This window comes from Pseudomonas sp. 67(2021), from assembly GCF_017491835.1.
Classification (GTDB): Bacteria; Pseudomonadota; Gammaproteobacteria; order Pseudomonadales; family Pseudomonadaceae; genus Aquipseudomonas; species Aquipseudomonas atacamensis.
In genome coordinates this window covers 1-55,818 of record NZ_JAFGYL010000027.1, presented here as the reverse complement: position 1 = coordinate 55,818, position 55,818 = coordinate 1, and the positions used below count along the sequence as shown (strand labels likewise).

50 protein-coding genes, 4 tRNA genes and 1 pseudogene are annotated in these 55,818 nt (G+C 60.2%); 24 read left to right on the top strand and 31 right to left on the bottom strand.

The features are described from left to right. Nucleotides 1-14 precede the first annotated feature (14 nt). The gene (locus tag J5M66_RS24240; protein WP_122691939.1) at nucleotides 15-914 is read left to right on the top strand and encodes a hydroxymethylglutaryl-CoA lyase; all 900 of its coding nucleotides are present in this window, start codon (nucleotides 15-17) and stop codon (nucleotides 912-914) included. A gap of 657 nt (nucleotides 915-1,571) precedes the next feature. On the opposite strand, the gene J5M66_RS24235 is transcribed toward J5M66_RS24240, so the two are convergent. Next, a complete protein-coding gene (locus tag J5M66_RS24235) occupies nucleotides 1,572-3,269 on the bottom strand; it encodes an AMP-binding protein (protein ID WP_207808115.1) in 1,698 nt (565 codons plus the stop codon). A gap of 300 nt (nucleotides 3,270-3,569) precedes the next feature. On the opposite strand from J5M66_RS24235, the gene J5M66_RS24230 reads away from it, so the two are divergent. The 4 genes from J5M66_RS24230 (at nucleotide 3,570) to J5M66_RS24215 (ending at nucleotide 9,220) form a co-directional block, all read left to right on the top strand. Beyond that, a complete protein-coding gene (locus tag J5M66_RS24230) occupies nucleotides 3,570-4,733 on the top strand; it encodes an isovaleryl-CoA dehydrogenase (RefSeq protein ID WP_207808114.1) in 1,164 nt (387 codons plus the stop codon). A gap of 107 nt (nucleotides 4,734-4,840) precedes the next feature. Further along, the gene (locus J5M66_RS24225) at nucleotides 4,841-6,445 is read left to right on the top strand and encodes a carboxyl transferase domain-containing protein (RefSeq protein WP_056788823.1); all 1,605 of its coding nucleotides are present in this window, start codon (nucleotides 4,841-4,843) and stop codon (nucleotides 6,443-6,445) included. A 13-nt stretch (nucleotides 6,446-6,458) separates the two neighbouring features. Then, nucleotides 6,459-7,271, top strand: coding sequence for a gamma-carboxygeranoyl-CoA hydratase (locus tag J5M66_RS24220; protein WP_123442106.1), 813 nt, complete (start codon nucleotides 6,459-6,461; stop codon nucleotides 7,269-7,271). Next, nucleotides 7,271-9,220 (top strand): acetyl/propionyl/methylcrotonyl-CoA carboxylase subunit alpha, encoded by a 1,950-nt coding sequence (locus J5M66_RS24215; protein WP_207808113.1) that lies wholly within the window; start codon nucleotides 7,271-7,273, stop codon nucleotides 9,218-9,220. The genes J5M66_RS24220 and J5M66_RS24215 overlap by 1 nt, the downstream gene beginning before the upstream one ends. A gap of 42 nt (nucleotides 9,221-9,262) precedes the next feature. On the opposite strand, the gene J5M66_RS24210 is transcribed toward J5M66_RS24215, so the two are convergent. Next, nucleotides 9,263-9,922: a S24 family peptidase gene (locus J5M66_RS24210; protein ID WP_038861876.1), complete on the bottom strand. Its 660-nt coding sequence runs from the start codon at nucleotides 9,920-9,922 to the stop codon at nucleotides 9,263-9,265. Between the two features lie 130 nt (nucleotides 9,923-10,052). Between J5M66_RS24210 and J5M66_RS24205 the strand changes: the two genes are divergently transcribed. Beyond that, nucleotides 10,053-10,451: a DUF3077 domain-containing protein gene (locus tag J5M66_RS24205; RefSeq protein WP_125927407.1), complete on the top strand. Its 399-nt coding sequence runs from the start codon at nucleotides 10,053-10,055 to the stop codon at nucleotides 10,449-10,451. Between the two features lie 104 nt (nucleotides 10,452-10,555). On the opposite strand, the gene J5M66_RS24200 is transcribed toward J5M66_RS24205, so the two are convergent. Next, on the bottom strand, nucleotides 10,556-10,774 hold the full coding sequence (locus tag J5M66_RS24200) for a hypothetical protein (protein WP_125927390.1): 219 nt from the start codon (nucleotides 10,772-10,774) through the stop codon (nucleotides 10,556-10,558). Nucleotides 10,775-10,869: 95 nt separating this feature from the next. Between J5M66_RS24200 and J5M66_RS24195 the strand changes: the two genes are divergently transcribed. Then, nucleotides 10,870-12,021: a M14-type cytosolic carboxypeptidase gene (locus J5M66_RS24195; RefSeq protein ID WP_207808112.1), complete on the top strand. Its 1,152-nt coding sequence runs from the start codon at nucleotides 10,870-10,872 to the stop codon at nucleotides 12,019-12,021. A 59-nt stretch (nucleotides 12,022-12,080) separates the two neighbouring features. Here J5M66_RS24195 and J5M66_RS24190 read toward each other — a convergent pair whose 3' ends face one another. Together J5M66_RS24190 and J5M66_RS24185 are read right to left on the bottom strand one after the other, a co-directional pair. Continuing rightward, nucleotides 12,081-12,626: a cytochrome b gene (locus tag J5M66_RS24190; RefSeq protein ID WP_207808111.1), complete on the bottom strand. Its 546-nt coding sequence runs from the start codon at nucleotides 12,624-12,626 to the stop codon at nucleotides 12,081-12,083. Next, entirely contained in the window at nucleotides 12,623-13,729 is a 1,107-nt protein-coding gene (locus J5M66_RS24185) for a catalase family peroxidase (protein ID WP_073471326.1), read from the bottom strand. Before J5M66_RS24185 ends, J5M66_RS24190 begins: the two co-directional genes overlap by 4 nt. Nucleotides 13,730-13,885: 156 nt before the next feature. Here J5M66_RS24185 and J5M66_RS24180 point away from each other — a divergent pair, with 156 nt between their 5' ends. The 4 genes from J5M66_RS24180 (at nucleotide 13,886) to J5M66_RS24165 (ending at nucleotide 17,955) form a co-directional block, all read left to right on the top strand. After that, nucleotides 13,886-14,392, top strand: a complete 507-nt coding sequence (locus J5M66_RS24180; protein WP_016775320.1) for a sigma-70 family RNA polymerase sigma factor — start codon at nucleotides 13,886-13,888, stop codon at nucleotides 14,390-14,392. Continuing rightward, nucleotides 14,389-15,144, top strand: coding sequence for an anti-sigma factor (locus tag J5M66_RS24175; protein WP_024013445.1), 756 nt, complete (start codon nucleotides 14,389-14,391; stop codon nucleotides 15,142-15,144). Before J5M66_RS24180 ends, J5M66_RS24175 begins: the two co-directional genes overlap by 4 nt. Before the next feature lie 208 nt (nucleotides 15,145-15,352). After that, on the top strand, nucleotides 15,353-16,483 hold the full coding sequence (gene zapE, locus J5M66_RS24170) for a cell division protein ZapE (RefSeq protein WP_207808110.1): 1,131 nt from the start codon (nucleotides 15,353-15,355) through the stop codon (nucleotides 16,481-16,483). Nucleotides 16,484-16,641: 158 nt separating this feature from the next. Further along, nucleotides 16,642-17,955: a protein kinase gene (locus J5M66_RS24165; protein ID WP_207808109.1), complete on the top strand. Its 1,314-nt coding sequence runs from the start codon at nucleotides 16,642-16,644 to the stop codon at nucleotides 17,953-17,955. Between the two features lie 102 nt (nucleotides 17,956-18,057). Here the strand turns inward: J5M66_RS24165 and J5M66_RS24160 are convergent, their stop codons facing one another. Beyond that, nucleotides 18,058-18,762, bottom strand: a complete 705-nt coding sequence (locus tag J5M66_RS24160) for a YebC/PmpR family DNA-binding transcriptional regulator (protein WP_016775324.1) — start codon at nucleotides 18,760-18,762, stop codon at nucleotides 18,058-18,060. 221 nt (nucleotides 18,763-18,983) lie between these two features. Here J5M66_RS24160 and tssI point away from each other — a divergent pair, with 221 nt between their 5' ends. Further along, nucleotides 18,984-20,372 carry a type VI secretion system tip protein TssI/VgrG gene (tssI, locus tag J5M66_RS24155; protein WP_207808108.1) on the top strand — a complete coding sequence of 463 codons (1,389 nt, stop codon included), beginning with the start codon at nucleotides 18,984-18,986 and terminating at the stop codon, nucleotides 20,370-20,372. 8 nt (nucleotides 20,373-20,380) lie between these two features. On the opposite strand, the gene J5M66_RS24150 is transcribed toward tssI, so the two are convergent. After that, complete coding sequence (locus J5M66_RS24150) at nucleotides 20,381-21,772, bottom strand: FAD-dependent oxidoreductase (protein WP_207808107.1); 1,392 nt, start codon at nucleotides 21,770-21,772, stop codon at nucleotides 20,381-20,383. 72 nt (nucleotides 21,773-21,844) lie between these two features. Continuing rightward, nucleotides 21,845-23,170, bottom strand: a complete 1,326-nt coding sequence (locus J5M66_RS24145; RefSeq protein ID WP_125918095.1) for an MFS transporter — start codon at nucleotides 23,168-23,170, stop codon at nucleotides 21,845-21,847. Nucleotides 23,171-23,441: 271 nt separating this feature from the next. On the opposite strand from J5M66_RS24145, the gene J5M66_RS24140 reads away from it, so the two are divergent. Then, nucleotides 23,442-24,314: a LysR family transcriptional regulator gene (locus tag J5M66_RS24140; protein WP_024013451.1), complete on the top strand. Its 873-nt coding sequence runs from the start codon at nucleotides 23,442-23,444 to the stop codon at nucleotides 24,312-24,314. Between the two features lie 125 nt (nucleotides 24,315-24,439). Here J5M66_RS24140 and J5M66_RS24135 read toward each other — a convergent pair whose 3' ends face one another. Continuing rightward, the gene (locus tag J5M66_RS24135) at nucleotides 24,440-25,306 is read right to left on the bottom strand and encodes a LysR substrate-binding domain-containing protein (RefSeq protein ID WP_071172937.1); all 867 of its coding nucleotides are present in this window, start codon (nucleotides 25,304-25,306) and stop codon (nucleotides 24,440-24,442) included. Between the two features lie 113 nt (nucleotides 25,307-25,419). On the opposite strand from J5M66_RS24135, the gene J5M66_RS24130 reads away from it, so the two are divergent. Then, on the top strand, nucleotides 25,420-26,529 hold the full coding sequence (locus J5M66_RS24130) for a 2-aminoethylphosphonate--pyruvate transaminase (protein ID WP_123442096.1): 1,110 nt from the start codon (nucleotides 25,420-25,422) through the stop codon (nucleotides 26,527-26,529). Between the two features lie 141 nt (nucleotides 26,530-26,670). After that, nucleotides 26,671-27,498, top strand: a complete 828-nt coding sequence (phnX, locus tag J5M66_RS24125) for a phosphonoacetaldehyde hydrolase (RefSeq protein WP_016770551.1) — start codon at nucleotides 26,671-26,673, stop codon at nucleotides 27,496-27,498. Nucleotides 27,499-27,582: 84 nt separating this feature from the next. On the opposite strand, the gene J5M66_RS24120 is transcribed toward phnX, so the two are convergent. Further along, complete coding sequence (locus tag J5M66_RS24120; protein WP_016770552.1) at nucleotides 27,583-27,924, bottom strand: hypothetical protein; 342 nt, start codon at nucleotides 27,922-27,924, stop codon at nucleotides 27,583-27,585. Between the two features lie 88 nt (nucleotides 27,925-28,012). On the opposite strand from J5M66_RS24120, the gene J5M66_RS24115 reads away from it, so the two are divergent. After that, nucleotides 28,013-28,372 (top strand): collagen-like protein, encoded by a 360-nt coding sequence (locus tag J5M66_RS24115; RefSeq protein ID WP_201278856.1) that lies wholly within the window; start codon nucleotides 28,013-28,015, stop codon nucleotides 28,370-28,372. Nucleotides 28,373-28,513: 141 nt separating this feature from the next. Here J5M66_RS24115 and J5M66_RS24110 read toward each other — a convergent pair whose 3' ends face one another. Both J5M66_RS24110 and J5M66_RS24105 read right to left on the bottom strand, forming a co-directional pair. After that, on the bottom strand, nucleotides 28,514-29,437 hold the full coding sequence (locus tag J5M66_RS24110) for a pyridoxal-phosphate dependent enzyme (RefSeq protein ID WP_207808106.1): 924 nt from the start codon (nucleotides 29,435-29,437) through the stop codon (nucleotides 28,514-28,516). Nucleotides 29,438-29,599: 162 nt separating this feature from the next. Next, entirely contained in the window at nucleotides 29,600-31,639 is a 2,040-nt protein-coding gene (locus tag J5M66_RS24105; protein ID WP_207808105.1) for an NADPH-dependent 2,4-dienoyl-CoA reductase, read from the bottom strand. Between the two features lie 207 nt (nucleotides 31,640-31,846). On the opposite strand from J5M66_RS24105, the gene J5M66_RS24100 reads away from it, so the two are divergent. Together J5M66_RS24100 and J5M66_RS24095 are read left to right on the top strand one after the other, a co-directional pair. After that, complete coding sequence (locus J5M66_RS24100; RefSeq protein ID WP_206421870.1) at nucleotides 31,847-32,977, top strand: nitrilase-related carbon-nitrogen hydrolase; 1,131 nt, start codon at nucleotides 31,847-31,849, stop codon at nucleotides 32,975-32,977. 3 nt (nucleotides 32,978-32,980) lie between these two features. Further along, the gene (locus J5M66_RS24095; protein WP_206421869.1) at nucleotides 32,981-34,021 is read left to right on the top strand and encodes an AraC family transcriptional regulator; all 1,041 of its coding nucleotides are present in this window, start codon (nucleotides 32,981-32,983) and stop codon (nucleotides 34,019-34,021) included. Between the two features lie 387 nt (nucleotides 34,022-34,408). On the opposite strand, the gene J5M66_RS24090 is transcribed toward J5M66_RS24095, so the two are convergent. The 12 genes and pseudogenes from J5M66_RS24090 to J5M66_RS24040 form a co-directional block, all read right to left on the bottom strand. Then, complete coding sequence (locus J5M66_RS24090; RefSeq protein ID WP_207808104.1) at nucleotides 34,409-35,269, bottom strand: DUF2242 domain-containing protein; 861 nt, start codon at nucleotides 35,267-35,269, stop codon at nucleotides 34,409-34,411. Between the two features lie 92 nt (nucleotides 35,270-35,361). After that, nucleotides 35,362-35,485, bottom strand: a pseudogene (locus J5M66_RS27065) (LysR family transcriptional regulator); the annotation flags it as partial. A 531-nt stretch (nucleotides 35,486-36,016) separates the two neighbouring features. Further along, nucleotides 36,017-37,888 carry a SurA N-terminal domain-containing protein gene (locus J5M66_RS24085; RefSeq protein WP_207808103.1) on the bottom strand — a complete coding sequence of 624 codons (1,872 nt, stop codon included), beginning with the start codon at nucleotides 37,886-37,888 and terminating at the stop codon, nucleotides 36,017-36,019. Nucleotides 37,889-38,115: 227 nt separating this feature from the next. Beyond that, the gene (locus J5M66_RS24080) at nucleotides 38,116-38,388 is read right to left on the bottom strand and encodes an HU family DNA-binding protein (protein WP_016775333.1); all 273 of its coding nucleotides are present in this window, start codon (nucleotides 38,386-38,388) and stop codon (nucleotides 38,116-38,118) included. A 149-nt stretch (nucleotides 38,389-38,537) separates the two neighbouring features. Next, nucleotides 38,538-40,934: an endopeptidase La gene (gene lon / locus J5M66_RS24075; protein WP_207808102.1), complete on the bottom strand. Its 2,397-nt coding sequence runs from the start codon at nucleotides 40,932-40,934 to the stop codon at nucleotides 38,538-38,540. 162 nt (nucleotides 40,935-41,096) lie between these two features. Beyond that, nucleotides 41,097-42,380: an ATP-dependent Clp protease ATP-binding subunit ClpX gene (gene clpX / locus J5M66_RS24070; protein ID WP_016775335.1), complete on the bottom strand. Its 1,284-nt coding sequence runs from the start codon at nucleotides 42,378-42,380 to the stop codon at nucleotides 41,097-41,099. Nucleotides 42,381-42,492: 112 nt separating this feature from the next. Then, nucleotides 42,493-43,128: an ATP-dependent Clp endopeptidase proteolytic subunit ClpP gene (gene clpP, locus J5M66_RS24065; RefSeq protein ID WP_016775336.1), complete on the bottom strand. Its 636-nt coding sequence runs from the start codon at nucleotides 43,126-43,128 to the stop codon at nucleotides 42,493-42,495. A 92-nt stretch (nucleotides 43,129-43,220) separates the two neighbouring features. Next, complete coding sequence (tig, locus tag J5M66_RS24060) at nucleotides 43,221-44,531, bottom strand: trigger factor (RefSeq protein WP_016775337.1); 1,311 nt, start codon at nucleotides 44,529-44,531, stop codon at nucleotides 43,221-43,223. Between the two features lie 401 nt (nucleotides 44,532-44,932). Continuing rightward, nucleotides 44,933-45,008, bottom strand: a tRNA-His gene (locus J5M66_RS24055). 77 nt (nucleotides 45,009-45,085) lie between these two features. Continuing rightward, nucleotides 45,086-45,170: transfer RNA gene (locus J5M66_RS24050), tRNA-Leu, on the bottom strand. Between the two features lie 57 nt (nucleotides 45,171-45,227). After that, nucleotides 45,228-45,303: transfer RNA gene (locus tag J5M66_RS24045), tRNA-His, on the bottom strand. A 32-nt stretch (nucleotides 45,304-45,335) separates the two neighbouring features. Then, nucleotides 45,336-45,412 (bottom strand) — tRNA-Arg (locus J5M66_RS24040). A gap of 275 nt (nucleotides 45,413-45,687) precedes the next feature. Here J5M66_RS24040 and folD point away from each other — a divergent pair. Together folD and pbpG are read left to right on the top strand one after the other, a co-directional pair. Then, the gene (gene folD / locus J5M66_RS24035) at nucleotides 45,688-46,542 is read left to right on the top strand and encodes a bifunctional methylenetetrahydrofolate dehydrogenase/methenyltetrahydrofolate cyclohydrolase FolD (protein ID WP_122698458.1); all 855 of its coding nucleotides are present in this window, start codon (nucleotides 45,688-45,690) and stop codon (nucleotides 46,540-46,542) included. A 230-nt stretch (nucleotides 46,543-46,772) separates the two neighbouring features. Beyond that, on the top strand, nucleotides 46,773-47,711 hold the full coding sequence (gene pbpG / locus J5M66_RS24030) for a D-alanyl-D-alanine endopeptidase (RefSeq protein ID WP_073471341.1): 939 nt from the start codon (nucleotides 46,773-46,775) through the stop codon (nucleotides 47,709-47,711). Nucleotides 47,712-47,765: 54 nt separating this feature from the next. Here the strand turns inward: pbpG and J5M66_RS24025 are convergent, their stop codons facing one another. The 3 genes from J5M66_RS24025 to J5M66_RS24015 all read right to left on the bottom strand — a co-directional run bounded on the left by J5M66_RS24025 (nucleotide 47,766) and on the right by J5M66_RS24015 (nucleotide 48,953). Further along, nucleotides 47,766-47,972 carry a hypothetical protein gene (locus J5M66_RS24025; protein ID WP_207808101.1) on the bottom strand — a complete coding sequence of 69 codons (207 nt, stop codon included), beginning with the start codon at nucleotides 47,970-47,972 and terminating at the stop codon, nucleotides 47,766-47,768. Between the two features lie 12 nt (nucleotides 47,973-47,984). Further along, a complete protein-coding gene (locus J5M66_RS24020; protein ID WP_024013462.1) occupies nucleotides 47,985-48,191 on the bottom strand; it encodes a DUF6021 family protein in 207 nt (68 codons plus the stop codon). A gap of 90 nt (nucleotides 48,192-48,281) precedes the next feature. Further along, the gene (locus J5M66_RS24015; protein ID WP_207808100.1) at nucleotides 48,282-48,953 is read right to left on the bottom strand and encodes a peptidase C39 family protein; all 672 of its coding nucleotides are present in this window, start codon (nucleotides 48,951-48,953) and stop codon (nucleotides 48,282-48,284) included. Nucleotides 48,954-49,188: 235 nt separating this feature from the next. On the opposite strand from J5M66_RS24015, the gene J5M66_RS24010 reads away from it, so the two are divergent. Next, nucleotides 49,189-49,353, top strand: coding sequence for a hypothetical protein (locus J5M66_RS24010; protein ID WP_207808099.1), 165 nt, complete (start codon nucleotides 49,189-49,191; stop codon nucleotides 49,351-49,353). Between the two features lie 126 nt (nucleotides 49,354-49,479). Here the strand turns inward: J5M66_RS24010 and J5M66_RS24005 are convergent, their stop codons facing one another. Then, on the bottom strand, nucleotides 49,480-50,229 hold the full coding sequence (locus J5M66_RS24005; protein WP_071172950.1) for a TerC family protein: 750 nt from the start codon (nucleotides 50,227-50,229) through the stop codon (nucleotides 49,480-49,482). Between the two features lie 29 nt (nucleotides 50,230-50,258). Continuing rightward, nucleotides 50,259-50,501 (bottom strand): hypothetical protein, encoded by a 243-nt coding sequence (locus tag J5M66_RS24000; protein WP_024013465.1) that lies wholly within the window; start codon nucleotides 50,499-50,501, stop codon nucleotides 50,259-50,261. Nucleotides 50,502-50,634: 133 nt separating this feature from the next. Here J5M66_RS24000 and nhaR point away from each other — a divergent pair, with 133 nt between their 5' ends. Further along, nucleotides 50,635-51,534 (top strand): transcriptional activator NhaR, encoded by a 900-nt coding sequence (nhaR, locus tag J5M66_RS23995; RefSeq protein WP_016775345.1) that lies wholly within the window; start codon nucleotides 50,635-50,637, stop codon nucleotides 51,532-51,534. Here nhaR and J5M66_RS23990 read toward each other — a convergent pair. Further along, the gene (locus tag J5M66_RS23990) at nucleotides 51,529-52,686 is read right to left on the bottom strand and encodes an MFS transporter (RefSeq protein WP_122612098.1); all 1,158 of its coding nucleotides are present in this window, start codon (nucleotides 52,684-52,686) and stop codon (nucleotides 51,529-51,531) included. The two genes, nhaR and J5M66_RS23990, sit on opposite strands and share 6 nt — an antisense overlap. Before the next feature lie 307 nt (nucleotides 52,687-52,993). Here J5M66_RS23990 and sstT point away from each other — a divergent pair, with 307 nt between their 5' ends. Further along, the gene (sstT, locus tag J5M66_RS23985) at nucleotides 52,994-54,226 is read left to right on the top strand and encodes a serine/threonine transporter SstT (RefSeq protein ID WP_110646841.1); all 1,233 of its coding nucleotides are present in this window, start codon (nucleotides 52,994-52,996) and stop codon (nucleotides 54,224-54,226) included. A gap of 158 nt (nucleotides 54,227-54,384) precedes the next feature. On the opposite strand, the gene J5M66_RS23980 is transcribed toward sstT, so the two are convergent. Beyond that, complete coding sequence (locus J5M66_RS23980) at nucleotides 54,385-54,894, bottom strand: DUF1993 domain-containing protein (protein WP_016775348.1); 510 nt, start codon at nucleotides 54,892-54,894, stop codon at nucleotides 54,385-54,387. A 125-nt stretch (nucleotides 54,895-55,019) separates the two neighbouring features. Between J5M66_RS23980 and J5M66_RS23975 the strand changes: the two genes are divergently transcribed. Then, entirely contained in the window at nucleotides 55,020-55,664 is a 645-nt protein-coding gene (locus tag J5M66_RS23975; protein WP_125927601.1) for a DUF480 domain-containing protein, read from the top strand. The last annotated feature ends 154 nt before the right edge of the window (nucleotides 55,665-55,818 follow it).

The window sequence follows — 55,818 nt, the reverse complement described above, 5'->3', positions numbered from 1 at the left end:
GGCTGGTCCCACCCATGTCCCTCCCCTCCCAAGTACGCCTGATCGAAGTCGGCCCGCGCGATGGCCTGCAGAACGAAGCCCAACCGATCAGCGTCGCCGACAAGGTGCAACTGGTCGATGCGCTGAGCGCCGCCGGGCTTGGCTACATCGAAGTCGGCAGTTTCGTTTCGCCGAAATGGGTGCCGCAGATGGCCGGATCCGCCGAAGTGTTCGCGCAGATCCAGCGCAAACCTGGCGTGACCTACGGCGCACTGGCGCCGAACCTGCGCGGCTTTGAAGACGCGCTCGCCGCCGGGGTCAAGGAAGTCGCGGTGTTCGCCGCCGCCTCCGAGGCGTTCTCGCAGCGCAACATCAATTGCTCGATCAGCGAAAGCCTGGCGCGGTTTGCGCCGATCATGGAGGCCGCCAAACAACACGGCGTTACCGTGCGCGGTTACGTTTCCTGTGTGCTGGGCTGCCCGTATGAAGGCACGGTTGCGCCGGAGCAAGTGGCGATGGTCGCCCGTGAGCTGTACGCGATGGGCTGCTATGAAGTGTCGCTGGGCGACACCATCGGCACCGGCACGGCGGGCGCGACCCGGCGCCTGTTCGAGGTGGTCTCGGCGCAGGTGCCACGGGACAGACTCGCCGGGCATTTCCACGACACCTATGGCCAGGCCATGGCCAACATCTACGCCAGCCTGCTCGAAGGCATTGCGGTGTTCGACAGCTCTATCGCCGGCCTCGGCGGCTGCCCGTACGCCAAAGGCGCGAGCGGTAACGTTGCCACCGAGGACGTAGTGTACCTGCTCGATGGCCTGGGCATCGAGACCGGTATCGACCTGGACGCCTTGATTGCCGCGGGCCAGCAGATCAGCGCAGTGCTCGGCCGTCCGAGCGGTTCGCGGGTGGCCAAGGCGCGCAGCGCGCAGTGAGGTGTTACCGCTGCGTCAGCGATGTGGGCAAAAGCGAGTAACACGGAAACAAATTGTCTGGCTTTGCCTGGAGTCGAAAAAGCCTGAAAAAGTTAAGCCGTTGATTTATAAAGGCTTTTAAAAGTTGGCACGACACCTGCTATCTCTATCGCATAACAAGAATAAAAAGCCGCAAACCAATAAAAACAAGACGAAACGACTCTGACATAACAAGAACAACACGGCAGAGACGCAGCTAACAGATTTTTTTGGAGAAGGTGTGCTTTTCAGGGTGCTCTCAGGAGTGACCCGCAACCGGGCAGAGAACAATAAAACTACCTTCAGGTAGCTCCCGAATCGGTTGGATCGTTAAACGAGAAAGCAGATCAGCGCTCAAAAAAATACGTTTGCTCTTGACCCCGGATGGGGGTCGCCAAAAAGCTGTACAGGGCCACGGTTGCCAAAAACAACAACAGACCGACCCTCAATAATAAAAAGAGCACGCAACGACAAATTAAAGGGGAGCTTCGGCTCCCCTTTGTGCTTTCTGTGATTCGTCTCTCTATCACTGCATCCCTGTGGGAGCGAGCCTGCTCGCGAAAACGGTGTATCAGACACATTTACGCTGAATGACACACCGCATTCGCGAGCAGGCTCGCTCCCACAGAAGTTTTTTGATTATCCCTCGATTGTTTTCAGCTCCTCGATACTGATCTCGCGCATCCTGAACTTCTGGATCTTGCCCGTCACCGTCATCGGAAACGCGTCGACGAATTTGAAGTAACGCGGTGTCTTGAAATGGGCGATGCGTTCCTTGCACCAGGTTTGCAGCTCCAGCTCCGAGGCGCTGTGGCCGGGGTGGAATTTGATCCAGGCGACGATTTCCTCACCGTAGCGCGAGCACGGAATACCGATCACCTGCACGTCGGCCACCGCCGGATGGGTGAAGAAAAACTCCTCCAGCTCACGGGGATAAACATTCTCGCCGCCACGAATGATCATGTCCTTGTTACGCCCGGCGATGTTGACGTAACCCTCCTCGTTCATGCTCGCCAGGTCGCCGGTGTGCATCCAGCCGGCCTCATCGATGGCTTCGGCGGTGGCCTGCGGGTTGTTCCAGTAACCGAGCATCACGCTGTAACCGCGCGTGCACAATTCGCCAATGGTGCCGCGCGGCACGAGGTTGCCGGCGGTGTCGATGATCTTGCTTTCCAGTTGCGGCTGGGTGCGCCCGACCGTGGTGACGCGCAATTCCAGCTCATCCGCCGGCCCGGTCTGCAACGATACCGGACTGGTTTCGGTCATGCCGTAGGCGATCTGCACTTCGCTCATGTGCATCTCGTTGATCACCCGGCGCATGACCTCGATCGGACAAGTGGCGCCGGCCATGATCCCGGTGCGCAGGCTCGACAGGTCGAAGGTCTGCCGCTGCGGCTGATCGAGCATGGCGATGAACATGGTCGGCACACCGTACAGCGCCGTGGCTTTTTCCTCGGCCACCGCTTGCAGGGTCAGCGCCGGATCGAAAGCGTCGTTGGGGTAAATCATCGTGCTGCCATGGGTGACGCAACCGAGGTTGCCCATGACCATGCCGAAGCAGTGATACAGCGGCACCGGAATCACCAGACGATCGGCAGCCGTCAGGCCGAGGCTTTCGCCGACCATGTAGCCGTTGTTGAGAATGTTGTAGTGACTGAGGGTCGCGCCCTTGGGGAAACCGGTGGTGCCGGAGGTGTACTGGATGTTCACCGGTTGATCGAAATGCAGACTGGCGCTGCGTTCGCGCAGCTGTTCGGACAAGACGCTGGCGGCCAGATCGCTGAGCTGCGACCACGGCAGAAAACCGGGCGGCGGATTGGCATCGAGGCTGATCACGCCGCGCAGCTCCGGCAGGCGCTCGCTGCGCAGCTGACCGATGGCGTGCTCGGCCAATTCTGGCGCCAGGCTCTGGAGCATTGCGTGGTAATTCGAGGTTTTGAATGCTCCGGCGCAGACCAGCCACTGACAGCCGGATTGCTTGAGCACGTACTCGAGTTCGGAGCTGCGATAGGCGGGATTGATATTGACCAGGATCACGCCGATCTTCGCCGTGGCGAACTGGGTAATGCACCACTGCGCGCAATTCGGCGCCCAGATGCCGAGGCGATCGCCGGTCTGCAAGCCCAGTGCGAGCAAGGCCCTGGCCTGCTCATCCACCGCGTCGGCCAGTTGCCGCCACGAATACCGCAGCCGTTGATGGCGCACCACCAACGCCTCGCCGTCCGGGTGTTGCGCGACAGTCTGATCGAAGCGCTGACCAATGGTCATCGCCAGCAGGGCTTGGTCCTGAGAGCCACGGCTGTAGCTGCGCTGCGGGTTTGCACTGGGTTGATCCATGACGACCCCTATTGTCTTTATTAGTGGGTTTTCCCGGTTTTGAATCCCTGTGGGAGCGAGCCTGCTCGCGAATACGCTGCGTCATTCAGCCTTGGGGGCGACTGATACAGCGCTTTCGCGAGCAGGCTCGCTCCCACCAGAAACAAACCGATATCTGATCCTGAACTGCCCTTACTCTCGCCCAAGTTGACGCTTACGTAAAGCCGATTGACAGTCGAACTGTGGAAGCTTTACGTTAACGTAAAGCTGAACGCCGATTCGTCGTGCGCTCCACCCGATAAAAAAGCCAAAAGGTGACCCATGAGCTATCCATCCCTGAATTTCGCCCTCGGTGAAACCATCGACATGCTGCGCGATCAGGTGCAGTCCTTCGTCGCCGATCAGATCGCCCCGCGTGCCGCGCAGATCGACCACGACAACCTGTTCCCCGCCGACATGTGGCGCAAATTCGGTGACATGGGCCTGCTCGGCATCACCGTGCCGGAGGAGTACGGCGGCGCGGGTCTGGGTTATCTGGCGCACGTAGTGGCGATGGAAGAAATCAGCCGCGGCTCGGCGTCGGTGGCGTTGTCCTATGGCGCGCACTCCAACCTTTGCGTCAACCAGATCAACCGCAACGGCAATCACGAACAGAAAAGCAAATACCTGCCGAAACTGATCAGCGGCGAGCACGTCGGCGCCCTGGCGATGAGCGAGCCCAACGCCGGTTCCGATGTGGTCTCGATGAAGCTGCGCGCCGACAAACGCGGCGACCGCTTCGTCCTCAACGGCAGCAAAACCTGGATCACCAACGGTCCGGACGCCAATACCTACGTGATCTACGCCAAGACCGACCTGGAAAAAGGCCCCCACGGCATCACCGCGTTCATCGTCGAGCGGGACTGGAAAGGCTTCAGCCGCAGCAACAAGTTCGACAAGCTCGGCATGCGTGGCTCCAACACCTGCGAGCTGTTTTTCGACGATGTCGAAGTACCCGAGGAGAACATTCTCGGCGTGCTCAACGGTGGCGTGAAAGTGTTGATGAGCGGCCTCGATTACGAACGCGTGGTGCTCTCCGGCGGCCCGACCGGAATCATGCAGTCGTGCATGGACCTGATCGTGCCGTACATCCACGACCGCAAACAGTTCGGCCAGAGCATCGGCGAATTCCAACTGATCCAGGGCAAAGTCGCCGACATGTACACCCAGCTCAACGCCAGCCGCGCTTATCTGTACGCGGTGTCCCAGGCCTGCGAGCGCGGCGAAACCACGCGCAAGGACGCGGCCGGGGTGATCCTCTACACCGCCGAACGCGCCACGCAAATGGCCCTCGACGCGATTCAGATTCTCGGCGGCAACGGCTACATCAACGAATTCCCCGCCGGTCGCCTGCTGCGCGACGCCAAGCTCTACGAAATCGGCGCCGGCACCAGCGAGATCCGCCGCATGCTGATTGGCCGTGAACTGTTCAACGAGACGAAATGAATCTCGTCGGCTGCAAGCCGCAGGCTACAAGCTGCAAGAGAACCACGCTCTCGCCCCAACTTGCAGCTTGCCGCTTGTAGCTAGAAGCTGCTTACGGAGTAAGCCCCATGATTCTGCACACTCAGCTCAACCCGCGCTCGGCGGAGTTCGCCGCCAACAGCGCGGCGATGCTCAAACAGGTCGACGCGCTGCACACCCTGCTCGCCCAAGTGGCGCAGGGTGGCGGCGTCAAAGCTCAGGAACGCCACACCTCGCGGGGTAAATTGCTGCCGCGCGAGCGCATCAATCGCTTGCTCGACCCCGGCTCGCCGTTTCTCGAAATCAGCCAACTTGCCGCCCATGCGGTTTACGGCGAAGACGTTCCGGCTGCCGGGGTGATCGCCGGCATCGGTCGCGTTGAAGGCGTTGAATGCATGATCGTCGCCAACGATGCGACGGTGAAAGGTGGCTCGTATTACCCGCTCACCGTGAAAAAACACCTGCGCGCGCAGACCATCGCCCAGCAGAATCGCCTGCCGTGCATTTATCTGGTGGATTCCGGTGGCGCCAACCTGCCGCGTCAGGACGAAGTGTTTCCGGATCGCGAGCACTTCGGGCGGATCTTTTTCAATCAGGCCAACATGAGCGCCATGGGCATCCCGCAGATCGCCGTGGTCATGGGCTCGTGCACCGCCGGCGGCGCGTATGTGCCGGCGATGGCGGACGAAGCGATCATGGTGCGCAACCAGGCGACGATTTTCCTCGCCGGCCCGCCGCTGGTGAAAGCCGCGACCGGTGAAGTGGTCAGCGCCGAAGACCTCGGCGGCGCCGATGTGCATTGCAAGACTTCTGGTGTGGCCGACCATTACGCCGAGAACGATGAACACGCCCTCGCCCTCGCCCGCCGCAGCGTTGCCAACCTCAACTGGCGCAAGCTCGGCGAGGTGCAGCAGCGCACGCCGATTGCGCCGCTGTACGCCAGCGACGAGTTGTACGGCGTGGTTCCGGCTGACGCCAAGCAGCCATTCGATGTGCGCGAAGTGATCGCGCGGCTGGTGGACGGTTCGGTGTTCGATGAATTCAAAGCGCTGTTCGGCACCACGCTGGTATGCGGTTTCGCGCACTTGCACGGCTACCCGATCGCGATTCTGGCAAACAACGGCATCCTCTTCGCCGAAGCCGCGCAGAAAGGCGCGCACTTCATCGAACTGGCCTGCCAGCGCGGCATCCCGCTGCTGTTTCTGCAGAACATCACCGGTTTCATGGTCGGCCAGAAGTACGAAGCCGGCGGCATCGCCAAACACGGCGCGAAACTGGTGACCGCAGTGGCCTGCGCCAAGGTGCCGAAATTCACCGTGATCATCGGCGGCAGCTTCGGTGCCGGCAACTACGGCATGTGCGGGCGCGCTTACGATCCGCGTTTTTTGTGGATGTGGCCGAACGCGCGGATTGGCGTGATGGGCGCCGAACAGGCCGCCGGTGTGCTGGTGCAGGTCAAGCGCGAACAGGCCGAACGCAGCGGTCAGGCGTTCAGCGCCGAGCAGGAGACCGAGATCAAGCAACCGATTCTCGATCAGTACGAAGAACAGGGTCACCCCTATTATTCCAGCGCACGGCTGTGGGACGACGGCGTCATCGACCCGGCGCAGACCCGCGATGTATTGGCCCTGGCCCTGTCCGCGTCGCTGAACGCGCCAATCGAACCGAGCCGCTTCGGCGTGTTCCGGATGTGATGGGGAGAATCTGATGAACGACTTCAATACCCTCGAACTGCAAACCGATCCACGCGGTTTCGCGACGCTGTGGCTCAATCGCGCGGAGAAAAACAACGCCTTCAACGCCGAGATGATCCGCGAACTGATCCTCGCCCTCGACAAGGTCGCCAGCGATTCGAGCCTGCGTTTCCTGCTGCTGCGCGGGCGCGGCAAGCACTTCAGTGCCGGCGCTGACCTGGCGTGGATGCAGCAATCAGCGGAACTTGATTACCACACCAACCTCGACGACGCCCGCGAGCTGGCCGAGCTGATGTACAACCTCGCCAAACTGAAAATCCCCACGCTGGCTGTGGTTCAGGGCGCGGCGTTTGGTGGCGCGCTGGGCTTGATCAGTTGCTGTGACATGGCGATCGGCGCCGATGACGCGCAGTTCTGCCTGTCGGAAGTGCGCATCGGCCTGGCACCGGCCGTGATCAGCCCGTTCGTGGTGCAGGCGATCGGTGAACGGGCGGCGCGGCGTTATGCGCTGACTGCCGAGCGCTTCAGCGGGCAGCGGGCGCGGGAGATCGGCTTGCTCGCAGAAAGCTATCCTGCGGCGGAACTGGAGCAACAGGTCGAACAGTGGATCGACAACCTGTTGCTCAACAGCCCCGCCGCCATGCGCGCCAGCAAGGACTTGCTGCGCGAAGTCGGCAACGGCGCGCTGACCCCGGCCCTGCGCCGCTACACCGAAAATGCCATCGCGCGGATTCGCGTCAGCCCTGAAGGCCAGGAAGGCTTGCGTGCCTTCCTGCAAAAACGCCCACCGAACTGGCAAGCCGCATCCACCAAGGAGTCGCGTTGATGAGCGCACCTGTGATTACCACCCTGCTGGTGGCCAACCGCGGCGAAATCGCCTGCCGCGTGATGCGCACCGCCAAGGCTCTGGGCCTGACCACCGTCGCCGTGCACAGCGCCACCGACCGCGATGCGCGGCACAGCCGTGAAGCCGATATCCGCGTGGATCTGGGCGGCAGCAAGGCTGCCGAGAGTTATCTGCAAATCGATAAATTGATCGCCGCCGCCAAGGCCAGCGGTGCCCAGGCGATTCATCCCGGCTACGGCTTTCTATCGGAAAACGCCGGATTCGCCCGCGCCATCGAAGCCGCCGGGCTGATCTTCCTCGGCCCGCCCGCCTCGGCCATCGATGCGATGGGCAGCAAATCCGCCGCTAAGGCGCTGATGGAAAAGGCCGGCGTGCCACTGGTGCCGGGCTATCACGGCGAAGCGCAGGACCTCGACACCTTCCGCGAAGCCTGCGAACGCATCGGTTATCCGGTGCTGCTCAAGGCCACTGCGGGTGGTGGCGGCAAAGGCATGAAAGTCGTCGAAGATGTCAGCCAACTCGCTGAAGCCCTCGCCTCGGCGCAGCGCGAAGCGCAATCGTCGTTTGGCGACTCGCGGATGTTGGTGGAAAAGTATTTGCTCAAGCCACGTCATGTGGAGATTCAGGTGTTCGCCGATCAGCACGGCAACTGCCTGTATCTCAACGAGCGCGATTGCTCGATCCAGCGTCGGCACCAGAAAGTCGTCGAAGAGGCCCCGGCGCCGGGTCTGACGCCCGAGTTGCGCCGGGCAATGGGCGAAGCGGCTGTGCGTTCGGCGCAGGCGATCGGTTATGTCGGCGCCGGCACCGTGGAGTTTTTGCTGGATGCGCGCGGCGAGTTTTTCTTCATGGAGATGAACACGCGGCTGCAAGTCGAGCACCCTGTGACCGAAGCAATCACCGGGCTGGATCTGGTCGCCTGGCAGATTCGCGTCGCCCGTGGGGAAGCGCTGCCGATCACCCAAGCGCAGGTGCCACTCAATGGTCACGCGATCGAAGTGCGCTTGTATGCCGAAGATCCGGCGAATGATTTCCTGCCGGCCACTGGGCGTCTGGACTTGTACCGCGAATCGGCACAGGGACCGGGGCGGCGGGTAGACAGCGGCGTTGAGGAAGGTGACGAGATCTCGCCCTTCTACGATCCGATGCTCGGCAAACTGATTGCCTGGGGTGAAGATCGCGAACAGGCGCGCTTGCGTTTGTTGAGCATGCTCGACGAGTTTGCGATTGGCGGGCTGAAGACCAACATCAATTTCCTGCGCCGGATCATCGCGCATCCGGCGTTTGCGGCGGCAGAGCTGGATACCGGGTTCATTCCGCGCTATCAGGAGCAATTGCTGCCAGCGCCGGGCGCGTTGAGCGATGAGTTCTGGCAGGCGGCGGCGCAGGCGTTTACGCAGAGTTTGCCGAAGCGTGCGCGGGCGGATGATCCCGCCTCCCCCTGGTCTTGCAGCAGTGGTTTGCGCGCAGGCTTGCCGGCGGAAATCACCTTGCATTTGAGCTGCGAGGGACAGGATCGCGCGTTGACCTTGAGAACCGCGGCCCATGCAAAACTGCAGGGCGAGGCGCTGACCATCGAGCATGAGGGCGTGCGCCGCACATTGCGGGCGATTCGTCAGGGCGGCGCGTTGTATCTGGAATGGGATGGCGAGTTGCGGCGCATCGAAGCGTTCGATCCGATCAGTGCCGTTGAAGCCAGCCACAGCCATCAGGGCGGTCTGACCGCGCCAATGAACGGCAGTATCGTGCGCGTGCTGGTCGAAAGGGGACAGTCGGTTGAGGCCGGGGCGCAACTGGTGGTGCTGGAAGCCATGAAGATGGAACACAGCATCCGCGCGCCGCACGCCGGTGTGATCAAAGCGCTGTATTGCCAGGAAGGCGATATGGTCAGCGAAGGCAGCGCTTTGGTTGAACTGGAAGAAGGATGAAATAAAAGGATCGACCCTCGCCTTGAGCGAGGATCGATTCGCTCAGTAACGCGCCGTTGCCTGAACCACCACGCCGATGATCCGGCATTCATCGGTTAGCAGGGTTTTCGGCCAGGTTGGATTGAGCGGCACCAAGTAACGCTGGCCGGCCTGTTCGTCGAGTTTGCGGAAAATCGCTTCTTCGCTGTCCGGCCACTGGGCGATCACCAGTTTGCCAGGCACTGCCTCCAACTCTGGGTCAACCAGAATCAGCATGCCCTCGGCAATGCTCTGGCCGCTCGGCGCGGTCATCGAATCCCCCGTCACCGTCAGCCAGAACGCGGCACCGCCACGAGCGTGGTAATCCGTCAGTTCGAAGCGCTGCTTCGCTGATGCTCCGGGATAGCTCGCCGCAGTGTCACGCACTTCGCACGGTGCACGCCAATCGCAGACCGGATAACGGAAGTACGGGTTGTACTTCTGCGCCAGCGGCATTTCGTCTTCCGGCGTCGGCTGCGGCTCGCGAATCACCAGAACGACTTCCAGGAAGTCCATTCCCAGCGCCTTGAGCACGCGGTTCATTTCGGTAACACCGGGTTCGCGACGCTTGTTCAGCCAATGACCGATCCCGCCCTGGGACATGCCGACGCGCTCTCCGAGCTCTGTTTGAGTGACTTTGAGTTCACTCATCTTGGCCTTGACCAACTCAATCCATTTATCCATGTGCCGCACCTTACGCGGACGTCTTCGACCGGCAAAACACATATTGTAGTATTTAAATTCTCGTCACAAATACAGGCGGTACTATCCTAAGGAAACGGACTTTCAATCGAACATGGAGTGACGTTTCATGATGAACATCAGCAGCAAAGACCTGCCCGATCTGCAAATCGACACCAGCTTCACTTCCCCTCAAGGCAATGCCGCCGCACAGCGCGCGCTGGACTACTACTTGAAACCGGCTGTTTCAGAACCCGAGACGGACGAACGTTTTTTCAATGTCAAAGGCCATCTCAGCGGCGAGGAAGCGCTGGTGCATGCCTCGGACCTGTTGCGATGTGCAGCCGCCACCGCGTTCAAGGCCGCAGAAAACCTTCAAGGCACCAATCGCGATCTGGCCTTTTCGGTGGTGCACATGGTGGATATGGCGCGGGCGATGGTCGACCATTCGATCGACAACGACGAAGTCACGGCGGACAAGGTACGGGCGGGCAGGAAAGAATTTTCCCATCGCGCAGATAAAAACATTTGACTTGCAAATGATAATGATTATTATTGCAAGCAGCTGGTCGCGAGATCAGTCGATGGACCAGAGACCTTAGGTCGGTCTTCTGGACTATCTCCTCATCAGGCTAATCACGGTTTTTGACCCGGCTTTTTGCCGGGTCTTTTTTTGCCCGTTTTTCGGGCTTGTGTCTTCAGGCTAATGAAGTCTTTAGGTGCTGCAAATTCGATGGCGCGGATAATATCAAAAGAATATTGATTGGCAAGCCGAGCCCGGCCACATTGGGCAAAACTAATGGCAATCAGCACTTGAGAATCAATCGCATAGCCTCTAAGCTGCTGGCGCGTCACGGAAGACGCCCCCCGCTACGCCCGCAATTCCCCTCGGTTTCAGCCCTGCCTGCGTGTAAAGTACCGGTCATAAAAATCCTGCTCTGGAAGCGATTATGACCGTGGCTAAATCTTCGTTCGACATCAGCGCCAATTTCGACAGCGGCAATATCCAAGTCATCGACATCAGCAACCCGCTCAATCCGGTTCTGGCCATCCGCCCGGACACCCGCAGCGCTCATTTTCAGTGGTTCCACTTCAAGGCCAGCGGCCTGCATGTGCATCAGGAACACTGGTTTCGTCTGGTCAACGCCAGCCAGTCCTCCTATAACAAGGCCTGGACCGGCTATCAGGCAGTCGCCTCCTACGACCACGTCAACTGGTTCCGCATCCCCACCAGCTTCGAAGGCGACAGCCTGCGCTTTTGCCTCGAAGCCGAACAGACCCACGCCTGGTTCGCCTACTTCGAGCCCTACAGCCGCGGCCGCCACAACTGGTTGATCGAGCAGGCGCTGAGCAAGGCTGGCACCGAATTGCTGGCGACCGGCAAAAGTGTCGAGGGCCGCGACATTCAGCTGCTGCGCAAAGGCACCGGTGCCGAAGGCCAGCGCAAGATCTGGATCATTGCCCAGCAGCATCCGGGCGAGCACATGGCGGAATGGTTCATGGAAGGCGTGATTGAGCGTCTGGAGCGCCAGGACGATCCGGTATTGAACAAACTGCTGGCCAGCGCCGATCTGTATCTGGTGCCGAACATGAACCCGGACGGCGCCTTCCATGGCCATCTGCGCACCAATGCCATGGGTCAGGACTTGAACCGGGCCTGGCAGAACGCCAGCCGGGACATCAGTCCGGAAGTGCTTTTCGTCCAGCAGCAAATGGAAAAATATGGCGTCGATGCGTTTATCGACGTGCACGGCGACGAGGAAATCCCCCACGTCTTTACCGCCGGCTGTGAAGGCAATCCTGGCTTCACACCGCGCATAGAAAAGCTTGAAGAGCATTTCCGCAGCCATCTGAAGCACACCACCAAAGACTTCCAGACCACCTACGGCTACACCCGCGACGAACCGGGACAGGCCAACATGACCCTGGCCTGCAACAGCGTCGGGCAGAAATACGATTGTCTGTCGCTGACCCTGGAGATGCCGTTCAAGGACCACGACGACCACCCGGACAAGATCACCGGCTGGTCGGGCAAACGTTCCAAGCAATTGGGCAAGGATGTGCTGACCACCCTCGCCGACATGGTCGACACCCTGCGCTGATTCCCTCCTCTGTAACGACAAAAGATCGCAGCCGACCTGCGATCTTTTGCGTTACAGGGTCAGCCGCGATCACGCCCGCGCAACATGCTGTCGAGCACTTCGTCACGGCGTACCCAGCCATGAAACAGCGCCGCCGCCAGATGCAGCAGCACCGTCAGAAACAGCAGATACGCCAAATAGCCGTGCGACTTGCGCAGCAACGCAAACAGTTGCGCGTCAGCCGGCACAATCGACGGCAGATGCAGCGACGCCGTCAGCATCACCGGCTCGCCCGAGGCACTGATCATCGCCCAGCCGAGCAACGGCAACACCAGCATCAACGCATACAACAAGACGTGGGAAGCCTTGGCTGCCAGTACCTGCCAGCCCGGCAGATCATCCGGCAGCGGCGGTTGGCGGGTGGTGAAGCGCACCAGCAAGCGCACGATCACCAGCGCCAGAATCGCGATGCCCAGCGGCTTGTGCAAATGAATCAGCCATTCATGGCGAGACGACACCGAAGTGACCATGCCCGCGCCGATAAACAGCATGGCGATGATCATCAGCGCCATCAGCCAGTGCAGCAGGCGCGCCAGCAAAACGAAATGCGTCGGTTGCTTGCTCATGGACGAGCCTCCTGTTTGGCGGCGGGCAACTGGCTGACTTCGCTGGTGCGACGCAGGTAGGAATCGGCGTAGCCAGCAGAACGTGCGGCCAGCAGTGGATCTGCCGAGCCTTGAATCCCGGCCGGCAGCACCAGCGGGTCGTAGTTGATGTCGCGGCATTCACCGCTGAGCTGCGGCTGGGTTTTCTCCAGCACCAAAGTCCCGGCGTTCAGCACTTTGCGATTTGCGGGCCAGGTCTTGCTGGCATCGTTGACCGGGTCGTCGGCGTTGGCCAGGGTGATGTTCAACTGGAAGCGCAAGGGTGCGGCGGCCAGGCGTTGCACCAGGTCCTTCTCGAGAAAGTCCGCGCCTTCAGGGGCCGTGGCACCTGCCGCGTCCTGCGCCAACGGGGTCATGCTCCAGCGCACGGCCTGCTTTTTACCGTTGCCATCGACCAGATAGAACGCATTGATGCTGTTATAGGTTTCGGTCGCGTAGCTGGCCGAAGGCTTGGCGGTCTTTACCCACGTCAAGAACGGCACGGCTTCCGGGTGTGCAGCGAAGAACGCCGGCACTTTCGTCGGGTCGGGCTTGCCAGTGGCTGGATCCGGCGACTGCGCCTGCTGCAATTGGTAGAACGCTTCAGGCGTGCCCACCGGAAACACCGGCATGCTGTTCATGCCGGTGCGCCATTGCTGACCGTTCGCCTGGGTGAAGCGCAGCGCCAGACTGCGGATCGGTACGGCGCTGTCCGGCGCATAGGGATTGCCCGCCGGCAAGGCAAAACGCCCCACCACCGGTGTCTGCGGCAGGTTGAACACTTGTGCTGTAGAGAATGCCCGCGCCTCGCCGCTGCTTTCGAAATGGCCGATCACGCAGACACCCTTGGCGTGATTGCGACGAAAGCCGGGATGCACGCCGTTGTTCTTTTCCAGCACATCGACCAACGCTTTTGGCGTCAATCGTTGTGGGTCAAGGTTGCCATGCACGTAGGCAAACGCCCCGGCCACGGCGGCGACAATCACGGCAATGCCGCCCAGACGTAAAACCAGGCTCGCGGCGCTCAGTGGCTGGCGCGGCGGCCTGCCGGGCGGTGCAGCGTTGGGGGACGAGCGATCAACCATGAATATCTCCAGGCCATCGGCCACAAGTGGAAAGAATCAGCAAGACGCACCCCGTCCGGGTTTATTCCACGGCGCGGTATTTATTTTTGCGTACGGGGAATAACCTGCGCTGACGGGCGTCTTCCTAGTCCACAGCGTAGCGACCAGCAGACATTCATGAGCGAATTCGACGAACAGTTGAGAGAAATCATTCCCAGATTGCGCCGCTTCGCCGTGTCGTTGACGCGCAACAGCAGCAGCGCTGACGATCTGGTCCAGGCCAGCCTCGAGCGGGCGCTGTCGGCCTGGGGCGAGAAACGCGCTGAGGGCGACTTGCGCGCCTGGCTGTTCGCAATTCTCTATCGGCAATTTCTCGATGCGCACCGTCGCTCGCGGCGCTATGCGCGCATGCTGGAATTTTTCACCGGTCGCGACGATGCCGAGCCGTCGGTGGAACGCACCGTGATTGCCCAGTCGACCCTGCAAGCCTTCGAACGCCTGCCCACCGAACAGCGCGCTTTGCTGCTGATGGTCTCGGTGGAAGGTCTGTCCTATAAAGAGGTCGCCGAGATCCTCGGCGCCCCGATCGGCACCGTGATGTCGCGCCTGTCCCGCGCCCGCCAGGCCTTGCGCCAACTCAGCGACGGCGAAATCAGCAGCCCTTCCTTGCGGATACTCAAATGATCAGCCTGCCTCCCAGCGAACGAGATTTGCACGCCTACGTCGACCACCAGCTCAGCGACGCCGATCGGCGCGTGCTCGAGACCTGGCTGGCCAGCCACCCCGAAGAAGCGGCGCAGGTGCGCGCCTGGCAACGCGATGCCCAACAGTTGCGCGCAGCGCTGAGTGGCGCCTTGCAGCAACCGGCCAATCCGGCGCTCGACCCGATGATGATTCGCCAGCGCCGCCGCCAGCAGTCCCGTCGGCACCTGGCCAGCGCGGCGGTGCTGCTGATTGCCGTGAGCATTGGCGGTTTCAGTGGCTGGCAGGCCCGGGAAATGACCCTGGCGCGCCCTGCGCCATTGCCGATGACTGACGCGTTGCAAGCCTATCGCCTGATCGCCCAGCAAGGCGTACTGCCCGCCGATTACAAGGTCGACAGCGACGGCGACATGCAGCGTTGGCTCGACCGCTACTTCAGCGGTGCCGGGCGCTTGCCGGACTTGAAAGCTGCCGGATTCGAGCCGGTCAGCGGGCGCTTGCTCAGCACCGATGAAGGCGCGGCGGCGATGGTGATGTATGAGGATGGCAGCGGTCACAAAGTGAGCTTTTACCTGCGTCCACCGGGGCCGAAAAACACCCTGCTGCCGCGTGGCTCGCGCAGCGATGGCGATCTGCAGGCCGATTACTGGTCAGGGCCGGGCTACAACTATGCGGTGGTCAGCCCGACCGACTCGCCGGCGGCAGAGTTGCTCAAGCAATCGCCACCGTTCTGAAATCCACCTCTGGTAGGAGCTGACGAGTGCAACGAGGCTGCGATCTGTTGGTGGCAACCAAGATCAAAAGATCGCAGCCTCGTTGCACTCGTCAGCTCCTACAGGGAACCGTGCACATATTTCATGGAGCCGACGCCCGGGCTCTGGTTACACTTGGGCCACCGCGCTCGCTGTGGAGCCGGTCTGAAAAACCAGGAGCCTGTCCCGCGTGCCCGCCCGAACGCCGAAACGATCACGACTGAGCCAACGCTGGCCGTTGCTGCGCCGCCTGTTCGGCAAAGGCCTGCCCGCCAGCGCCGGGCACGATGCTCACGCCGCGACCATCCGCGATTATTTCCGCGACGAGGCCAAAAGCCAGGGCTACACCCTCAGCCGCAGTCAGCAGCAAGTCATCGACTGCATGGCGCAGCAAGCCAGCGTGCTGCTCGGCGACAGCGGCCACACCCCGCCGAGTCTGTACCTGTACGGCGCCGTCGGGCGCGGCAAGAGCTGGTTGCTCGACGGTTTCTTCCAGGCGCTGCCGATCACGCGCAAACGCCGCCTGCATTTCCATCAGTTTTTTGCCCGGTTGCACGACGGCATGTTCCGTCATCGCCAGGAGGAAGACGCGCTGGAAATCACCCTGGATGAGTTGCTGGAAGATTGCCAGGTGCTGTGTTTCGACGAGTTTCACGTGCATGACATCGGCGATGCGATGCTGATCACGCGGCTGTTCAAGGCCCTGTTCAAACGGCAGATCATGCTGCTGGTGACCTCCAACTATGCACCCGAGGGCCTGCTGCCCAATCCGCTGTATCACGCGCGCTTCAAACCGGTGATCGAGCTGATCAACACGCGCATGCAAGTGATGGAAGTCGGCGGCGCCCACGACTACCGCGCACTCAACCGCCAACACACGCATCAAGTGTTTACCCAAGGACATTACGTATGGCCGGCGACGGCAGCTCAACGTCAGACACTGGACCTGCCACCAGCCGACGCGCCTGCCCTTGCCCTCGAAGTTGGCAAGCGCCAGCTTCAGGCCCGTTTTTGCCAAGGCCGGCGAGTCGCGTTCACCTTCAACGACCTGTGCGAACAGCCAACGGCAGTGATGGATTATCTGCAACTGTGCCAGCGTTTCGACCAGTGGATCATCGATGACCTGCCGCAGCTTGGCGAATGTCCGATCGCCGTGCAGCAGCGCTTCATCAATCTGATTGACGTGCTCTACGATCAGGACAAACACCTGACCCTGCTCGGCCAACTGCCGCTGGGCCAGAGCCTGGAAGGTCACGCCATCGACCTGGCGCGCACGCGCAGCCGGTTGGGGCAATTGCAGGAAATTCACGCTCCCAACTGACTCCCTACCCTGTGAGAGCGAGCCCTGTGGGAGCGAGCCTGCTCGCTCCCACAAGGTCCCGGGACAACTCAAAATCCGTTCAGCATCCGCTTTACCGCTATCATGTCGCCCATTCCAGCGCCCCCGCGTCGCTCCACCGATCAATAGCGAAACCAGACATGCACACCCTTGCTCAACTGCGCGCCGGCGAACTGTCAGGCATCACCCGCCTCGACCTGTCTTGCGGGCTGACCGAATTCCCCAACGAAATTTTCCAACTGGCCGAGACGCTGGAAGTGCTCAACCTCAGCGGCAACGCGCTGAGCAGCCTGCCGGACGACCTGCATCGCCTGACCCGCCTGCGCGTGCTGTTCTGCTCCGACAACCAGTTCAGCGAACTGCCGGCCTGCCTCGGCCAGTGCACCGCGCTGACCATGGTCGGCTTCAAGGCCAACCGCATCGTCAATGTGCCCGGTGCCGCCCTGCCGCCGCAGCTGCGCTGGCTGATCCTCACCGATAACCGCATCGAAAGCCTGCCCAGCGAACTCGGTGAACGCCCCGCTTTGCAGAAGCTCATGCTCGCCGGCAATCGCCTGCAATCGCTGCCAGACTCCCTGCGCCACTGCCATCGGCTGGAATTGCTGCGCATCGCTGCCAACCAACTCAGCGAACTGCCGCAGTGGTTGCTGACCTTGCCGAGCCTGACCTGGCTGGCCTACGCCGGCAATCCGCTGGAGACCGAAGCCGATGCCGCTGCCCTTGAGGCCACGCCGCTGATCGACTGGTCGGCGCTGCGCCTGGAGCAGCAACTGGGCGAAGGCGCTTCCGGGGTGATTTCCAAGGCAGTCTGGCAGCGCGACGACGGCACGGCGCAGGCGGTTGCAGTGAAGCTCTACAAAGGCGAGATGACCAGCGACGGCTCGCCGTTGCATGAGATGAACGCTTGCATCACCGCAGGCCTGCACCCGAACCTGATCCGCGTCGAAGGGCGCATCAGCGGCCATCCCGATCAACAGCAGGGGCTGGTAATGCAACTGATTGATCCGAGCTTCGGCAATCTCGCCGGTTTGCCCAGCCTGGACTCGTGCTCGCGGGATGTTTACGCCGAAGATCGCCAGTTCTCCGCCGACGTTGCCCTGCGCGTCGCCAAAGGCATCGCCTCAGCGGCCGAGCACCTGCACCGCCAAGGCATCACCCACGGCGATCTGTATGGCCACAACATTCTGTTGAACGATCGCGGCGATTGTCTGCTGGGGGATTTCGGCGCGGCGTCGTTTCATGCCACCGGCGATGATGTGCAGACGCGCGCATTGCAGCGCCTGGAAGTCCGTGCGTTCGGTGTGTTGTTGGGGGAATTGCTGGAGCGTGTCGACTCAGGATTGAGTACGGAGCGGCGCGCGCAACTGCAGGCGCTGGAGCGACGTTGCTGTCAGGCCGATGTGCTGGGCCGGCCGGGGTTCAGTGAAGTCATTGAGGTGCTGGAGAATCTGTGACCGCTGCGCGGTCAATCGCCAGCAGGCTCGCTCCCACAGTTGCAATACATTCCAGTGTGGGAGCGAGCCTGCTCGCGAAGAGGTCATTACTGGCGCGACAAATCAGCCAGCCAGACCGACGAACATGTCCTGCACGTCATCATGGTTGTCGAGGCCTTCGAGGAACGCTTCGACTTCAGCCATCTGCTCGTCGCTCAAGCCGCTGACCGGGTTCTTCGGCTGGTAGCCGAGCTTGGCCGAGAGCACGGTGAAGCCTTGTTCCGGCAGGGCTTTCTGCACGGCGTCGAGGTCGGTCGGGTCGGTGAGGAACAACGTCGCGCCCTCTTCGCCCGGCTCGAAATCCTGGGCTCCGGCTTCGATCGCAGCCATTTCTGGATCGGCATCCGGGCTGTCTGGCGCAGCTTCGATCATGCCGACGTGGTTGAACATCCACGCCACCGAACCGGAAGCGCCCAACTGGCCCTTGCGGAACGCCACGCGGATTTCCGCGACGGTGCGGTTGATGTTGTCGGTGACGCATTCGACGATCAGCGGCACCTGATGCGGGGCAAAGCCTTCGTAGGTCACGCGATGGTATTGCACGGTTTCACCCAGCAGACCGGCGCCTTTCTTGATCGCGCGATCGAGGGTTTCTTTTGGCATCGAGGCTTTCTTCGCCTGTTCGACCACCAGACGCAGGTGTGCGTTGGTGGCGGTATCGGCACCGTTGCGTGCAGCAATGGTGATTTCCTTCACCAGTTTGCCGAAGATCTTCCCTTTGGCGTTGGCTGCCGCTTCTTTGTGTTTAACCTTCCACTGTGCGCCCATTACTCACTCTCTTGATCTGTGGCGCCGAGACATCTATTGGCCGACGCGTGGCGGCAAGTTTATACGGCCTAAAGTCGGCAATCGACCAAAAAAACAGCCGACGGAATCGACATCTTCACCAAAGCATGTAGGGGGATTCTGAAAAGCGCCTTTGACATGACCATTCAGGCCGACGGTTTCGTACCCTTGAAACCCCGTATCGCCTGACAGGGCCTGCTCGAATGCTCAATGACAAGGAAAGTCCCTTCACCCTTACGCTGACCGACAGCGGATTGCGCCTGCCGGTGGTGCGTTTTCGCGGCGAGGAAGCGCTGAACCAGCCTTACCGTTTCGACATCGAACTGCTCGGCCTGGCCCCGGCCATCGTCCCGGGATCCTTTCTGCACCGGCCGGCCTTTCTGCGGCTCAGTGAGCAGCACGGGTTCCACGGCGTCATTTCCAGCGCCAGCTGCGAACATCGCGGGACCCATCGGGTCGGCTATCGACTGATTCTGGTGCCGCATCTGCAACAACTGGCGCAAACGCACAAGCGCCGCGTGTTTACTCACCTGAGTACGCCGCAAATCATCCAGCAACTGCTCGAAGAACATGCCCTGCCAGCGCACAGCTACCGCATTGAAATGAGCGTCGGTCACTACCCGGCAAGGGCGTTTTGCATTCAGTACGAAGAAAGCGATCTGGCATTGCTGCAGCGGCTATGCGAAGAAGAAGGCATCCACTATCACTTCGAACACGGGCCGGACGGACACGTCGTGGTGTTCGCCGACGACAGCCTGAGCCTGCCGCAGGAACCGGTTGAAATCCCTTTCAATGCTGATGAGCAACCACCATCGCCCTGCGTCAGCGCACTCTATCAACAGCATCGCGCGGCGCCCGTGCCGATGCTGCATGCGGTGCGCAATCGTGGCCAGCCAACCGGCAACGCCGAAGCCGCCAACGAAGTCTCCACCGAGTTGCCGATGCCCGCGCGATCGCCGGAACGTCTGTACGCCGAACAGCGCAGCCGGCGCCATCTGCAACGCCAGCGCTGCCAGTTGCGTTCCATTCACGGGCGCAGTGATTGCAGCGATTTGCTCAGTGGACGACTGCTGCTTGTGGCCGACCATCCGATTCATCATTTCAACGAACAATGGCTGATATGCGCCGTGCGCCACCAAGGGCAGCACCCTTCGATACTTGATCCGGCGCCAAGCGTTCAGCGTTATCACAACGACTTCACTGCGCAGCCCTGGTCGACCGATTTCCGTCCGCCACTCAAACAAGCTCGCCCGAATATTGCCGGTTATCACTTGGCGAAAGTCGCGGGTGCGCCTGGGCAACCTGCGCAAGTGGACGAAAACGGCTGCCTCGCTGTAAGCCTGTGGCCGTCTGCGGATAAATCCGCCAGCGACGCCCTGTGGCTGCCGATCGCCATGAGCCGGTTCAGCGGCCCCGTCGCGGTCGATCAATTACCGCGTGCCGGCAGTGAAGTGTGGGTGAGTTTCCTCGACAGTGATCCGGACCGACCGATCCTGTGCCTCAGCCACGCACGCCAGCCGCCGGAGCGCGAATCAGAACCCGCGCGCGACAGCCTGTTGCTCGACTGGCTGAGCCACCGCGCCGAGCATTGATCGGCGCCTCAGCCTTTGTCCGCCTTGCCCGCCGCCGCCGCGAATTTCGCCAGGCGCACGTCCAGATGCCGAGGCCGGCGCCCGTGATCTTCGGCGTGCTCCTTGCGGCGGATGGCGTTGCGCACCATCAGCGAGCCGAGGTAGCGAATCGGTTCCGGCGGGAAATAACCCAGCGGCCCGTTGACCAGCGGCGAACGGGTCCACGGGTTATCCAGGCCCTGCACCAGCGCGGCGAGAATCTGCCCGCCCATGTGACACGGGCCGACGCCGCTGCCGGAATAACCGAAGCCGTAAAACACGTTGCCCGCCGAGCTCATCTGGCCGAAAAACGGCAAACCGGTCACCGAACGATCCGACGGGCCGTTCCACGTCGCGTCGATTTTGACCTCCGCGAACGCCGGGAAAAAATCCGCGAGACTGCGCTTGAGCAATCCGGCATAAGGCGACGGCTGATCGAACACCGGCAGCATCCGCCCGCCATAGGCGAAGGTGTTGCCGCCCTTGCCGAGCATGATCCGACCGTCCGGGGTGTTGTGGTAGTAATGCACGAAAATCCGCGAATCGAGGACGCTGACGCCGCTGGTCAAACCGATTTGCTGCAGCAGGTCCGGGCGCGGTTCGGTGATCAGCATGTCACTGGAAACGATCGCCACACTGCGCTCGAACTGAGGAAACGCGCGGGCCATCCACGCATTCATCGCCAGTACCACCCGGTCGGCGATGACCTTGCCGCCGGGCGTGTGGATGCGTGCCGGGCGGCCCTCTTCCAGCCCGGTCATCGCCGTGCCTTCATGGATTTTCACGCCCAATTGCAATGCCACCCGGCGCAGACCGCGCACCAGTTTGCCCGGTTGCACGCTGGCAGCCGCCGGGGAAAACCAGCCCTCCAGATGTTTTGCCGAACCGGCCATACGCTGCACATCGGCAAGCGGGCGCTGGCTGAACGAGTTGATGCCATTACGCTCCAGCGCCGCGATCACCGCGTCAGTTGCGCCGACCTGGGCGCGATTGGTCGCGGTGTACAGCGTGCCGTCGAGGCGGTAGTCGGCATCGACGCCGTACTGCTCGCAGAACTCGCCGATCGCATGGATGCTGCGCTCCGATTCCCTGACCAGACGCACCGCTTCTTCGACGCCGAACAAGCGCTCCAGGGTGAAATACTTGGCCGACCATGACAGTGCGCAACCACCGTTACGGCCACTGGCGCCGGCACCGCAGATGTCTGCTTCGATCAGCAGCACCTCCAGCTCCGGGTTTTGCTCCTTGAGCATCATCGCCGTCCACAATCCGGTGTAGCCGCCGCCAACGATGCACACATCCGTGCGCACCTCGCCTTGCAGCGGTGGACACTGCTCGGCTGGGTCGGCCTGCAAGGCTTGCTCGAGCCAGAACGGTCGCATGGGAAATCTCCAGTCAGATAGCCACGACGCAGCCTGCCGCGCACCGCGCAGCAGGCCTCGGGGCGAAGGGTTTCAGGAACGCAGCGGTTTGACGCTTAGCGGGCAGTTGGGGATCGCCGCGCGCGGCTCCATCACGCCGACCGGCCGACTGTTCCAGTGCGGAATCAGCACCAGCGCCGAGAACAGCGCGCATCCGGCGAAGACGATAAACACCGTCACCGAGTCGAAGTAGCCCGGCAGCAAACCGCCGAGCACCGCGCCAACGGAGCCGCAGCCGTTGACGAAACCGGCGGCAGTGGCACCGGCCTTGGCCTTGCCGAAATCGATGGCCGCCGCACCGCTGATCATCGAGTCCGGGCCGTACAACGTCAGGCCCATGACGAACAGCAACGCGACGACCAACAACACGCTGCCAGTGTTCAGCGCGGCCATGAACAACGCCAGCGTCACGGTCAGCGCCAGCAGACTCAGCACGCAGGCCGGCATGCGTCGGGCGCCGAAGAGTTTGTCCGAGGCCAGGCCGATCATGATCGGTCCGAGCAATCCGGCCAGTTCAAACGCGGTGGGAATGATCGCCGCGCCGACCTTGCCGACACTGGGCATCTGCTCGAAAACAATCACTGGCCCCCACAACAGAATCGCGTAGCGCGCCGGTTTCAGCAGGAAATACGCCAGGCCCAGCACCAGCACCGTGCGGTTGCGCAGGATTTCCTTCAGTGGCTCCCAGACGCTGAGTTTGCTGTTGGCTGCGGTTTCTTCGGCGGTCAGTTCCGGCTCGGGCTCCACCGCCGGCAAGCCGACGTCTTCCGGTTTGTTGCGCTGGAAGATAAAGAACAGCACGGCGACCACCGCGACCACCGCCGCGCTGGAAATGAATGCCGCGTGCCAGGTGCCGACCAGCGTGTAGGCCCACCAGCCGGCGAACGGCGAGGCGACCAGACCACCAAACGCGTAACAGGAACTCCACAAGCCGAGCACGCGCCCGCGCTGCTCTGACGGGAAAAAGCTGCCAAGGTTTTTACACAGCCCGGACCAGCCAGTGGACTGCGCCAAACCTTGAATCAACATGCACGTGGCGAAGATCGGCAATGTAGCGAAACTGCCCATCACCAGCGCCGCAGCGGCGGATATCAGCAAGCCGCCAAACACCACCACTCGCGGGCCAAAGCGATCGGCGAGCATGCCCCAGGTGAACTGTCCGAGGGCATACGCCGCCAGATAGATCGCGTCGAGGTTGGCCATGGCCATTTTGTCGAGGGTGAAATCAGGGTCTTCGGCGATGCCCAGTTTGGCTACCGAAAAGGCTTTGCGGGTGAAGTAGAACGCGGCGTACGCGAGCCAGGTAATAGCGAAGATCTGCACGCGCCAACGCGCCAGGGTGCCGATGTGCTTGTTCATGGTGGTTCTGACCTCAGGGTGTGAGTGTGCCGGCAGAATCGATTAAGAAAAACGCCTGTGTTTTTTATTGTTGAGCACTGCGTTACCGCCCCTTCCCTTCGGCGATAACGGTCAGATGAGTCTGCTGTTGCACGCACAGGCTCATGGGCCGGCGCTGCTGTTCGACCGAGCAGTCAGCGATGGCGTGAGCCGATCAAAGCAATTACTGTTTAATAAATAAAATCGATTTATCGTATTTCACAAATAAGCCGAGCTTGTTACTGGAGCCACCATGTCCGTCTCTCATGCCCAACTCAAAGCGTTCCACGCGGTGGCCGTCCATGGCAGCTTCACCCGCGCCGCCGAGCGGCTTTATCTGACGCAACCGGCGATTTCCGACCAGGTACGCAAACTCGAAGAACGCTTCGGCGTGCTGCTGTTTCATCGCAATAAACGTTCCGTACGCCTGACCGATCTTGGCGAGCGCCTGCTGGCGATCACCCAGCGCCTGTTCGTGATCGAAGCCGAAGCGCAGGAATTGCTGCAGGAATCCCAGGCCCTGCAGACCGGCAGCCTGATTCTCGCAGTGGATGCGCCGATCCACGTGTTGCCGCAGATCGCACGGTTCTGCGAACGCTACCCGGGCATCAGCGTGAAAATCGAAACCGGCAATACCGATGAATCGCTGTTTCGCCTGTTCAACTATCAGGCCGATCTGGCGCTGCTCGGCCGCGACGTGACCGATGAACGCTTGCTGTGCGTGCCGTTGCGCAACGATCCGATGGTGGCGTTCGTTTCGCGCAATCATCCGTGGGCAGAGCGCGAATCGATCTGTCTGGCCGATCTGGATGACACGCCACTGGTGCTGCGTGAGATCGGTTCAGTAACCCGGCAGACCCTGGAAGAGGAAATGGCCCGAGCGGGCTTGCGCATTCGCCCGGCGATTCAGGTTGAAGGTCGGGAAGCGGCGCGCGAAGCCGTCGTGGTGGGGATCGGGGTTGGTGTGGTTTCAGCGGCGGAGTTCGGCGCCGACTCACGGGTCTGCGCGTTGCCGATCACCGACTGCACGAGGCGCCTGACCGAAACCCTGGTGTGCTTGCGCGAACAGAGTTCGCGGCGGGTGGTGGCGACGTTTCTCGATATGGTTCGCGAGAGCCTGACCTGACTCACTCCCTGTCCTGATCGTTCCCACGCTCTGCGTGGGAATGCCTCAACGGACGCTCCGCGTTCGGCTATTGGATGGGACGCAGAGCGCCCCGGGCTGCGTTCCCACGCAGAGCGTGGGAACGATCACGGTGCGGCTAGCGCCAGATCAAAAAACGCCTGAATCAAGCGCAACTCGCGCCGGCGCTCCATGCAGCCAATCATGTGCCGGTTCACCAGCCCTTCCCCGGCAATCGGGATCGCCACCACGCGCGGGTCATGACTGACCTCCACCGATGACACCACACCGACCCCCAACTCGGCCGCGACCGCTTCGGTCACCGCCTCGCGACTGTCCAGCTCCAGCAACACCCGCGGCTGAATCGACGCCTGCATACACGCCTGGTCAAACGTGCGCCGGGTAATCGAACTTGGCTCGCGCAGGACCATGATCACTTGGTCCAGCTCCTTGAGTTTCACGTCTGCGGAGCGATTCGCCCAGCGATGCCCCGCCGGCACCAGCGCGCAGATCCGCGATTCGCTCAGCGCTTGCAGATGCAGGCCCTTGCGCGGCTCGACCTCGGTCAGCACCGCGACATCGGCGTGTTCCGACAACAGCGCCGCCAGGGTTTCCTGCGCATTGCCCAGACGCAGGTTCACGGTGATGCCCGGATAGCGTGCGCGCAGGCTTGCCAGCATCGGCATGACCATGTGCGGCCCATCCGCCGCCACCTCCAGACGCCCGGTCAACAATTGCCGATTGGCCTCGAGCAGCGTCTGCGCTTCTTCCGCCAGGCCGAACATGGCGCGGGTGATCGCTGCCAGTTTGGTGCCCTCCTCGGTCAGTTCCACCCGTCGCGCGGTACGCCGCAGCAAAGTGATCTGGTAATGCTCTTCCAGTGCCTTGATGTGTCCGGTGACTGCCGGCTGGCTGATGAACAACCGCGCAGCCGCGCGGGTGAAGCTGCCTTCGCGGGCTACGGCATCGAAGGCGCGCAGCTGAAACAGGTTCATGGATAACCCTCACTGATGGCTGGCATAACAACAAACAATTTGATTGATGCAACGGCGAATTGCAACGTAGGCCCCGTAGCTTCATCCCACAGCGTTTTCGCGAGGACACACGAATGAGTACCGCCGCACCGATTCTGCTCACTCCCGGCCCGTTGACCACTTCGGCCCGCACCCGTCAGGCCATGATGGTCGACTGGGGTTCGTGGGATGACCGCTTCAACCAGCTGACCGCCAGCCTGTGCGAGCAATTACTGGCCATCCTCAACGGCGCCGCCAGCCACCATTGCGTACCGTTACAGGGCAGCGGCACCTTCGCCGTCGAAGCGGCGATCGGCACGCTGGTGCCGCGCGACGGCAAAATCCTCGTGCTGATCAACGGCGCGTACGGCAAGCGCCTGGCGAAAATCTGCGAAGTGCTCGGCCGCTCGTTCAGCACCTTCGAAACCGCCGAAGACGAACCGACCACCGCCGCCGACGTCGACCGCTTGCTGCGCGCCGACGCTGACATCACCCACGTGGCGCTGATCCACTGCGAAACCAGCACCGGCATTCTCAATCCGCTGGCAGAAATCGCCGAGGTCGTTGCGCAACACGGCAAACGTCTGATCATCGACGCCATGAGCTCCTTCGGCGCATTGCCCGTGGATGCGCAAAAAGTACCGTTCGACGCGCTGATCGCCGCCTCCGGCAAGTGCCTGGAAGGCGTACCGGGGATGGGTTTTGTCTTCGCCCGCAAGGAATCGCTGGCCGCCGCGGCTGGCAACTCGCACTCGCTGGCGATGGACCTGTACGACCAGCACGTCTACATGATGAAAACCGGGCAATGGCGCTTCACCCCGCCCACCCATGTGGTCGCGGCGCTGCACGAAGCGCTACTGCAATACAGCGAAGAAGGCGGCCTGCCAGCGCGGCATGCGCGTTATGCGGCCAACTGTCAGGCGCTGATGGAAGAGATGAACAAGCTCGGTTTGCGCAGCTTCCTGCCGGCGGCAATTCAGGCGCCGATCATCGCCACGTTCCATGCCCCGCAGGATCCGCGCTACCAGTTCAAGGAGTTCTACGAGCGGGTCAAGGCCAAGGGTTACATCCTCTACCCCGGCAAGCTGACCCAGGTCGAAACTTTCCGCGTCGGCTGCATTGGCCACGTCACCCCGGACGAAATGCGCCAGGCCGTAGCAGCAGTGGGTGAAGTGCTGCGCGAAATGGAAGTGCTCGACATCTGAGCCTCACCATAAATCCCCTGTGGGAGCGAGCCTGCTCGCGAAAGCGTCGTCTTAGGCGACACATAGGCTGATGTCAGACCGCTTTCGCGAGCAGGCTCGCTCCCACATTTTGATCTCATATTCAAATCAGGAATTCACGCCATGAACTACACCAATCCAAGCAAGCTGCAAGCCGCGATCCTCGACTGGGCCGGTACCGTGGTCGATTTCGGCTCGTTCGCGCCGACGCAGATCTTCGTCGAAGCCTTCGCCGAGTTCGACGTGCAGGTATCGATCGAAGAAGCCCGTGGGCCGATGGGGATGGGCAAGTGGGACCACATCCGCACCCTCTGTGATCAGCCGCAAGTGGCCGAGCGTTATCGCAAGGTGTTCGGTCGCACGCCGACCGACGATGACGTCACCGCTATCTACAACCGCTTCATGCCGTTGCAGATCGAGAAAATCGCCGAGCACTCGGCCCTGATTCCCGGCGCGCTGGACGCCATCGCCCAACTGCGCGCGCAAGGCATCAAGATCGGTTCCTGCTCCGGCTACCCGAAAGCGGTGATGGACAAAGTCGTCGAACTCGCCGCCAGCAACGGCTACGTCGCCGACCACGTGGTCGCCACCGACGAAGTGCCAAACGGTCGTCCATGGCCGGCGCAAGCGTTGGCCAATGTCATCGCTCTGGGCATCGACGATGTTGCAGCGTGCGTGAAGATCGACGACACCGTGCCGGGCATTCTCGAAGGCCGCCGGGCCGGCATGTGGACGGTTGCGCTGATTTGCTCGGGCAACGCGCTGGGTCTGGATTATGAGGGTTTCCGCGCGCTGGGCAGCGATGAACTCGCCAGTGAGCGCAAGCGCATCCACGCGCTGTTCGCAGATTCGCGGCCGCATTACATGATCGACACCATCAGCGATCTGCCGGAAGTGATCGCCGACATCAACAAGCGTCTGGCCAACGGTGAGATGCCGCAAAACGCTTGAGGCTGGAAAACTAAAACACCGCTGATTGCAATCAGCGGTGTTTTTTTTGCACTGTCTTGAGTAAAGACATCGCTTGATTATGACTTATTCGGAAATAAGGTTACCTTGCGCATCGTACGCAAGACCATCGGGATGTTTAACACTTCCGTCCGGCAATTGTTCAGTTCCATCTTCCCAGACAATACGGCCATCCGGATATTCAACGGTATTATCCGGCCAGACGATTCGCCCGTCCGGATACTCTACCCGGCCGTCTTCATATTGAATGATGCCGTCGGGACGCTTGATCGAAGTTTTATCTACAGCGACTACGCTGCCGTCAGGCAGTGTGGTGGAGCCATCGACATTGACTTTCGCACCAATTGTTTGAATCAGCGTTATCAAGGCCACAGGATCGATGTTGATGTTAAGGGTCGGCCATGGCATTGGCGGACGCTTGGTGTCAACCGGGGCCACTGGTTTGGTTGGCGCTACTGGCTTGGTTGGCGCCACTGGCTTGGTTGGCGCTACCGGCTTGGTCGGCGCCACTGGCTTGGTTGGCGCAACTGGCTTGGTCGGCGCCACTGGCTTGGTCGGCGCCACTGGCTTGGTCGGCGCCACTGGCTTGGTTGGCGCTACCGGCTTGGTCGGCGCCACTGGTTTGGTTGGAATTACTGGCTTGGTTGGCGCAACTGGTTTGGTTGGCGCAACTGGCTTTGTTGGTGTTACCGGCTTTGACGTAGTGGTAGTAGGGCGAGGCTTCGAGATCGGACTTTTCATATTCACACTCAAATTGATAAATATAGTTTTGATCTTTAATAACAAACTAAAGAGCCGAGCCGACAATAATCACGCACAACCAACTATTCAAACCAAAAGAAACCACAAGATATAAACAACATAGAGTTACGCTGCGCAGACCAACGTACAACAATAACTTTCAATAAACAGAAGTCATAAACCGTAAAACTTGCACTTCGATTGATTGCAAATATCATCACGCCGAAGGTTGGCATGTATTGATCGCGACCATCGGCTACATCGCTGCAAATCCGCGCCGTCCCTGCAGGCCACCCGTGTGGGCAAAGACCAGACGCGTGCCGACCGCGAATTCGCCCGACTCGACATGCTGCTTGAGCGCCAGCAAGGCCTTGCCGGTGTACAGCGGTTCCAAAGGGATGCCGCTGGTTTGCTCGGTCTGATCGATGAAGGTCAGCAACGCCTGGTCAACTTTGGCGAAACCACCACGGCTGGCATCGATCAGTTGATAGTCCGCCGCAGGCTCGGTGGCGTGCGCGAGTATCGACTCGATGTTCGGCGCTACGCCGTGATCATCCGGCACTGCCAGAGCACCGTACACCACGCGCTTGCCTTGCTCGGCGAGCGCCAGTCCGGCCAGTGTCGTGCCGGTGCCACAGGCCAGCCACCAGGCGTCGAAATCATCCCAGCCGAGCTTGGCCAATTGCTCTTCGGCCTGCTGCCTGATCGCTGCGCAACCCAAGGCGCCGGCCAGTCCACCACCGCCCTCGGGCACCGCATGCAGCGTCGGAAATTGCGCTTGCCATGGCACCCAGAATCCCGCTTCGTGCCGCGCGCGGTAGCCGGCGTAACCGAGCCAATGCAACTGCATGCCGAACGTTTGCAAATCCCGCACTGTCGGCGTGTCCTGCGGGTGCCCGCGCAGCAGCCCCACGGTTTTGAATCCCAGCTGCTTGCCCGCCGCCGCCAGCGCGTGCAGGTGATTGGAATGCGCACCGCCAAGGCTGATGATGCCCTCGGCGCCGGCACGCTCGGCGGCTTTGAGATGTTCAACGAGTTTGAACCACTTGTTGCCGCTGATCAGCGGGTCGATGCGATCGAGGCGCAGGATCGCGACCTCGATGCCGGCGTCTGCCAGCCAGCCTAGACGGAGCGGTTCGAGGGGGGCTTGGGCTAGCCAGTCGGGGGGAGGCAAAAGCATAAATGCCGGCTCTGTCTGCAGAGCCGGCATCTTAACAGCAGTGGCAAAAAACCTGCTGTTTGCAAGCGAACCTGCTCGCGAAGGCGTCGTGTCAGGCGAAATCCTCATAGCTGACGCTCCGCTTTCGCGAGCAGGCTCGCTCCCACAGGTGATGCGGTGCGCTTACAACTCAGCCGCCAGCCGCGAACCCTGATTAATCGCGCGCTTGGCATCCAGCTCCGCAGCCACATCCGCGCCGCCGATCAAGTGCACGTTCTGCCCGGCTTCAACCAGACCATCGTGCAACTCACGCAACGGATCCTGCCCCGCACAGATCACGATGTTGTCCACCGCCAGCAGTTGCGGCTCACCGCTTTCGCCGATGCGAATGTGCAAGCCTTGGTCATCGATGCTCAGGTATTCGACGCTGTTGAGCATCTGCACCTGCTTGTTCTTCAGACCGGTGCGATGAATCCAGCCGGTGGTTTTGCCCAGACCGTCGCCGACCTTGGTTTTCTTGCGCTGCAACAGGAACACCTCGCGGGCCGGCGCATGCGGCGCCGATTTGATTCCCGCCACACCACCACGGGCCTCCAGTTGCGTGTCGATGCCCCATTCCTTCCAGAACGCCGCGCGATCCAGACTGGTGGCCACGCCTTGATGAACGAGAAATTCCGAGACATCGAAACCGATCCCGCCCGCACCGATCACCGCGACACGCTTGCCGACCGGCTTGCGCTCGAGGATCACATCCAGATAACTCAGGACCTTGGCATTCTCGACGCCCGGAATCGCCGGCACGCGCGGGGCGATACCGGTGGCTAGGATGATCTCGTCGTAACCGCCCTCAACCAACTTGGCCACGTCGACACGGGTGTTCAGGCACACCTCGACATTCGTCGTTTGCAGCTTGCGGTTGAAGTAGCGCAGGGTTTCGAAAAACTCTTCCTTGCCCGGTACGCGCTTGGCGATGTTGAACTGGCCACCGATCTCGCTGGCCGAATCGAACAGCGTCACCTGATGACCGCGCTCGGCGGCCACGGTGGCGGCGGACAAACCGGCAGGGCCGGCACCGACCACGGCGATTTTCTTGATCTGCTGCACCGGCAGGTAATTGAGTTCGGTTTCGTGGCAGGCACGCGGGTTGACCAGGCAACTGGTGAGCTTGCCGCCAAAGGTGTGGTCGAGGCACGCCTGGTTGCAGCCGATGCAGGTGTTGATTTCGTCGGCACGCCCTGCGGCGGCCTTGTTGACGAAGTCCGGATCGGCGAGGAATGGTCGGGCCATGGAGACCATGTCGGCATCGCCTTCAGCAAGAATCTGCTCGGCAATTTCCGGGGTATTGATGCGGTTGGTGGTGATCAGCGGAATACTCACAGAGCCGCGCAACTTGGCCGTGACCTTGCTGAACGCTGCACGCGGAACCTTGGTGGCGATGGTCGGAATCCGCGCTTCGTGCCAGCCGATACCGGTGTTGATGATGGTCGCGCCCGCCTGTTCGATGGCTTTGGCCAGCATGACGATTTCATCCCAGGTGCTGCCACCTTCGACCAGATCGAGCATCGACAGGCGGAAGATGATGATGAAATTCGGCCCGACCGCTTCGCGCACACGACGGACAATTTCTACCGGCAGGCGCATGCGGTTTTCGTAGCTGCCACCCCAGCGGTCGGTGCGGTGATTCGTGTGCGCGGCGAGGAACTGGTTAATGAAGTAACCTTCCGAGCCCATGATCTCGACGCCGTCGTATTCGGCGGTTTGCGCCAATACCGAGCAGGTGACGAAATCGCTGATCTGCTTTTCGATGCCCTCTTCGTCCAGCTCTTTGGGCTTGAACGGGTTGATCGGCGCCTGAATCGCGCTCGGTGCTACTTGTTTCGGGCTGTAGGCGTAACGCCCGGCGTGAAGAATCTGCATGCAGATCTTGCCACCCGCCTCGTGCACCGCGCGGGTGACGATGCGGTGCTTGAGCGCCTCTTCTTCAGTTGTGAGCTTGGCCGCGCCGGAATACACGCCGCCCTCGTCATTCGGGCCGATGCCGCCGGTGACCATCAGGCCGACACCGCCACGGGCACGTTCGGCGAAGTACGCCGCCATGCGCTCGAAGCCACCCGGCTTTTCTTCCAGGCCGGTGTGCATCGAGCCCATCAGGGTACGGTTGCGCAGCGTGGTGAATCCCAGGTCCAGCGGGGCCAGCAAATGCGGGTAATGAGCGGCGGTCATCGGTAACTCCACAACGAGCGATCACGGAAAGTTGCGGGAGCTCTGCGTCCCCCGTCAGTCATGTTCGACAGACTAAGAGTCGCACCGCTGTCACTCAATGACCGTAACTGACAAGTTATTGATCCAAATGCGCAGCGCCCCTTGGCAATCAGGGCCATGGGCCCTACCCTAGGCGCCACACTCTGTACCCGGCTGTTGTTGGTTTTCATGCGCAAACTTCTGTATCTGTTTTTCTCCATGGCCCTCGTTGCCGCCCTGACCACCTACGCCATGTGGGCGGCAGACCGGCCGGCGGGACATTACCTGTCGGACCTGCGCATCAAGCTCGCCGTCAATCAGGGCACGCCCGGCGACCGTGGCAATCTGCTCGGCATTCAGCCCGAACTGTTCCCCACCGATTACCAAAGCTCCGCACGCCTGCACCGCAAACTCGCGGCGTATCTGCAGCAGGCCCGCGATCAGGGCTTGCTCAACGAAAAAACCGTGGTGGTGTTGCCCGAGCAGGTCGGCACCTGGCTGATGATCAGCGGCGAGAAAGACGAGTTGTATCAGGCGCCGACCCTGGCGGAGGCAATGAACTGGCTGGCGGCGAGCAATCCGCTGTTGTTTGCCCGAGCGTGGCTGCGGGCCAAGGGCGAGCAACGGCTGGATGATGCTTATCTGCGGATGAAAGCCAAGGCCATGGCCAAGGATTACCAGGCGCTGTTCGGCGGTCTGGCCAAGGAGTTCCAGGTCACTCTGGTCGCCGGGTCCATCGTGCTGCCGGAGCCAAGCATCCGCGACGGCCGGCTCAGGCCCGGCAGCGGCGCCCTGTTCAACAGCAGCGTGGTGTTTGGTCGCGACGGCGTGCCATTGGGCCAGCCGCAGCGGCAGATGCATCCAATCTTCGATCAGCAAGGTGTGATTCAGGCCGAAGACAAACACGCCATCCAGGTCGTCGACACACCGGCCGGACGCTTGGGCATCCTGATCGGCAGTGACAGCTGGTACCCCGGCAACTACCGCACCCTCGATGAACAAGGCGCGCAACTGGTGGCGGTGCCGGCGCAGGTTATCGGCCAAGACGCATGGGACAAGCCATGGCGTGGCTACAAGGGTTCGAGCACGCCGGGCTCGGTCAGCCTCAAGCCCGGCGACCTCAGTGAAGGTCAAGCCTGGCATCGACTGACCCTCACCGCGCAACCGCCAAGCAGCCACGCGATTGCCGGCGTCAGTGTGTTCATGCGCGGGCAGTTCTGGGACAAGCCGAGTACCGGCACAAGCTTCCTCAGCAGCAACGGCCAGCAGTTCGCCGATGGCGAGGCCCGTGGTGCGCGCTTGCTGAACGTCTGGCTATAAACCATGAAGCCGCAGCCGATGCGCCTCGGGGATCTGTCGGTGGGCTTCGTCCATAGTCTGGCCGACGCCGTGCGCAGCCACGACGCCGATCCGCTGCCTCTGCTTGAACAATATGGCCTCGATGCCGCGCGACTGGCCGAGGTCGGGGCACGCTTGTCGATCCCGCGTTACATGCGCCTGGGCCATGCGGCGATTCAACTGACCGGCGATCCGGCCCTGGGCCTGCGCATGGGCCGGATGATCCGCTTGAATCAGGCTGGGCTGGCCGGCATCACCGCCGCGCAAGCGCCGACCGTGCGCGAGGCGGCCCGCTGCCTGACGCGCTTCGAACCGCTATACGGTTCCAACTATCGCGGGCAGTCCAGTTTTCACGAAGATGCCAACGGTGCGTGGCTGCGCTTCTACTCGATCAGCCCTTACAACGCCTATAACCGCTTCGTGGTCGACTCGATCCTCGCCGGCTGGCTGCATCAGTTGTCGAGCCTGTGCGGCGAAACGTTGCGCGCCGAGCGAATCGAAATCGAATTCGAAGCGCCGGATTACCGCGACGCCTACACAATGCTTGGCGACTGCCCGATCCAGTTCAGCGCCGAACGCAATCAGCTGCGCCTGAGCCTGAACAGCCTTGCCCTGCGCAACCCTGAACATTGCCCGAGCACCTGGCGACATCTGCTGCAATTGTGCGAGCGGGAGCTGGAACAACTGACCCGCACCCGCAGCCTGCGCGAGCGCATCACTCAGTTGCTCGGCCCGCTGCTCAACGGCGGCCGCGAGCCGGATCTCGAGGAAGTCGCGGCACGCCTGAAATTGCCGACCTGGACCCTGCGGCGCAAACTAGCAGAGGAAGGCACGCAATTTCGCGCGATCCTCAATGACACACGCCGCGACCTGGCAATGACCTACATCCGCGACACCGAACTGGCGTTCGGCGAGATCGCTTACCTGCTGGGCTTTGCCTCAGCTGAAGCCTTCCAGCGTGCATTCAAACGCTGGAGCGGGCAGACGCCCGGCGAATCCCGACGAAATTACCGCTCGGGAGCCTGAAGCTCAGAGCTCCGTCGCGTCGTCTGCAGGCTCTGGTTGATCCAGCTCAAAGGCCTGGTATTCGAGCAGTTCTTCCTGATACTCATCCATCGTATGAATCCCCCGACTACTCGCTATGAAAATGGCCTGATCAATCGACCTGTGCCCCGAGCATAAAGTGCCCGTGTGAAGGAAAAGTGAAACGCAGCCTTCATGAATAAAACGTAGCAGGTGGCTGGGGATTTATCGCGGCGATGGTGTCGCAGGTGTGTAACCAGATCTTAAGCCAACCCGAAAACCACTGTGGGAGCGACCCTGCTCGCGAAGGCGGTGTGTCAGTCTGATCATCTGTCGACTGATACACCGCTTCGCGAGCAGGCTCGCTCCCACAGGGTCTCGCTTGGTTTCTTATTGGCCCGACGCAGGCATCGCCGGAATCGGCTCGGACGGTGGAGGAATATCCGGGTTGGTCGGTGGCGTGATGGTTTCGCTGGCCGGCGCGGGCTCTTCCACGGGCGCTGGCGCAGGCGTAATCGGCGTCGACTCCGCTGGCGGCACCACCGGCTCGGAGCTCACTGGCGCGGCTTCAATCGGGGCCGGTGCAGGTTCCGCAGCCGGCGCAGGGGCCGGCTCTGCTGCCGGTGTCGGCATCAGTGGCGCAGCAGCCGGAGCAGGCGTCACCTTCGGCTCAGGCACACCGAGGTCGGTTTTCGGTTTTTCTTCGATATGCGCCGCTTTCTTCGCATCGGCGGGCAGGAACTGCTCCACCAGCGTGAAGAAGCGCTCGTAGAACTTCTGCGCCGTGACCGTCTCACTGGCGACCTTGACCATCGAATCATCCGAGGAGCCGATCGGCATCGACACCGAGCCCAACACACCAACCCCGAGGCTGGCCGAGTTGTTGGTCTTCTTCAAAGCATAACGATCCTGCAAGGCGTTGGCGAACACCGTCGCATGATGCCCGGCGCTGCCATCTTCGGCGCAGACCACGTTGAAGCTGATCTCGAGATGGGTCTCGCCGGTCTGCTGGAAGCTCTTGTGACCGCTGACCAGCTTCGGATCACTGCTGGTAATGATGTAGCCCTGACTGAGCAACGCGCGCCGGGCCGCTTCGCAACTGGCGGTGTCGGTTACCGGATAATTGCGCGAAAAGGTGCCGGAGTCATCGAAGTTCTCATGCTCATAGATCGGCTTGTCCTTCGAACAACCGGCCACCGCAGTCAACAAAAGCGCCAGCCCGACAACACGCATGGGAGTGGAAATCAACATTGAACATCCTGAGGGAAAACAGTCCGGGGCGTATTGTGCAACAGATCGCCGCCCCATGGCGCATGGAATAGTATCAAGAATCGGTTACAACTTTACCGGTCATCGCCATCAGGAAAAAGCCGCGTGGACAAATGATCGATCAACGCGCGCAATTTCGCCGTGGCTTGTCGGCTCGACGGCCATAACACCCCAGAACCGACCGGCGTGTTCTAAATGCAAAAGAAAGGTAAAAACTCAAGTTCAGGTCAGCTGTCAGGCCGCCTTCGCGAGCAGGCTCGCTCCCACAGAAAAGCAAAGCAGCGCAGCTGCCCGCGGCAAAGCCGCCCCACTCAACAATGAGCGCAAGCTCGAGTGCTTCTGATCTTGCTTTTGATCCACCGGCGACGTCGGAAGGCTGAGCGGAGGGATTGATCCGGGTGTGGGAGCGTAGCGACCGTCTGGCGCAGCCAGACACAGCGGAAGGAGGTGCAGCGAAGCAAACCGGAGCCGCTGCGCCCGGATCGATCCCGCAGCGAAGGAACCCGAGCCTGCGAGGGCCGAACGTAGGAGCAAGCCTTTTTGGGTACTTTTTCGGCGTCTGGAAAAAGTGCCTCGCCGTAAGGGCGAAACCACCAGCTGCCGCACCCGAAGAAACGGATATTCACCCAAACCACCCAGAGCATGGCCGGCCCAAAGGCCGCCAAGCCACCAAAAACAAAAAAGCCCCGACCAACCAGGCCGGGGCTCCTTCAAACGTCAGTCAAAAGATCAGAACCGCTCGATCTCCGCCTCAGCTTCCAACTGCTTGCGATACGCCGCAAAGTCCTGCTGCCCTTCACGGGAAGCCAGGAAGCGACGATATTGCGCCTTCTCTTCATCAGTAGGCGCGGCAGCTTCGTTAACACCGTTGAGTCGCACAACCATCAGACTGCCATCCGGCAAGGTAACGCTGGAGAACGTCGGCTTGTCTTTGGCAGCCGGCTTCGGCATCCGGAACAGTGCCTGCAGCACAGCCGGATCAACCCCTTCCTGACCACGGGTGGCCGCTTCGGTGATCTTCCAGTTCTGACCGTCAATGGCCTTGTCCAGCGGCGCCTTGCCATCGCGCAGATCAGCGATCAGCTTCTCGGCACGGGTCTTGGCCTCGGCACTGGCGTGCTCCTTGGTCAGCTGAGTGCGGATCGCCGCGCTCACACTTTCCAGCGGCAGTTGCGCAGGCTTCAGGTGCTCCTTGGAACGCAGCACGATCACGGTTTCCGGGTCCAGCTCGATGGCGGTGCTGTTGGCACCTTCATCAATCACTTCCGGGCTGAACGCGGCAGTGATCACGGCACGGTTGGCGGCAACACCTTCGCCACCTTCACGGCCGAACGGTTTGGAAGTGTGCACGGTCAGTTTCAGATCCGCTGCTGGCTGCGCCAGGTCAGAGGCTTCGAACGCCGAGTCTTCCAGTTGCTTGGTCGCCTCAACAAAACGCTGCTCGACCTGAGCGGCTTTCAGCTCGCGGGTCAGCTTGTCTTTCAGGCTGGCCAGGGTCGGCACTTCAGGCGCTTCCACGCCCAACAGCTTGATCAGGTGATAACCGAAGTCGGTTCGAATCGGCTCGGACACCTGGTCTTTCGACAGCGAGTACAGAGCCTTTTCGAAGGCCGGATCGTAAACGCCAGGACCGGCATAACCAAGGTCACCACCATTGTTGGCGGAACCCGGGTCCTGCGAGAACTCTTTGGCCAGCGCTTCGAACTTCTCGCCCTTGGCCAGACGCGCCTGGACTTCGTCGATCTTCGCCTTAGCCTGCGCTTCGGTAGTCTTGTCGTTCACTTCGATGAGGATGTGCGCGGCACGACGCTGTTCCGCCAGGTTGGCGATCTCTTTCTGGTACGCCGCCTCAAGGTCTTCATCCTTGACCGCAACCTGATCAAAGAACGACGACTTCTTCAGCTCGACGTAATCGATGATCACCTGATCCGGCGTCATGAATTCCTTGGCGTGTTCGTCGTAGTAAGCCTTGACCTCGTCATCGGTCAGCTTGACCGCAGCCGGGTCGGCCTTGACGTTCAGAGTGGCGAAATCACGGGTCTGTTTTTCCAGACGGGCGAATGCCAGCACTTCGGCGTCGGTGACGAAACCGCTGCCGGCAACGCCAGCGCGCAATTGGCCGATGAGCATTTCCTGAGCCAGCATCTGGCGGAACTGCATGCGGCTGTAGCCCAGTTGACGGATCACCTGGTCGAAACGCTCGGAGCTGAACTTGCCATCGACCTGGAATTCAGGCGTCTGCAGGATCACTTGATCCAGCGCGGCTTCGGAGAACGAGAACTTCGCCTGTTCGGCGCCTTGCAGCAGCAACTTGCGGTCGATCAGGCCTTTGAGCGCCGATTCGCGCAGCATCTTTTCGTCGAGCAAGGAAGCATCGAAGTCCTTGCCCAGCTGTTGCATCAGCTGACGGCGTTGCATATCAACGGCCTGGCTCAGCTCGTTCTGGCTGATTTCGTCACCATTGACCTTGGCCGCCTCGTTCTTGTGAGTCGTGGCCTGGAAAATGGCATCGAAACCGGTCAGGGCCATCAGTGCAACGATGACCCCGATAATGGTCTTGGCAATCCAGCCTTGTGAATTGTCCCTGATATTCTGCAGCATGCGTCCCCCAGAAACGGTTGAACTTCAATTTAGGCAACCGTGGAGCGTGGGTAGAATCCGGATAGAAGAAAGGCGCATCCGAGGATGCGCCTTCTCGTAACTGGCGGAGCGGACAGGGCTCGAACCCTCGATCCCGGCGTTACAGGTGGCTCTTTCAGCCACCTGCTCTACCGCTCCGCTGCCAAGTCAGGCTTGACCCCGACCCGGATGGGTAAAAACCTGGAAACTCAGTTAACAGCTTCTTTCAGCGCTTTACCGGCTTTGAAACCTGGCTTCTTGGCAGCCGGGATTTCCAGAGACTTGCCGGTTTGCGGGTTGCGACCGGTACGAGCCGGACGGTCAGTCACGGAGAAAGTACCGAAACCAACCAGAACAACGGAGTCGCCAGCCTTCAGAGCGCCAGTGACGGATTCGATTACAGCGTCCAGCGCACGGCCAGCAGCAGCTTTCGGGATATCAGCGGATGCAGCGATAGCATCAATCAGTTCCGACTTGTTCACTCTAAGTCCCCTTATATCTATTTTGAGATGTTTCTAAGTTTTTTGGTGAAAGCAAAAACGAGTGCTGAATGGCCTACAGACACTTAAGAGCCGCTTTATAACAAGGGCTCTAAAATGCTGTCAAGGAAAGCCCCCCAAGCTAAAACGTATTAATGCGTGCTAATTCTTTCCTTGGCATCAGACTCGCGTTTTTCGTCCTTGGCAACTATCTCCGGAGCCACATCCGGCAAGGGCTCCGGCGCGTATTGCAGCGCAATTTGCAGGACCTCGTCAATCCATTTAACCGGTTTGATCTGCAGATCCTGCTTGATATTGTCAGGAATCTCCTTCAGATCGCGGACGTTTTCTTCCGGAATAATCACAATCTTGATTCCGCCGCGATGTGCCGCCAGCAGTTTTTCTTTCAAACCGCCAATTGCCAACACCTGACCACGCAAAGTGATCTCACCGGTCATGGCGACATCGGCGCGCACCGGAATGCCGGTCAATGCCGAGACCAACGCCGTGCACATGCCCACGCCAGCGCTAGGGCCGTCTTTCGGCGTAGCACCTTCCGGCATGTGAATGTGGGTGTCGCGCTTCTCGTGGAAGTCCAGCGGGATGCCCAGGCTCTTGGCGCGGCTACGCACAACGGTCTGTGCGGCAGTGATCGATTCGACCATCACATCACCGAGCGAACCGGTCTTGATCAGTTGCCCTTTACCCGGAATCACTGCGGCTTCGATGGTCAGCAATTCGCCGCCAACCTGAGTCCACGCCAGGCCAGTCACCTGCCCCACCTGATCCTGCTGCTCGGCCAGGCCGTAGCGGAACTTGCGCACGCCGAGGAAATGCTCGAGCAGATCAGCTGTCACTTTTACCGAGAAGCGTTTTTCCAGCGCATGCTCTTTCACTGCCTTGCGGCAGACCTTGGCGATCTGCCGCTCGAGGCCCCGCACACCCGCTTCACGGGTGTAATAACGGATGATGTCGCGGATGGCTTCCTCGTCGAACACCAGCTCGCCCTTCTTCAGACCGTTAGCGGCGATCTGTTTCGGCGAGAGGTATTTCACGGCGATGTTGATCTTCTCGTCTTCGGTGTAACCCGGCAGACGGATGACTTCCATCCGGTCCAGCAGCGCTGGCGGGATGTTCATCGAGTTCGAGGTGCACAGGAACATCACATCAGAGAGGTCGTAATCGACTTCCAGATAGTGATCGTTGAAGTTGTGGTTCTGCTCGGGATCGAGCACCTCCAGCAACGCCGACGCCGGGTCGCCACGCATGTCGCTGCCCATCTTGTCGATTTCATCGAGCAGGAACAGCGGGTTGCGTACGCCCACTTTTGTCATCTTTTGAATCAATCTTCCCGGCATCGAACCGATGTAGGTCCGGCGGTGACCACGAATTTCCGCTTCGTCACGCACGCCGCCCAAGGCCATACGTACGAATTTACGGTTGGTGGCATGGGCAATCGATTCCGCCAGCGAGGTTTTACCCACGCCTGGAGGACCGACCAGGCATAACACCGGGCCACGGATTTTCTTCACACGCTTCTGCACGGCGAGGTATTCAAGGATGCGCTCCTTGACCTCTTCGAGGCCGTAGTGATCGGCGTCGAGAATGTCTTCTGCACGGGCCAGGTCGAGGCGTACTTTGCTCTGCGCCTTCCACGGCACCTGCACCAGCCAGTCGATGTAGGAACGCACCACGGTGGCTTCAGCCGACATCGGCGACATCTGCTTGAGCTTGTTCAGCTCGGCAGTGGCTTTGGCCAGTGCGTCTTTCGGCAGGCCGGCAGCATCGATGCGCTTTTTCAGCTCTTCGATTTCGTTGTGGCCTTCGTCGCCGTCACCGAGTTCTTTCTGAATGGCCTTCATCTGCTCGTTCAGGTAGTACTCGCGCTGACTGCGCTCCATCTGCTTCTTGACGCGACCGCGGATGCGTTTTTCAACCTGCAACAGATCGATTTCAGCATCCAGCAGCGCCAGCACGTGTTCGACACGGGCCGACAGATCGATGATCTCGAGGATTTCCTGCTTCTGCTCGATTTTCAGCGCCATGTGCGCGGCCATGGTGTCGACCAGACGACCCGGCTCATCGATGCTGTTGAGCGACGACAGGACTTCAGCCGGAACCTTCTTGCCCAGCTGGACGTATTGTTCGAACTGCGAAAGCAGCGTGCGCACGAAGACTTCCGACTCGCGCTCGGCGGCGTCGACTTCTTCGATCAGAGACACTTCGGCGCGGCAATGGCCATCGACTTCGCTGAAGCGCTCGACAGTACCACGCTGCTCGCCTTCGACCAGAACCTTGACGGTGCCGTCAGGCAGCTTCAGCAGTTGCAGAACCGTGGCAATTGTACCTACGCGATAGAGAGCGTCTTCACCGGGATCATCGTCAGCCGGGTTTCTCTGGGCCAGCAGCAGAATCTGCTTGTCACCCGTCATCGCGGCCTCGAGGGCTTCGATGGATTTCTCGCGCCCCACGAACAGCGGGATAACCATGTGCGGATAAACCACGACATCACGCAATGGCAGGAGAGGCAATTCGATGGTTGTCTTCATGATTTCGCCTCTACGGCGGCCGTATGGCCGTAATCAGATGGAATTAAGCTTGAAACCAAGATGGGGGCTGCCTCGAAAAAAAACAAGCGCAAAGCGGAGGTAAAAAACGACTAAAAAAAAAGAGGCCCGAAGGCCCCTTCTTTGTTGCGGCGCTGTGAACGCTTACGCGTCCGGCGCTGCCTTGGCCGTCGGCTCACTGTTTTCATAGATATACAGTGGCTTGGACTTGCCTTCGATCACGCTTTCATCGATCACGACTTTGCTCACCTCGGACTGTGAGGGGATCTCATACATCGTGTCGAGCAGCACACCTTCGAGAATCGAACGCAGGCCACGGGCACCGGTTTTACGTTCCAGGGCACGCTTGGCGACCGATTTCAGCGCGTCGGAACGGAATTCCAGATCCACGCCTTCCATCTCGAACAGCTTGGCATACTGTTTGGTCAGAGCATTTTTCGGCTCTGTGAGGATTTGCATCAGCGCAGCCTCGTCGAGCTCGTCCAGTGTCGCCAGGACCGGCAGACGACCGACGAATTCCGGGATCAGACCGAACTTGACCAGATCGTCAGGCTCGACTTCACGCAGGGATTCACCAACCTTCTTGCCCTCTTCCTTGCTGCGCACTTCGGCGTTGAAGCCGATGCCGCCTTTGGTGGAACGGTTCTGAATGACCTTTTCCAGGCCGGAGAACGCACCACCGCAGATGAACAGGATGTTACGGGTGTCGACCTGCAGGAACTCCTGCTGCGGATGCTTGCGGCCACCTTGCGGCGGTACCGAAGCGACCGTGCCTTCGATCAACTTGAGCAAGGCCTGCTGCACGCCTTCACCGGAAACATCACGGGTGATCGACGGGTTGTCGGACTTGCGGGAAATCTTGTCGATTTCGTCGATGTAGACAATGCCCATCTGGGCTTTCTCTACGTCGTAATCGCACTTCTGCAGCAGCTTCTGAATGATGTTCTCGACATCTTCACCCACGTAACCTGCCTCGGTGAGGGTAGTCGCGTCAGCGATGGTGAACGGAACGTTCAGCAAGCGGGCCAGTGTTTCGGCCAGCAGGGTTTTACCGGAGCCTGTCGGGCCGATCAGCAGGATGTTGCTCTTGCCGAGTTCGACGTCGTCAGCCTTTTTGTCACGCTGGTTCAGGCGCTTGTAGTGGTTGTACACCGCTACGGCCAAAACCTTTTTCGCACGCTCCTGACCAATGACGTACTGGTCAAGGATGCCGCTGATTTCTTTAGGCGAAGGCAATTTATGCGCGCTGCTTTCGGCCTGTGCTTCCTGCACCTCCTCGCGGATGATGTCATTGCACAGGTCGACGCACTCGTCGCAGATAAAGACCGAGGGGCCGGCAATCAATTTGCGCACTTCATGCTGGCTTTTGCCACAGAAGGAGCAATAGAGCAGCTTGCCGTTGTCCTCGCCGTTGCGGGTGTCAGTCATTCGTTCGATCCAAATCCGATAGGCTTGCAACACAAGATGAAGGCTATTGCGGGCTTTTTCAAGCCCGCCGCTGATCGGACATGCCGATCAGGCCTGTTTTGCGCTGCTTATATTAAGCTGGACGCTGGTTGATCACTTCGTCGATCAGGCCGTATTCCTTCGCAGCTTCGGCACTCATGAAGTTGTCGCGATTGGTATCGCGCTCGATTTCTTCCAGAGTACGGCCGCTGTGCTTGGCCATCAGCATGTTCAGACGCTCGCGGATGAAGAGGATTTCCTTGGCGTGGATTTCGATGTCCGACGCCTGGCCCTGGAAACCGCCCAGTGGCTGGTGAATCATCACGCGCGAGTTCGGCAGGCAGAAACGCTTGCCCGGTGCACCTGCGGTGAGCAGGAATGCGCCCATGCTGCAGGCCTGACCGATGCAGGTGGTCGATACGTTCGGCTTGATGAACTGCATGGTGTCGTAGATCGACATGCCGGCAGTCACCGAACCGCCCGGCGAGTTGATGTACAGATGGATGTCCTTGTCCGGGTTTTCCGCTTCAAGGAACAGCAGTTGCGCACAGATCAGGTTGGCCATGTAGTCCTCTACCGGGCCCACCAGAAAGATCACTCGCTCCTTGAGCAGGCGCGAGTAGATGTCGTAGGCGCGTTCGCCACGAGCGGACTGCTCGACAACCATCGGGACCAGGCCGCCGGCGGCCTGGATATCAGAGTTCTGCTGAATATAAGAATTACGGAACATGCTCTGCAGTCGCTCCCAAATAGTTATGTCTTGAATACGCATAAGCCAGCTCGAGAGCTGGCTTATGGTGTGCACTTCTAACGCAAAATCAATCAGTCGGCTGCTGGAGCTTCTACCGGCTTGACTGCTTCTTCGTAGGAGACCGATTTGTCGGTCACACTAGCTTTCTGCAGAACAGTATCCACAACTTGTTCTTCCAGCACAACCGAACGCACTTCGTTCAGTTGCTGCTCGTTTTTGTAGTACCACGACACGACCTGCTCTGGCTCCTGGTAAGCGGAAGCCATTTCCTGAATCATTTCGCGAACGCGAGCTTCGTCAGGCTTGAGGTCGAACTGCTTGACCACTTCAGCAACGATCAGGCCCAGCACGACGCGGCGCTTGGCTTGCTCTTCGAACAGCTCGGCCGGCAGTTGGTCTGGCTTGATGTTGCCGCCGAACTGCTGAACAGCCTGCACGCGCAGACGGTCAACTTCGTTGGACAGCAGAGCCTTTGGCACTTCGATAGGGTTGGTGGCCAGCAGACCGTCCATTACCTGATTCTTGACCTTGGATTTGATCGCCTGACGCAGTTCACGCTCCATGTTCTTGCGAACTTCGGTGCGGAAACCGTCGATGCCGCTTTCCTTGATGCCGAATTGAGCGAAGAACTCTTCGTTCAGCTCAGGCAGCTTAGGCTCGGACACAGTGTTGACGGTCACGGTGAACTCGGCGGTTTTGCCAGCCAGGTCCAGGTTCTGATAGTCCTCAGGGAAGGTCAGGTTCAGAACGCGCTCTTCGCCAGCCTTAGCGCCAACCAGGCCTTCTTCGAAGCCCGGGATCATGCGGCCGGAACCCAGTACCAGCTGAGTGCCCTTGGCGGAGCCGCCAGCGAACACTTCGCCGTCAACCTTGCCAACGAAATCGATGTTCAGCTGATCTTCGTTCTGGGCAGCACGGTCGGCCACTTCGAAACGGGTGTTCTGCTTGCGCAGGATGTCGAGCATCTTGTCCAGGTCAGCGTCAGCCACTTCAGCGCTCAGACGCTCAACGGTGATGCCTTCGAAGCCAGCAACGGTGAACTCAGGGAAGACTTCGAATACAGCAACGTATTCCAGATCCTTGCCCGCTTCGAGCGACTTTGGCTCGATCGAAGGCGAACCGGCAGGGTTGAGCTTCTGCTCGACCACAGCTTCGTAGAAGGAAGACTGGATGACGTCGCCTACCGCTTCCTGACGCGCATCAGCACCGAAACGGCGCTTGATTTCGCTCATTGGCACTTTGCCTGGACGGAAGCCAGCAATTTTGGCCTTTTGGGCAGTCTGCTGCAGACGCTTGTTGACCTGAGTCTCGATGCGCTCTGCCGGCACGGTGACGCTCATGCGGCGCTCGAGAGCAGTAGTATTTTCAACAGAAACTTGCATGGATATTCCTCGTTGCACAGACGTTAGCCGGCCGTTTCCGACCCCAGAATCAAGGGCATGCATTCTAGTGGGTCAAACTCAAGAAGTCACCCTACTGGAAACGGGTAAAAAAACAGCAGGCAATTTATAGGGAGCGCCGCACGAATGCCGTGCACTCCACTGGCGAATACAAGCGATCACGTCAGGGCTCTGCAGCAACGCTTCTATATATAGAAGCAACTATCAAATCCGCCCCGACAGGCGTTCCGGTAAAACCGGAACGACGAGCAGTTCAGCGTCATCCGATCCTTTAAAAGCGATGAAGTGCCCTGCCCTGCGCTTCGAAATCGGCCATGGCCGGATTTCGAAACCGCTAAAACAAAAAAGGCGCCAGACTGTTAAATCTGGCGCCTTTCGAAATATGGGGTGGACGATGGGGATCGAACCCACGACAACGGGAGTCACAATCCCGTGCTCTACCAACTGAGCTACGCCCACCATATTGCGTAACAAAAAAGCCAAACAACTTCTTTGTCGAAACTTCATCAGGCCCGAGGCACAGATGAAGCTTTATTTGGTGCGGATGAAGAGACTCGAACTCTTACGCCTCGCGGCGCTGGAACCTAAATCCAGTGTGTCTACCAATTCCACCACATCCGCGGATGAAGCTTTTAAAGCAAAGGCGCCAGACCGTTAAATCTGGCGCCTTTCGAAATATGGGGTGGACGATGGGGATCGAACCCACGACAACGGGAGTCACAATCCCGTGCTCTACCAACTGAGCTACGCCCACCATATCGCGTTACTTGTGCCAAAGCTGCCTAATGGCGCACCCGGCAGGACTCGAACCTGCGACCATCCGCTTAGAAGGCGGATGCTCTATCCAGCTGAGCTACGGGCGCCTTGTTAATCTGTACTCTTAAAGGACTACAAACTAAGTGCTTTCCAGCGTCGCAGAACCTTGATTCCGCTTCACCTTCTTAACCAGTGCTAGGCTGTGCCCGACAAGTGCGACGAATAGTATAGAGGGCTCCAAAGGTCGTCAAATCCTTTTTGAAAAAAATTCATTTAATTAAAGGAGTTAGAGGAATTTGCTGACCAAGCGCCTTTGCCCTCACCGCTCGACATGCGAGAATGCGTTCTCATTTTTTCCCCTCTCGATGGTTAATCACGCGCAATGACTGCACAACTAATCGACGGCAAATCGATCGCCGCCAGCCTGCGCCAGCAGATCGCCCAACGAGTTGCCGAGCGTCGCCAGCAAGGCCTGCGCACCCCCGGCCTCGCGGTGATCCTGGTCGGCAGCGATCCTGCCTCTCAGGTTTATGTCTCGCACAAGCGTAAAGACTGTGAAGAGGTTGGCTTCCTCTCTCAAGCCTACGACCTGCCCTCCGACACCACTCAGGACGCCCTGACCGATCTGATCGATCGCCTTAATGACGATCCGGCCATCGACGGCGTGCTCCTGCAGTTGCCTCTGCCCGAACACCTCGATGCGTCCAAGCTGCTGGAACGCATCCGCCCGGACAAAGACGTCGACGGCTTCCACCCGTACAACGTCGGCCGCCTGGCCCAGCGCATCCCGCTGCTGCGCCCCTGCACCCCGAAAGGCATCATGACCTTGCTGGAAAGCACTGGCGCTGATCTTTACGGGATGGACGCGGTAGTCGTGGGCGCCTCGAATATCGTCGGTCGCCCGATGGCTATGGAGCTGCTGCTGGCCGGCTGCACCGTCACCGTGACTCACCGCTTCACCAAGGATCTGGCCGGTCACGTCGGCCGTGCTGATCTGGTGGTCGTCGCCGCCGGCAAACCGGGCCTGGTCAAGGGCGAGTGGATCAAGGAAGGCGCGATCGTGATCGACGTCGGCATCAACCGTCAGGAAGACGGCAAACTGGTCGGTGACGTCGTCTACGAAACCGCCCTGCCCCGCGCTGGCTGGATTACTCCGGTACCGGGCGGCGTTGGCCCGATGACCCGTGCCTGCCTGCTGGAAAATACCCTCTACGCGGCAGAAACCCTGCACGTCTGACCAGTTTTTTCCGCCGCACCAGAACCCCGCCTCGTGCGGGGTTTTTAATGCCTGAGAAAAAACTTCAACCGTTCGCCGGAAACCGCTCTTTTTACAGGCCTTTTCACGAGATTTTCAGGTCTTACAAACAACCATCGACAGTTCTTCAGCCATACTCCTAAAATGCGCCGGTTTTAAGAAATAACCCGTTACAAACTAACGGTATATCCAACCTTTTAGAGTTCGCCCGCGTGAAAATTCGTCTCTCGATTCTGAGCCTGTTGTTTGCTGTTACAGGCACATTCATCACGCCAACGATCAACGCTGCGGAAACCACCGCTGCCCCACGTGACGCTTCGACTTTGAAGATCGCGTCCGGCAGCGCCCTGCTCATGGATATGCAGACCAATAAAGTCATCTATTCCAGCAACCCTGACGTGATCGTGCCGATCGCTTCCGTCAGCAAGCTGATGACGGGCCTGGTCGTGGTAGAAGCTCGACAGAACATGGACGAATGGATCGATGTCGACATCAGGAACACTCCGGAAATGAAGGGTGTGTTCTCCCGGGTCAAACTCAAGAGTGAGCTGCCGCGCCGCGAGATGCTGCTGATCGCCTTGATGTCTTCGGAAAACCGCGCCGCCGCCAGCCTCGCCCATCACTATCCGGGCGGCTACGCTGCTTTTATCGCGGCAATGAACGCCAAGGCCAAGGCGCTGGGCATGACCAGCACGCACTTTGTCGAGCCGACCGGCTTGTCGGAGCGCAACGTTTCCACCGCCCGCGACCTGAGCAAACTGCTGGTGGCTGCGCACAAGCAACCGCTTCTGGTGCAACTGACCACCACCAAGGAAAAAACCGTGGCGTTCCGCAAGCCCAACTACACCCTGGGCTTCCGCAATACCGACCACTTGGTCAATAAGGCCGATTGGGACATCAAGATCACCAAGACCGGCTTCACCAACCCGGCCGGCCATTGCCTGGTGCTGGTGACGAAGATGGGCAACCGTCCGGTCGCCCTGGTGATTCTCGATGCGTTTGGCAAATACACGCATTTTGCCGATGCCAGCCGTATCCGCAGCTGGGTGGAAACCGGGCGCAGCGCCAGTGTTCCAGCGGTGGCACAGCAGTACAAAGCCGACAAAAACCTCAAGAGCCGTCAGAGCGGCGTAGTTGAGGCGGCCAAGTAGATCCAGCGTTCATGAAAAAGCCCCGAATCTTCGGGGCTTTTTTTCGTCTGCGCATCAGTCGTTGGGCAGCGGCATCTTGTCGTCATCGGGGATGCCATCGCCCGAGCTCGGCTCTGGCGAAACCTCCGGCGTCAGCACATTGGGCCGGGCCAGCGGGTCACGCATCGGGCTGTCCGGGTCCAGCACCGGATCAACCTCAGCCTCCGGCGTGGTCGGCACGCTGTCAGGTTTGTGGTCATCGAAGCTTGAATCGGTACTCATACGCACCTCACATCAAGGTTTCAGATCGGCTAACGGATCATAGGGCTTGGCCGGTTTCTTCGGATCTTCACCGGGCTCGACATCCAGCGGCGCTTTGGCCGGACCGACCGGATCAACCTGCGGATCGTCAAGGTCCGGCGAATCCGGATCGAATCCCAGATCATCACCCGAGGAATGTTCGGACGAGTGCGGGCCTTTCGGGTTTGGGGAATCTGCCATGTTGCCTCCTTGATTCACCCGCGAAGCACGGGCATTAATCTTCAGAGGCTGGCCGGGCGCAGTCGTGCCCGGCAGATGACGAACGGAGGTTTATTGCGCCGCCAGAGCCTTTCGCGCCTGCGCCGCAGCGTTTTCTTCACCGGCCTGGGCCAGTTCATCGGCGGCTTTCAGCCAACGGGAGCGGTCGACGGCTGCCGGGATCTGCGCCGGTTTCTGAATCAGGATCGCCCAGCCACCAGCCTCGTCGAGTGCTGCTTGAAAGCTGCCGAAATCCATCAACTGCCGACGGTTCATGCCGGCGCGCAGCAGGACCTTCTGTTTATTGCGATCGTAGCCGGACAGAATCGCGTAACGCGGCTCGGCCCAGAATGCCGAACCTTCGCTGAAACGCACCATGACCGGGTAGCCCGCTGCGACCTGGGTCAGCAAGGCTGGCAGCTTGCTGTCGAGCGGATAAACCACCAGACCGTATTCGCGGGCGAGGTTCTGCATGTTCTGCTGCAGCTTGTCCTCAGCGCCCGGCAAGTGCAGCGGTTTTTCCAGAAGGCCTGGGGTGATGACGATGCCTTGTTGCGACAGCAGACTGGCGAGCACCTGTGGCCCACTCTGGTTGGCTTCGCCACGATAGAAGGTGCCGCTGAGCTCAACCCGCTCCGGCAAGCGCTTGACTTCCGGGGCCACGTTGCCCGCGCATCCGCTCAGCACCACCGCGCAAACGCCGGCAAGCAACGCTCCGCGCACTCGAGAAAATACCTGCACCATCAATCACTCTCTTCCAGACGCCGGTCATCGTGTTCCGGCAACGCCAGCGATCATAGAGCCGCACCCGCCCGCGGTATAGCCTTAAACCGCAGACTCTGCGATTGCATAGAGCAAACTGATTGGTGACTAACGACCTTTGGTCAATAGCTTGAAACACCCCATTGACTAGACTGTCACTGAAATAGAGCGAATTGCGAAAAGCGGGCGCCCGATGCAGGGCGAAGAGGAGGCACCAATGAGCCTGACCATGACCATCGTGATGTTGATAGCCGGCTGGCTGGCCGTGGCGACTGCCATGTTGTGGGGCGTGCTGCGGATTTCGCGACGCCATCATCCGGTGCAGACGACGCCGGTTGAGAAGACAGAGAAGCACCCAGTGCGGCACATTGCTGCGCATTGAAGACCAACAAGGTCCTTCCCTCATGAGAGCGCTCAGCAGCAGCGCGCTCTCGATAACTCAGCAAAAGGTGAATAAAAAAACCGCCTGAGCTCAACCAGCCCAGGCGGTTTTTTGTGTTCTCAGCAATTACGCCTGCTGAGCAACCTTCTTCTGCTTCGCCCGGCGCGACATCATGTTCAACACCTCAATGCCCGCCGAGAACGCCATGGCCGCGTACACATAGCCTTTCGGTACGTGGGCGCCGAAGCCTTCGGCGATCAGCGTCATGCCGATCATGATCAGGAAGCCCAGCGCCAGCATGACCACGGTCGGGTTGTCGTTGATGAACTTGGCCAGCGGATCAGCCGCGAGCAGCATCACCAGCACCGACACCACCACCGCGATGATCATGATCGGCAAGTGTTCGGTCATGCCGACAGCGGTAATGATGCTGTCGATCGAGAACACCATGTCGAGCATCAGGATCTGACCGATAGCCGCGGCAAAACCCAGGGTTACGGTGGAAGTCGCGGTCTTCGGGTCTTCCGGCGACGGGTCCATGCTGTGATGGATCTCGGTCGTGGCTTTCCACACCAGGAACAGGCCACCGGCGATCAGGATCATGTCCTTCCAGGAGAACGCCTGGCCAAGGATTTCGATCACAGGCTCGGTCAACTGCACGATGAACGCGATGGTGCTCAACAGAGCCAGACGCAGAATCAGGGCCATGCCGATACCGATACGGCGCGCCTTCTGCCGATGCTGTTCGGGCAGCTTGTTGGTCAGGATCGAAATAAAGATCAGGTTATCGATGCCAAGCACGATTTCCATTACCACCAGTGTGGCCAAAGCAACCCAAGCGGTGGGGCTGGCGGCGAGTTCTAACAGATATTCCATGGGTCAGTCCTGACTCTGTGTAAGACGGTTTAGATGGTCTTGGAGGAAGATTCGGATTCTTCCGCTTGTTTTTCCGGTGTTTCTTTTTTCTCGATCAAACCACCGGTGGCATCACTGAGCGCTTGCTCAGCGGCTTTATGGGTGTCGTCAATCGCTTGCTTGGCAGTTTCAGCCGCCGCGCCCATCAGTTGCTGGGCGCTTTTTTCCGCCTGATCACAACCGGCCAGAACCAGTAAAGACGCAAACATCACTGCGGGAAATGTGTATTTCATAAGGTTTCCTTCGAATGAACAGACAGGCGCACACACCGGCCGTCGATGGCTGGGCATTCTAGGGAGATGAACACTTCAGGAAAATTCGTATTTTTAGCGGCTATACTTCGGTTTTCACGAAGTGGCCATCACTATGCTCAATTACCGACAACTGCATTACTTCTGGGTTGTAGCCAAAACCGGCAGCATCGTCCGCGCCTGCGAGCAGCTGAACCTGACGCCACAGACCATCAGCGGACAGATCTCACTGCTTGAACAAACCTATGGCGTGGAACTGTTTCGCCGGGTTGGCCGACAGTTGGAGCTCACCGAAGCCGGGCGCCAGGCCCTGCCCTACGCTGAGCAGATGTTTCAGTTGGGCGGCGAGCTGGAGCTGATGCTGCGTGCGCAGCCCAACGAGCAGCAGATCCTCTTTCGCGTCGGCGTGGCCGACGTGGTGCCCAAATCGATTGTTTATCGCCTGATCGCGCCGACCATGGAATTGAGCGAGCCGCTACGCATCACCTGCCGCGAAGACAAACTCGAGCGCCTGCTCGCCGATCTGGCCATCCAGCGTCTGGATCTGGTTATTTCCGACAGCCCGATGCCTTCGCATCTGGACATCAAAGGCTACAGCCAGAAGCTCGGTGAATGCGGGATCAGTTTTTTCGCCACCGCCGAACTCGCCGCGCAGTATGGCCAGGATTTCCCGCGCAGCCTGCACGGCGCACCGCTGCTGATTCCCGGCGCGGAAACCGTGGTGCGCAGCCGTTTGCAGCGCTGGTTCGCCGAACAGCAGATCCAGCCGCAGATTGTCGGCGAATTCGATGACAGTGCTTTGATGCAGGCCTTCGGCCAATCCGGCAGCGGGATCTTTATCGGTCCGAGCGTGATTGCCGAGGAAGTGAAGCGCCAGTACGGCGTCGAGTTGATCGGCCAGACCGACGCGGTGAGCGAGTCGTTCTATGCCATTTCGGTGGAACGCAAGGTCAAGCACCCTGGCATCGTAGCGATTACCGAGGGTGCCCGACGCGAGCTGTTTACCGGGTTATGAAGCGCAGACTTCACGCGGCTTCAGCGTCATCAGCACCATGGCGAGGAACACCGACAGCAAAATGAAGCCGGCAGCGGCAAAGCCGAGAAAGCCCAGCCCGGCAGTGTCGATCACCCGGCCGCCGACCATCGCGCCCAGACCAATGCCGAGATTGGCCCCGGCGATGTTCAGCGACGCGGCGAAGGCCGGCGCTTCCGGTGCGGCTTTCATCAGGCGCACATGGCTGACCAGGAACAGCGCCGCCTGAGTCACGCCCCAGATGCCCATCGCCACCGCCAGACCCACTGGCGAATGAATGTTCGGCACCAGCGAAACCATGCCGGCGATCATGAACGCACAGAACAACACCGACGCCCCCAGCGGATGCCGATCCACCGCTCGCCCACCGAGCGAGTTGCCGATCAGCCCGACTGCGCCAAACGCCATCAGGCACCAGCCGACCACGGTGCCGTTGAAACCGGCAAGTCGTTCGAGGATGTCAGCAAGGTAGGTGTAAGCGGTAAACATGCCGCTGAACACCAGAATCGACAACAAGATATGGCCGAGCATCAGCGGGCTGCGCAGGATCTTGAACTGCGAACGGAAGCTGACCTGATGCTGGTGCAGACTGGTTTTCGGCAGGTAGACAAACAGCAGCAAGGCTTTGGCAAACGCGATCAACGCCAGAATGCCGAAGGCGCTGCGCCAGCCGAACGCGTCGGAAATCAGCGTGCCGACCGGAATGCCGAACACAGTGGCGCAGACGATGCCGAAGCCGATCTTGGCGATGGCGCGGCCGGCGAAATCCGGGCCGACGATGTCGACGGCGGTTTCACTGGCCAATGCCCAGAACACTGGCAAACCCAACGCCGGAATCAACCGTGCGATGGCCATCACCCAGATGTTCGGTGCCAACGCTGCAACGGTATTGGCCAGACCGAACATGATCAGAATGCTGATAAACAGTTTGCGCCGTTCGAAACGGGCGAAATACGCGGTCAGGAATGGGCCGAACAGCGCCACGGTAAAGGCGAACAAGGTCACCAGCAGCCCGGCTTGCGGGATGCTGACTTCGAGGTCTCGGGCGATTGCCGGCAACAGGCCGACAATGACGAATTCCGTGGTCAGCACCGTGAACCCGGCAGCGGACAACAGAAGAATAGGCAACAGCATGCGCAACTCCAGCAAAACGACGACACCAGCGATGACCCGGAGGCCCGCTGGCAGAACTTGAAAATGAGGATGGCGAAGCTTAACAGACTGCGTCCGCACTGAGTTGCCCAAAACTGCCGATCTGCCCGGCCGATCCGGTGGCAGATCGTCACAGGCCTGAAGGTTCACGCCTACGCTGTGATAAAGTCCGCGCCCTGAAAATCGTACAGCTGTTCAACGTGCCGTTTGGCGGCGTTGATGTCACTTCGACAGGCGTTTCGTGACTGCCCACGACGCTTCGCACCCTATAAAAAACAGAGATGCCGCTATGACCGCTTCATCCCCTTCGTTACTGCAACGCCTGAAACGCCTGAGTCTGGTGACCCAGATAGTCATTGGTCTGATCGCCGGTATTGCCCTGGCCCTGATTGCACCGGAGCTGGCGAAGTCCACCGCGTTCATCGGCAAGGTGTTTGTCTCGGCGTTGAAAGCCGTGGCGCCAATTCTGGTGTTCGTGCTGGTGATGGCCTCGATCGCCAACCACAAGCACGGTCAGGAAACCCACATCCGCCCGATCCTGTTCCTCTACCTGCTGGGTACATTCAGCGCTGCGGTGGTGGCCGTGGTCGCCAGCATGGCGTTCCCGTCGAATCTGGTGCTATCGACGGAAAACGTTGCCGTGACTGCGCCTGGCGGCATCGGCGAAGTCCTGCAAAGCCTGTTGCTCAGCGTCGTCGATAACCCGGTCAGCGCGCTGATGAATGCCAACTTCATCGGCATTCTGGCCTGGGCGATCGGCATGGGCATTGCCATCCGCCACGCTGGCGACACCACTCGCGAAGTGCTCGGTGACTTGTCCAACGGCGTCACCGTGATCGTCCGCGTGGTCATTCGCTTCGCACCGCTGGGCATTTTCGGCCTGGTCGCGTCGACATTGGCCACCTCCGGTTTCGGCGCGCTGCTCGGCTACGCGCACCTGCTGGCGGTGCTGCTGGGCTGCATGCTGTTCGTCGCGCTGGTGATGAACCCGCTGATCGTGTTCTGGAAGCTGCGCCGCAATCCGTACCCGTTGACCCTGATGTGCCTGCGCGAAAGCGGCATCACCGCGTTCTTCACCCGCAGCTCGGCGGCGAACATTCCGGTCAACCTGGAATTGAGCAAGCGCCTGGGCCTGCACGAAGACACTTACTCGGTATCGATCCCGCTAGGTGCGACCATCAACATGGCCGGTGCGGCGATCACCATTACCGTGCTGGCCTTGGCGGCGGTGCACACTTTGGGCATCGCCGTGGACATCCCGACCGCGATCCTGCTCAGCGTCGTCGCCGCGATTTGCGCCTGTGGTGCTTCGGGTGTGGCCGGTGGTTCGCTGCTGCTGATTCCGCTGGCGTGCAGCCTGTTCGGCATCCCGAGCGAGATCGCCATGCAGGTCGTGGCGGTGGGCTTCATTATTGGCGTGCTGCAGGATTCGGCGGAGACCGCGCTGAACTCGTCGACTGACGTGCTGTTTACAGCGGCAGCTTGCCTGGGCGAGGAAGAGAAGGCTCAGCGTACGGCGTAACCGCCTTACCTTGTGGGAGCGAGCCTGCTCGCGAAAGGGGCGAGACATTCAGCATTAATAGCGCCTGATACGCCGCATTCGCGAGCAGGCTCGCTCCCACAGAAAAACAAAAGCCCGCCAAGGCGCGAATCTTGGCGGGCTTTTTCGTATCCGGGTGTTTAGAACGCGCCCATGTAATCGCGCTTGCCCACTTCAACACCGTTATGACGCAGCAGCGCGTAGGTGGTGGTGACGTGGAAGAAGAACTGCGGCAGGCCGTAAGTCAGCAGATACGCCTGACCACTGAAGCGCTTCTCTTTCGGCGTACCCGGACGGGTGACGATTTCGATGCCTTCCTTGCCATCGATCTGCTCTGGCTTGATCTCGCCAATGAAGGCCAGAACCTTGGCGATCAACGCTTGCAGTTCGGCGAAGGTGGTTTCAGTGTCGTCGTACTTCGGCAGTTCGACTTCAGCCAGACGCGCCGACACGCCTTTGGCGAAATCCACGGCGATCTGCACCTGACGCACCAGCGGGAACATGTCCGGGTACAGACGCGCTTGCAGGAAGACGCTCTGGTCGATGTTTTTCGCGCTGGCGTGGGCTTCGGCCTTTTTCAGCACATCGCTCAGGGCGTTGAGCATTTGTTGAAAAACCGGGACGGATGCGGCGTACAGTGAAATGGTCATGGCAATCTCGTGTGATGGCTGGGTAATACGTGGTGGCGATTATAGCCATGCTTGATGAGCACACGGCTTGCCTTTTGTTTGGCAAGGATTAGGCTAGGCGGCTTCGACTGCAGAGGGAACGCGCGATGAGCAACGAACAAGAATCCACCTCCGACCAGCCACGGCTCAATGCCACGGAAATCCGCATTCTCGGTGCGCTGATCGAAAAACAGGCCACCAGCCCGGAAACCTATCCGCTGACCCTCAACGCGCTGGTGCTGGCCTGCAATCAGAAAACCAGCCGCGAGCCGGTGATGAACCTCAATCAGGGCCAGGTCGGCCAGAGCCTGCGGGCGCTGGAGGGGCGTGGTTTTACCCGGCTGGTGATGGGCAGCCGTGCCGACCGCTGGGAGCACAAGGTCGACAAGGCGCTGGAACTGGTGCCGGCACAGGTGATTCTGACGGGTCTGATGTTTCTGCGCGGTCCGCAGACCGTCAACGAACTGCTGACCCGCAGCGGGCGCATGCACGAATTCGAAGACGCCGAGCAGGTCGTGCATCAGCTTGAACGCCTGATTGCACGCGGACTGGCGGTATTGATTCCGCGTCAGGCCGGGCAGCGTGAGGATCGCTACACCCATGCCTTGGGCGATCCGGCGGATATTGAGGCGATATTGGCGGCGCGGCAGAATCCTGGGGAGCGCTCGAGCGCTGGCGTTTCCCTGGAGCGTATCGAGGAACTGGAAGCGCGGATCGCAGCGCTGGAAGAACGCCTGGCCCGCCTCGAATAATCACAACAGAACCTCTGTGGGAGCGAGCCTGCTCGCGAACGCGTAGTGTCAGTCACCACGATCTCGGATGACCCGCCGCCTTCGCGAGCAGGCTCGCTCCCACAGGGTCTGCGCGATATTCAGCTGCCCGCTTCATTCCCCATCCCAATAACCC

What these genes read in the sequence shown, in the direction of transcription:
- J5M66_RS24135 (WP_071172937.1), bottom strand. Translation starts at nt 25,306, where the DNA reads ATGAACCTGTTTCAGCTGCGCGCCTTCGATGCCGTAGCCCGCGAAGGC.
- nhaR (WP_016775345.1), top strand. Translation starts at nt 50,635, where the DNA reads ATGCTCAATTACCGACAACTGCATTACTTCTGGGTTGTAGCCAAAACC.
- J5M66_RS24175 (WP_024013445.1), top strand. Translation starts at nt 14,389, where the DNA reads ATGATCAGCCTGCCTCCCAGCGAACGAGATTTGCACGCCTACGTCGAC.
- J5M66_RS24020 (WP_024013462.1), bottom strand. Translation starts at nt 48,191, where the DNA reads ATGGCAGATTCCCCAAACCCGAAAGGCCCGCACTCGTCCGAACATTCC.
- tssI (WP_207808108.1), top strand. Translation starts at nt 18,984, where the DNA reads ATGCTCAATGACAAGGAAAGTCCCTTCACCCTTACGCTGACCGACAGC.
- J5M66_RS24180 (WP_016775320.1), top strand. Translation starts at nt 13,886, where the DNA reads ATGAGCGAATTCGACGAACAGTTGAGAGAAATCATTCCCAGATTGCGC.
- J5M66_RS24090 (WP_207808104.1), bottom strand. Translation starts at nt 35,269, where the DNA reads ATGTTGATTTCCACTCCCATGCGTGTTGTCGGGCTGGCGCTTTTGTTG.
- J5M66_RS24160 (WP_016775324.1), bottom strand. Translation starts at nt 18,762, where the DNA reads ATGGGCGCACAGTGGAAGGTTAAACACAAAGAAGCGGCAGCCAACGCC.
- J5M66_RS24120 (WP_016770552.1), bottom strand. Translation starts at nt 27,924, where the DNA reads ATGCCATGGCCGACCCTTAACATCAACATCGATCCTGTGGCCTTGATA.
- J5M66_RS24015 (WP_207808100.1), bottom strand. Translation starts at nt 48,953, where the DNA reads ATGGTGCAGGTATTTTCTCGAGTGCGCGGAGCGTTGCTTGCCGGCGTT.
- J5M66_RS24240 (WP_122691939.1), top strand. Translation starts at nt 15, where the DNA reads ATGTCCCTCCCCTCCCAAGTACGCCTGATCGAAGTCGGCCCGCGCGAT.
- J5M66_RS23990 (WP_122612098.1), bottom strand. Translation starts at nt 52,686, where the DNA reads ATGCTGTTGCCTATTCTTCTGTTGTCCGCTGCCGGGTTCACGGTGCTG.
- J5M66_RS24195 (WP_207808112.1), top strand. Translation starts at nt 10,870, where the DNA reads ATGACCGTGGCTAAATCTTCGTTCGACATCAGCGCCAATTTCGACAGC.
- phnX (WP_016770551.1), top strand. Translation starts at nt 26,671, where the DNA reads ATGAACTACACCAATCCAAGCAAGCTGCAAGCCGCGATCCTCGACTGG.
- J5M66_RS24235 (WP_207808115.1), bottom strand. Translation starts at nt 3,269, where the DNA reads ATGGATCAACCCAGTGCAAACCCGCAGCGCAGCTACAGCCGTGGCTCT.
- J5M66_RS24010 (WP_207808099.1), top strand. Translation starts at nt 49,189, where the DNA reads ATGAGCCTGACCATGACCATCGTGATGTTGATAGCCGGCTGGCTGGCC.
- J5M66_RS24085 (WP_207808103.1), bottom strand. Translation starts at nt 37,888, where the DNA reads ATGCTGCAGAATATCAGGGACAATTCACAAGGCTGGATTGCCAAGACC.
- J5M66_RS24205 (WP_125927407.1), top strand. Translation starts at nt 10,053, where the DNA reads ATGAACATCAGCAGCAAAGACCTGCCCGATCTGCAAATCGACACCAGC.
- J5M66_RS24025 (WP_207808101.1), bottom strand. Translation starts at nt 47,972, where the DNA reads ATGAGTACCGATTCAAGCTTCGATGACCACAAACCTGACAGCGTGCCG.
- J5M66_RS24215 (WP_207808113.1), top strand. Translation starts at nt 7,271, where the DNA reads ATGAGCGCACCTGTGATTACCACCCTGCTGGTGGCCAACCGCGGCGAA.
- J5M66_RS24105 (WP_207808105.1), bottom strand. Translation starts at nt 31,639, where the DNA reads ATGACCGCCGCTCATTACCCGCATTTGCTGGCCCCGCTGGACCTGGGA.
- J5M66_RS24225 (WP_056788823.1), top strand. Translation starts at nt 4,841, where the DNA reads ATGATTCTGCACACTCAGCTCAACCCGCGCTCGGCGGAGTTCGCCGCC.
- J5M66_RS24000 (WP_024013465.1), bottom strand. Translation starts at nt 50,501, where the DNA reads ATGAAATACACATTTCCCGCAGTGATGTTTGCGTCTTTACTGGTTCTG.
- J5M66_RS24210 (WP_038861876.1), bottom strand. Translation starts at nt 9,922, where the DNA reads ATGGATAAATGGATTGAGTTGGTCAAGGCCAAGATGAGTGAACTCAAA.
- clpP (WP_016775336.1), bottom strand. Translation starts at nt 43,128, where the DNA reads ATGTTCCGTAATTCTTATATTCAGCAGAACTCTGATATCCAGGCCGCC.
- lon (WP_207808102.1), bottom strand. Translation starts at nt 40,934, where the DNA reads ATGAAGACAACCATCGAATTGCCTCTCCTGCCATTGCGTGATGTCGTG.
- J5M66_RS23975 (WP_125927601.1), top strand. Translation starts at nt 55,020, where the DNA reads ATGAGCAACGAACAAGAATCCACCTCCGACCAGCCACGGCTCAATGCC.
- J5M66_RS24100 (WP_206421870.1), top strand. Translation starts at nt 31,847, where the DNA reads ATGCGCAAACTTCTGTATCTGTTTTTCTCCATGGCCCTCGTTGCCGCC.
- J5M66_RS24130 (WP_123442096.1), top strand. Translation starts at nt 25,420, where the DNA reads ATGAGTACCGCCGCACCGATTCTGCTCACTCCCGGCCCGTTGACCACT.
- J5M66_RS24190 (WP_207808111.1), bottom strand. Translation starts at nt 12,626, where the DNA reads ATGAGCAAGCAACCGACGCATTTCGTTTTGCTGGCGCGCCTGCTGCAC.
- J5M66_RS24005 (WP_071172950.1), bottom strand. Translation starts at nt 50,229, where the DNA reads ATGGAATATCTGTTAGAACTCGCCGCCAGCCCCACCGCTTGGGTTGCT.
- J5M66_RS24095 (WP_206421869.1), top strand. Translation starts at nt 32,981, where the DNA reads ATGAAGCCGCAGCCGATGCGCCTCGGGGATCTGTCGGTGGGCTTCGTC.
- J5M66_RS24140 (WP_024013451.1), top strand. Translation starts at nt 23,442, where the DNA reads ATGTCCGTCTCTCATGCCCAACTCAAAGCGTTCCACGCGGTGGCCGTC.
- J5M66_RS24230 (WP_207808114.1), top strand. Translation starts at nt 3,570, where the DNA reads ATGAGCTATCCATCCCTGAATTTCGCCCTCGGTGAAACCATCGACATG.
- tig (WP_016775337.1), bottom strand. Translation starts at nt 44,531, where the DNA reads ATGCAAGTTTCTGTTGAAAATACTACTGCTCTCGAGCGCCGCATGAGC.
- J5M66_RS24145 (WP_125918095.1), bottom strand. Translation starts at nt 23,170, where the DNA reads ATGAACAAGCACATCGGCACCCTGGCGCGTTGGCGCGTGCAGATCTTC.
- J5M66_RS24110 (WP_207808106.1), bottom strand. Translation starts at nt 29,437, where the DNA reads ATGCTTTTGCCTCCCCCCGACTGGCTAGCCCAAGCCCCCCTCGAACCG.
- J5M66_RS24185 (WP_073471326.1), bottom strand. Translation starts at nt 13,729, where the DNA reads ATGGTTGATCGCTCGTCCCCCAACGCTGCACCGCCCGGCAGGCCGCCG.
- J5M66_RS24165 (WP_207808109.1), top strand. Translation starts at nt 16,642, where the DNA reads ATGCACACCCTTGCTCAACTGCGCGCCGGCGAACTGTCAGGCATCACC.
- J5M66_RS23980 (WP_016775348.1), bottom strand. Translation starts at nt 54,894, where the DNA reads ATGACCATTTCACTGTACGCCGCATCCGTCCCGGTTTTTCAACAAATG.
- folD (WP_122698458.1), top strand. Translation starts at nt 45,688, where the DNA reads ATGACTGCACAACTAATCGACGGCAAATCGATCGCCGCCAGCCTGCGC.
- J5M66_RS24220 (WP_123442106.1), top strand. Translation starts at nt 6,459, where the DNA reads ATGAACGACTTCAATACCCTCGAACTGCAAACCGATCCACGCGGTTTC.
- sstT (WP_110646841.1), top strand. Translation starts at nt 52,994, where the DNA reads ATGACCGCTTCATCCCCTTCGTTACTGCAACGCCTGAAACGCCTGAGT.
- clpX (WP_016775335.1), bottom strand. Translation starts at nt 42,380, where the DNA reads ATGACTGACACCCGCAACGGCGAGGACAACGGCAAGCTGCTCTATTGC.
- J5M66_RS24150 (WP_207808107.1), bottom strand. Translation starts at nt 21,772, where the DNA reads ATGCGACCGTTCTGGCTCGAGCAAGCCTTGCAGGCCGACCCAGCCGAG.